Below are 48056 nucleotides of genomic sequence, written 5' to 3' on the forward strand. Positions count from 1 at the left end.
TTTTAAACGCCCCTGGGTCGGGGCGCCGCGCGCGGCCGGGTCACATCGTCCGGGTGCGGCCCTCCCAGTAGGGGTCGCGGAGCCGTCGCTTGTACAGCTTTCCGTTGGGGTCGCGGGGCATGGCGGCGATGAAGTCGACGCTCTTGGGCCGTTTGTAGCCGGCGAGTCGCCGCTCGCAGTGGGCGAGGATGTCGGCGGCGAGCGCCGGTCCGGCCTCGTGGCCGGGCGCGGCCTCGACCACGGCCTTGACCTCCTCGCCCCAGTCGTCGTGCGGGATGCCGAAGGCGGCCGCGTCGGCGACGGCGGGGTGGGAGAGCAGCGCCGCCTCGATCTCGGCGGGGTAGATGTTGACGCCGCCCGAGATGATCATGTCGATCTTGCGGTCGCGGAGGAAGAGATACCCGTCCTCGTCGAGCAGGCCGAGGTCGCCGACGGTGAAGAAGTCCCCGATGCGGTTCTTGCGCGTCTTGGTCTCGTCCTTGTGGTACGAGAATCCGCCCGTGCTCATCTTCATGTAGACGGTGCCGAGTTCGCCGGGCGGCAGCCGGTTGCCTTCGTCGTCGAAGACGGCCAGTTCGCTGATGGGCCAGGCCTTGCCGACGGTGCCGGGCTTCTTCAGCCAGTCCTCGGCGGTCGCGAAGGCGCCGCCGCCCTCGCTGGCCGCGTAGTACTCCTCGACGCTCTCCCCCCACCAGGCGATCATGGCCCGTTTCACATGGTCGGGGCACGGGGCCGCGCCATGGATGGCGTGCCGCATGGAGGTGACGTCGTAGCGGGCCCTCACCTCGTCGGGGAGGGCCAGCAGCCGGTGGAACTGGGTCGGCACCATATGGGTGTGGGTGCACCGGTGGGCGTCGATGACCCGCAGCGTCTCCTCGGGTGTCCACTTGTCCATCAGGACCAGCCGGTGGCCGATGTGCAGGGACGCGCCCGCGAACTGGAGGACCGCGGTGTGGTAGAGCGGCGAGCAGACGAGGTGCACGTTGTCGTCGAACGGCCGGATGCCGAAGATGGCGAGGAAGCCGCCGAGATACGACTCCTCGGGGAGCTTGCCGGGCAGCGGGCGCCGGATGCCGCGCGGGCGGCCGGTGGTGCCCGAGGTGTAGTTCATGACCCAGCCGAGGGTGCGGTCCCCGGGCACGGAGCCGGGCTGCCCGTCGAGGAGTTCGGTGTACGCCCTGAAGCCCTCGATCGCGCCGACGGCGTACCGCTGTGCCGGGGGGAGCTTCGCCTCGTCGGCGGCGCCCCGGGCGGCGTCGGCGAACCGTTCGTGGGCGATGAGGACCTTGGCTCCCGAGTCGGAGACGATCCAGGCGATCTCGGGGCCCACGAGGTGGTGGTTGACGGGGACGAGGTAGAGGCCCGCCTGCGAGGCGGCGAGGTAGGCGACGAGGAACTCGACGCCGTTGGGCAGGACGACCGCGAAGGAGTCGCCGCGTTCGAGACCGGCGGCGCGCAGTCCGTGGACGAGGCGGTTGGCCGCCTCGTGCAGCCGCCCGGCGGTCCACTCCTCGCCGGTGGGGGTGATCAGGACGACGCGCCCGGGGTCGGCGGCGGCCTGGGCCCAGAAGCCGTTGGGTGAGGTGGTCATGCTTGTTCCCCCCTGCCCGCGATGCGGTTGATGCGGTCGACGGTTCGCTCGAAGCCCCGGGTCAGGTCGTCGAAGACCTCCTGGACGGAGCGTTCACTGTTCATCCGGCCCACGATCTGGCCGACCGGTGTGCCGAGCAGCGGCTCCACCTCGTACTTCTGGATGCGGGAGACGGCGTCGGCGACCAGGAGTCCCTGGAGCGGCATGGGGAGCGTGCCGGGCCCGTCCGGGTCGTCCCAGGCGTCGGTCCACTCGGTGCGCAGCTGGCGGGCGGGCTTGCCGGTCAGGGCGCGGGAGCGGACGGTGTCGCCGGAGCCGGCCGCGAGCAGTTTGCGGGTGACGGCCGGGGAGTGCATGTCGGCCTCCGTCACGGTCAGCCAGACCGAGCCGAGCCACACCCCTTGGGCGCCGAGGCTCAGTGCGGCGGCCACCTGCTCTCCGCTGCCGATGCCGCCCGCCGCCAGGACGGGCAACGGGCCCACGGCGTCGACGACTTCGGGCGTGAGCACCATCGAGGCGATCTCCCCGGTGTGTCCGCCCGCCTCGTAGCCCTGGGCGACGACGATGTCGATGCCGGCCTCGGCGTGCTTGCGCGCGTGCCGGGCGCTGCCCGCGAGGGCCGCGACGAGCACCCCGCGCTCGTGGGCACGCCGGACGATGTCGGCGGGCGGTGAACCCAGCGCGTTGGCCAGGAGCTTGATCGGGTAGTCGAAGGCGACGTCGAGCTGGCCGCGGGCGACCTGTTCCATCCAGCCGGTGATGCGCCAGCCGGACGCCTCGCCCGCGGCGAGTTCGGGGACGCCGTACTTGGCGAGGGTGTCCGCGACGAACTGACGGTGCCCCTCGGGGATCATCGCCTCGACGTCGGCCTCGCTGACGCCCTCGACCTTCTTGGCGGGCATGACGACGTCCAGGCCGTAGGGCATGCCGTCGACGTTCGCCTCGATCCAGTCGAGGTCGCGCTCCAGGTCGGTGGGGGCGGTGTAGCGGACCGCGCCGAGCACACCGAACCCGCCCGCACGGCTGATGGCCGCGGCGACGGCGGGAAACGGCGTGAAGCCGAAAATGGCGTGCTCGACTCCCAGTTCCTTGCTCAGCTCCGTCTGCATGGGCGCAGGATGCCGCAGACGTCCGGACGAGGGAAGACCTTTTCTGATACTCCGTCAGATGCCATGGCGCCTCCCGGGAAGGGTTGACACGCCCACCCGTGACGGGAAAGTTCACTCGGCACGGCAGACCCGGAAAGATACTTTCAGGCGACGCGAGTGAGAGGCTTCCGATGAGCGAAGGCGTCAAGGACCCGGCGAACGGCACACAGGACGGAGCGGGCGGTGGACCGACCCGCCGTCAGTGGGGCAGCAGCGTACTGGCGATGGGCGGGGCGCTGGCCCTCGCCCCCTTCCCCGCGGGACCGGCGGCGGCCTCGGCGGGGGCTTCGGCGGGGGCTTCGGCGGGGGAAGGCCACCGCATGCTGAGGCACGGCACACCCCGGCAGGCCGGACTGCTCGCCGGCCATCTGCGTCAACTCGTCGCGGACGCCCAGGTGTTCCTCGGCCCCTCACCCCGACACCCCTGGTACGCCGGTGCCGTCCTGCTCGCGGGCCGGGGCGGCACCGTGGCCCTGCACGAGCCGATCGGCATGGCCGTTCGCTACGCGGCGTACGACGAGAAGACCGACACCGGCATCGAGTTCCCCGCCGAACAGCAGATCCCGGTGTCCGGGGACACGGTCTACGACCTCGCCTCCGTGTCCAAGCTGTTCACCTCCATCCTCGCGGTGCAGCAACTGGAACGCGAGGCGCTGGAACTGGAGGCCACCGTCGCCTCGTACCTCCCGGAGTTCGCGGGCGGCGGCAAGCAGAGTGTGACCATCCGTCAACTGCTCACCCACACCTCCGGGTTCCGCTCCTGGATCCCGCTGTACAAGGCTCCGACGCGCGAGGGAAAGCTCCAGCTCATCTGGGACGAGAAGCTCGCCACCGCGCCCGGCACCGCGTACCTGTACTCCGACCTGAACCTGATCTCGCTCCAGCTCGTCCTGGAGAGGATCACCGGCCGGACCCTCGACACCCTGCTGCGCGACGAGATCACCGGCCCCCTCGGCATGGACCGCACCCGCTACAACCCGCCCGCCTCCTGGAAGCCGCGGATCGCCGCCACCGAGGACGCGCGGCTCCCGTGGTCGGGACTGGACCGCGGGCTCGTGTGGGGCGAGGTCCACGACGAGAACGCGTACTCCCTGGGCGGGGTCGCCGGTCACGCCGGGGTCTTCTCCAGCGCCTGGGACCTGGCGGTCCTCGGGCGCACCCTCCTGAACGGCGGCGCGTACGGCAAGGCGCGCATCCTGCGGCCGGAATCGGTGGACCTGATGTTCACCGACTACAACACCGCCTTCCCCGGCGACGAACACGGCCTCGGCTTCGAGCTCTACCAGCATTGGTACATGGGCGCGATGGCGACACCGCGCACCGCCGGGCACACCGGCTTCACCGGCACGTCGCTCGTCCTGGACCCGACGACCGACTCCTTCCTGATCGTCCTCGGCAACTCCGTCCACCCCGTGCGCACATGGCGATCCGGCTCCGCTCCCCGGGTCGCCGCCGGGAACAACCTCGCGCGAGCCGTCGCGGTGCGTCCGGCGCACGGCCGTACGTCCTGGTTCTCCGGGACGGCGAACACGACCACGGCGACCCTGACACTGCCCGCGCTCGACACCACCGCCGGTCCCGCCCGGCTTCGCTGCGCGCTGTGGTGGGACACCGAACCCGGATCGGACACGCTGTTCCTGGAAGCCTCCGCCGACGGCGGCGCGACCTGGGAGCCGGTCCCCTTCACGACCCGGCGGCGAACCGAGGACCCGCAGGACCATCCGGCGGGCACGGCCACCGGATGGTCGGGACGCGCCTGGCACCGGCTCGGCGCCGACCTGCCGGACTCGGCCGCGCTCACGCTGCGCTGGCGCTACACGACCGACCGGCTGTACGTCGGCCGCGGCGCCTACGTCGACGGGCTGCGGGTCGAGTCCGGCGACCGCGCCCTCTTCGACGAGTCACGCCCCGCGGACACCGGGCGGATCGCGGCGGTGGGGTGGGTGCCGTCCGAGGACTGACGGCAGCACGGGGGCGCACACACCCGAGGGAGGTGCGCCCGCTCCCGGCGGGAGCACGCGCTCTCCCCGGGGGGCGCCCCTTCCTGGCCGGAGAGCGCCCCCCTCCTGGCCGGGGGCGCCCTCTCCTGGCCGGGGGCGCGCGCTCCTCGCAGGGGCGCCTTGATGGCGGGCCCTCGGTCTAGCCCTTCTGGTCCGGTGACTCCAGTACGGCCTTCGCGGCGTTGTGGCCCGGGACCCCGCTCACCCCGCCGCCGCGCACCGCGCCCGCCCCGCACAGCATCACGTTGGCGTGCCGGGTCTCCACGCCCCAGCGGCCCGTGTCCTCCTGGACGTAGGGGAAGGCGAGGTCGCGGTGGAAGATGTTGCCGCCCGGCAACCGCAGGTCCCGCTCCAGGTCGAGCGGGGTCTTCGCCTCGATGCACGGCCGCCCGTCCGCGTCGGTGGCCAGACAGTCGGCGAGCGGCTCGGCGAGGTGCGCGTCGAGCTGCGCCAGGGTCGACTTCAGCAACTCCTCGCGTACGGCGTCGTTGTCCCGCTCGAACAGCCGGGCGGGCGTGTGGAGGCCGAAGAGGGTGAGGGTCTGGTAGCCCCGCTCGACGAGGTCCTTGCCGAGGATGCTGGGGTCGGTGAGCGAGTGGCAGTAGATCTCGGAGGGCGGGGCGGTGGGCAGTTCACCGGCCGCGGCCTGCGCGTGGGCGGCCGCCAGTTGCTCGTACCCCTCCGCGACGTGGAAGGTCCCGGAGAACGCCTCGCGCGGGTCGACGGAGGTGTCGCGGAGCCTGGGCAGCCGCTTGAGCAGCATGTTCACCTTGAGCTGCGCGCCCTCCGCGGGGGCCGGCGGCTCGTCTCCGGTGAGGTGGGCGAGCTCCTGCGGCGAGGCGTTCACCAGCACGTGCCGGGCGGCGACGACACCCTCGCCGTCGGCCGTGCGATAGGTGACCTCGGCGGAGTGGCCGTCCGTGTCGATCCGCAGCACCTCGTGGCCGGTCTCGATCACGGCACCCGCCGCGCGGGCCGCGCCCGTGATCGCGTCGGTGAGGGCGCCCATTCCGCCGACGGGCACGTCCCAGGCCCCGGTGCCGCCGCCGATCACGTGGTAGAGGAAGCAGCGGTTCTGCCGCAGCGACGGGTCGTGGGCGTCGGCGAAGGTGCCGATGAGCGCGTCGGTGAGCACGACGCCGCGCACGAGGTCGTCGGCGAAGTACTCCTCGACGGCCGTACCGACCGGTTCCTCGAAGAGGATCCTCCAGGCGTCCTCGTCGTCGACGCGCGCCCTCAGCTCCTCGCGGGTGGGCAGCGGTTCGGTGAGCGTCGGGAAGACACGCTGGGCCACACGGCCGGTCATCCCGTAGAAGCGCTGCCACGCCTCGTACTCGCGCTCGGAACCGGTCAGCTTGGCGAACGCCTCGCGGGTGCGCCGCTCGCCGCCGCCGACGAGCAGCCCGGTGGGCCGTCCGTCGCGCTCCACGGGCGTGTACGAGGAGACGGTCCGGCCCCGGACCCGGAAGTCGAGGCCCAGGTCCCGCACGATCTTCCGGGGCAGCAGGCTCACCAGGTACGAGTAGCGCGACAGCCTCGCGTCGACCCCGGCGAACGGCCGGGTGGACACGGCGGCGCCCCCGGTGTTCCCCAGTCGCTCCAGCACCAGCACGGACCGTCCGGCCCGTGCCAGATAGGCGGCGGCGACCAGTCCGTTGTGGCCTCCGCCGACGATCACGGCGTCATATCCCTCGTGTACAGGCATGCCTCTTCGTAGCACGTGATGATCTACGGCGGCCAGGGGTGCGCGGCAAGCGGCGGCACCCGTACGGATCGGTCCGTCAGCCGCCCCGGCGGGTGTTGAGGCGGGCGGCCTGGCGGGTGAGATGGTCGCGCTCGGCCAGGTCGGGCGCCTTGCGCGCGGCCTCCGCGTACAGCCGTGCCGCCCTCGTCAGATCCCCGTCGCGCTCGTGGAGGTACGCGGCCACCGCGGTGTGGCGGGGCAGCGAGTCGTCCAGCTCCGCGAGCGCGGCGAGTCCGGCGCGCGGCCCGTCGGCCTCGCCGACGGCCACCGCGCGGTTGAGCCGGACGACGGGGCTGTCGGTCAGGCGCGCGAGTTCGTCGTACCACTCGACGATCTGGATCCAGTCGGTCTCCTCGGCGACGGGGGCGTCGGCGTGGAGTGCGGCGATGGCGGCCTGGGCCTGGAACTCGCCCAGCCGGTCGCGGGCGAGGGCCGCCTGGAGGATCGCGACGCCCTCGGCGATCGCCCTGGTGTCCCACAGGCCGCGGTCCTGCTCGGCCAGCGGCACCAGGCTGCCGTCGGGCGCGGTCCGGGCGGCGCGCCGGGCGTGGTGGAGCAGCATGAGGGCGAGCAGGCCGGCCACCTCGGGGTGGTCGGCCTGGGCCGCGAGCTGCCGGGTGAGCCGGATGGCCTCGGCGACGAGGTCGACATCGCCGGAGTAGCCCTCGTTGAAGACCAGGTACAGGACGCGCAGCACGGTGGCGACGTCACCGTGCCGGTCGAGCCTTCCCCGAGCTCTCGGCTCCGCTCGAGCAGGGGATACCCCAACGCCGGCCACGGTGCGCTTGGCGCGGCTGATGCGCTGCGCCATGGTCGCCTCGGGCACCAGGTAGGCCTGGGCGATCTGACGGGTGGTGAGCCCGCCGACGGCCCGCAGGGTGAGCGCGACGGCGGACGACGGTGTCAGCGACGGGTGGGCGCACAGGAAGTAGAGCTGGAGCGTGTCGTCCACCGAGGTCGCGGGTCCGGCCGCCGGTTCCTCCTCGACGAGGTCCTCGCGCCGGCGACGGGCGGCGTCCGCCCGGGTCGCGTCGAGGAACCGGCGCCAGGCCACGGTGACCAGCCAGCCCTTGGGGTCACGCGGCCGGTCGGCCGGCCAGACGCGGACGGCCTCGACGAGCGCGTCCTGCACGGCGTCCTCGGCCGCCGCGAAGTCTGCTCCGCGGCGGACGAGGACGGCGAGCACGCCCGGAGTGAGGCTCCGGAGCAGGGCCTCGTCCATGGGTGAGGTCACTCCGTGACCGTGGGGTGGGCGGTCAGGAACGGGCGCACCTCGAGCCACTCGTGGATCGGCTCGCCGCCCGCACCGGGGGCGGCCGACAGTTCCCCGGCCAGCTCGACGGCGCGCTCGTGGCTGTCGACGTCGATCACCATCCAGCCGGCGATGAGGTCCTTGGTCTCGGCGAACGGGCCGTCGGTGACCGGCGGGCGGCCCTCGCCGTCGTACCGGACCCACTGGCCCTCGGGGGCGAGCGCCTGACCGTCGACGAACTCACCGGTCTTCTCCAGCCGGGCCGCGAAATCGTTCATGTACTGGATGTGGTCGGTGATCTCCTCCGGCTTCCACTGGTCCATGGGTACGTCGTTGACCGCGGCCGGGGCGCCCCGGTAGTGCTTGAGCAGCAGGTACTTGGCCATGGTGATCTCCTCGGTACGAGTGCGACCCATTGTGGTCGCCTTCACTGCTGGGACGGAGCGGGCCACGGGTTCTCGACATCACCGGCCGAAATTTTTTCCCTCGTCGAGAATCTTGTGCGGAATCTCGTGGAGAACCGCAGGTCGCGTGCCTTCCGACGGGCCGCCGTCGCACCCGGCCGGGCGGTCAGCGCCCCTGGGCCGCGCGCCGCTGACGCAGGGCGGCCACCCTGCGGTACAGCTCCGCCGCCTCCCGTCCCTGGCCGAGCTGCTCCAGGCAGTGCGCCTCGTCGGTGCGGCTCGCGAGGGTGTCGGGGTGGTCGGCCCCGAGCACCCGTTCACGGGCGGCCGCGACACGCCGGTACTCGGTGAGGGCGTCGGCCCAGCGCCCGAGCCAGCCGAGCCCGACGGCGACCTCGCGGCGGCTGACGAGGGTGTCGGGGTGGTCGGCCCCGAGGGCGCGCTCGCGGATGACGCACACGTCACGGGACTCGGCGAGGGCCTCTTCCCAGCGGCCGAGGCGGCCGAGGTTCACACCGAGCCCGTGCCGGGCGCGCAGGGTCTCGGGGTGGGTGGGGCCCTGCGCGCGGATGCGGTCGCCGACGAGCGAGCGGTACAGCTCCAGCGCCTGGACGCTGCGGCCGAGTCTGCCCAGGCAGATGCCCACCTCGTAGCGGGCGGCGAGCGTGTCCGGATGGTCGGGTCCGAGCGCCCCCACACGCGTCGCGGCCACCTCCTGATACGTGTGCAGCGCCTCGGGCCAGCGTCCCAACTGACCGAGTACGTAGGCGACTTCATAACGCGTGACGAGGGTGTCCGGGTGGGCCGGGCCGAGCACCCGGGCGCGGGCCACGGCGACCTCGGCCGCCATGCGGTACGCGTCCTCCAGGCGTCCGAGTCTGCTGAGGTTGAAGGCGAGATTGTGGCGGCAGCGCAGGGTGTCCGGGTGGTCGGGGCCCATCGCGCGCTGCCGGGCGGCGAGGACCGACGTATAGGCCTGGTGCGCCTCGAAGTGGCGGCCCAACTGGCCGAGCACGTAGGCCATTTCCTGTCGCGCGGCCAGGGTGTCGGGGTGGTCGACGCCGAGCACCCGCTCTCTGGCCTGGGCGACACGCGCGTACTCGCCGAGTGCTTCGCCGGGGCGTCCGGTGCGACTGAGGGTGAAGCCGACCTCGTACCGGCTGGCGAGCGTGTCCGGGTGGTCGGGCCCGAGCAGCCGCTCCCGTTCGGCGGCGACCGAACGGTGGATCTCGCCCGCCTCGGTCCACCGGCCGAGGCGTCCGAGGCTCAGACCGGAGTTGTGGCGGCTCACCAGGGCGGTGATCGCCTCCGCCGCGGGAGCGGGCCTTTCGCCGTGACCGGGGAGGGGCGGAACGGCGGTGGAGGGGCGGGTGGTCCACTCTCCGGTGAGACCGGCGGACGCGTCGGGCGGGGTGCCGCGCCATCCCGCTCCGGTGGCCTTGTGGCCGGTCGTCATGCCCTGGGTCCAGGACGGCAGCCGGGGCGCGCGGGAGGGCGGCTGCTCGGGCCGGGACGGGAACCGCGGTGCCGCGGAGTGCCGTTCGGCTCCGGAGCGCGGCGGGGCCGGGGCGACCACCGTCGGCACGTACATCGGCGTGGTGCGCCCGGCGGTGATGCGACGGGCGAGTTCACCGGCGTCCGACGGGCGCTGTTCGGGCTGCTTGGCGAGCAGGTCGAGGATGATCCGCTCCAGGTACTCGGGGATGTCGGCCCGGTGGCTGCGCGGCGGCTCGGGCACGGTGTCGCGGTGGCCGACGAGGATGGCCCAGGCGTCGCCGAGGTCGAACGGCGGGGCTCCGGTGGCGATCTCGTAGAGCACGCACCCGAAGGAGTAGAGGTCGCTGCGCTGGTCGACCTCCGCGCCGCTGATCTGTTCCGGCGACATGTAGTGCGGGGTTCCCATGGCGACGCCGGTGCCGGTGAGCCGCGAGGTGAACCCGATGTCGTGGCCGAGGCGGGCGATGCCGAAGTCGCAGATCTTCACGGTGCCGTCGGTCAGCCGCATGATGTTCGCCGGCTTCAAGTCACGGTGCACGATGCTCTGCTGGTGGGTGTAGGCGAGCGCGGCGGTCACCTGGTCGGCGATGTCGACGATGTCGTCGACCGCGAGCGGACGAGACCGGTTGTCCTCCAGGAGTTGGCCGAGGTTGTGTCCCTCCAGCAGTTCCATGACCAGGTACAGCACCCCGTCGGACTCGCCGAAGTCGTGGACGACGGTCACACCGCGGTGCTGAAGGGACGCGGCGACTCTGGCCTCGCGCCGGAACCGCTCGCGCAGGACACGGGCGAAGGACGGATCGTGGTGCGGGCCGAGCGGCTTGAGGCACTTGACGGCCACCTGGCGGCCCAGTGATTCGTCCCGCGCCCGCCACACCTCGCCCATACCGCCGCGCCCGATCGGATCGAGGAGCCGGTACCGGCCCTGGATCAGCCTGCTCTCCGCCATCTCCTGAGATCGCCCCCGTCATGCTCGGCCCCGAAGCCGCCCCCGGCCACGTCCAGTATGACGAGCGATCAGCCGACTTTGTACGGCGTCGAAGGCGAGCCGGGGCCGAGCCGTGACACGGCCGGGAGAATGTCTCCGGCCGGGAGTCTCCGGCGCGGCCGCGCGGGGACACAGCGCGCCGTGGTGCCCATGACACCCCGCGCCGGATCACGGCGACGGGCACTCGGTGCGGGGCTGCCGCGCACCGCGTGGGCGCACGACGACAGAACAGGGTGCGCCGACCCGGCGCACACGCCTCCGGAGTGATTGTGCTGATCACGTGATGCACGTCGCCTGACCGTTGTGGAATGGATCCCGGGCGCCAACGCGGCACGAACTGTGCCGGAGGTGCACTGTGTGGCGGCCTGCCGGAGCGGCGAAGCCGGGCTGAAATCTCAAGGCATGATCACGAGTTGCGTCGTGGCGTTCAGGCTCCGGGGCCGGGGGTGTCCGGCGTCTTGCCTGCTTCCGTCTGCTCCTTGACACGCATCACCTCTCGGGCGGTTCCCACCAGGAAACCTGCCGCGAGTAATCCGATCACCACAGAACCCTGTCGAATCCCGTCGGCTTCGGATCCGTCCAGACGGCCGGCGTGACGGACCTCGGTGGGGTCCGACGGGTTGTAGACGATGGGTACGTGGCCTCCGGGCTTCGCGTCGTTTCCCGAGCCGTCTCCGACGTCGATATGCGCTCGTACCGTGCTGGACGGTGTACTGAAGCGCACGGCCAAGGAGTTCGCCCGGCCTTCCTCCGACCGGCCGGCAATGGCGACTACGGTCGCTTCGGTCCTCTGCCCGTGCTCCCGGAGGTTCCGCAGTATCTGGTCCTCCTGGCCGGCTTTCCATCCCATGAATCCGGCCACGGTGCCGAACATCAGGAAACCCACAGCAGTGCCCCGGGCTCCGGCCCAGCGGGGGTCCCGCAGCGGCGATGGCACACCAGGCCTGGAGACCAGCCCCGCCGCGAGGCGGCCCGGCGGGGGAATTCGGCCGGCCCAACGACGAGCCCAGCCCCACCGGCGTAACAGCAGGCTCGCGACGGCGCCCGCTGCGGACAGCGCCAGCGCGCCGCCGAAAACCTGGTTCCAGGTCAGCTCGAACGGATCGAATGCGAGCCACACCACGAAGGCCGCGACGCCTGCCAGCGAGGCCCACCCCTTGAGGAAGCGGTACTTCCCCCGGCTGTCGCTCTGTACGGACCCGCGCTCACTCATCTGCGCCTCCTCGCCCCGTTACGAGCTATGACGCACCGGTCGCCGCCGAGGTTGTAGGGGTAGCCGGCTCTGTGTCCGAGGCTCCGCGTTCCTGCCCGGAGGATGTGTTCGTTTCCGGGCTTGGCCTGCGGCAATGGACCAAGATCCCGTCCACGCCTCGTCAACAGACCTCGACATGGAGCGGCTTCGGGCTGCATCCGCCTGCACATACGCGCGGTTGGGGTGACCGGACCCGGAGCGGCGGGAGGCTCAGCGGGGCCGGTGGGCGGACTGGTGGCCGGGCCTTGGCTTCGAGGTCAGCCGTCCAGGCGGGCGATGTCCCGCCGCGGGTCGACCAGCAGGAAGGAGGCGATGGCGCCGAGGGCCAGGAGCAGCCCGGACGACTGGACGGCGCTCTGATATCCGGCGGTGCCCCGCGCGTCGACAAGGGCTCCGACGACGGCGGGCGCGGCGAGTCCGGCCGCGGTGACCACCGCGTTCATGGTGCCCAGGGCGCCGCCCGCGCGGGACGGCGGGGCGAGTTCGGCGACGGTGGTCGCGGCGATCGTCGCGTACGAGCCGCCGAGGCCGAAGCCGAGGGCGACCAGGACGGTCGTCGCCGTCCTGCCGTCGGCGAACGGCAGGGCCAGACAGCAGGCGGCACCGAGGGTGAGAAGCCCGCCGCCCACCCATCCACGGGCGCGGCGGCTGCCGATGCCGCGGCGCATCAGCCACCCGGTGACGCCCGCCTGGCCCAGCAGGGCGAGCGCCCCGACGAGCCAGGGGGCGATCACGACGGTGCCCGCCTCGTCGGCCGCGTATCCGAGGGCGTTGCGCAGATAGGAGGGCAGCCAGACCAGCATCAGGGCCACGCACCAGTAGCTGGTGAAGTAGGCGAGGGTGACGCCGATCCAGGTTCGGCTGGCGAAGATCTTCCGGTAGGGAGCGTCCGCCCGCGTCGGCACCGGCAGGACGGCCGCATCCGCACCGAGTTCCGTGCGTACCCTCCTACCGCCGTCCGCACCGACGTCTGTACCCACGTGCGCACCGACGTCCGCACCGACGTCCGTACCAATGCCCGCGCCGACCTCTGTACCGACGGAATGTCTGCCGTCGGCGCCGAGGGCCGCCCAGGCCACGGCCCACACCAGTCCCGCGGCGGCGAGGACCCACAGGGCGGCCCGCCATCCGTGGTGCTGGATCACCCAGGACAGTCCGGGCGCGGAGACGATCACACCGAGGGTGACGCCCAGGGTGACCAGCGCACCGGGCAGGTTGCGCCGCTCGTCCGGGAACCACGCGAGTGTGGCCTTCTGGGCCACGGGGAACGCGGGCCCTTCCGCCGCGCCGAGGAACATCCGCGAGGCGACGAGGACCGCGAGGCCGCCGCCGAACGCGGCCGGGACCTGGGCCACCGACCACAGGACGGCCATCACGAGGATGAGCGTCTTCGTGGACAGCCGGTCGGCCGCGAGTCCGACGGCCACCGCCGCCACGGAGAAGAGCAGGAAGAACGCGCTGTTGGCGAGCCCGAACTGAGTGGCACTCAGATCGAGGTCGGCGCGGATCTCGTCGGCGGCCAGACCCAGCACGGACTTGTCCGCGAAGTTGACCATCATGAAGACGACGAGCAGCGCGGTCACCGTCCAGGCGCGGGTGCCGCCGCCGGTGGCCGGGGAGGTCCCGGCCGACGGCCGGTGCACGGTGGGTACCGCGGTCATGGTTGCTCCTGTCGGAGAGGGACGACGGCCTTGCGCGGCAGGCCTGTCGAGGTGGTGCGGGCCGGACCGGGTTCAGGACAGCGGGACGCCCGCGATGGCGATGCGCTCCATGACGCGGCGCCGCGGGTAGTAGTCGTTGATCGCGTAGTGCTGGGTGGCGATGTTGTCCCAGACGGCGATCGAGTCGGGCTCCCAGTGGAAGCGGACCTGGTACTCGGGAATGCGCGCCTGGAGCACGAGGATGTCGAGCAGCTCGCGGCTCTCCGCCTCCGTCAGGCCCTGAATGCGGGTGGTGAAGGGCTCGTTGACGTACAGGGTCCTGCGACCGCTGCGTGGGTGGCGCACCGCGACGGGGTGCTCGGCGCGCGGCCACAACTCGCGGAAGGCGGCCTTCTGTTCGTCGTTCATGAGCGCGCCCCAACTGGGTTCCCAGTCGTGGACGGCGGTGAGGTGCTCGATGCGCTCCTTCATGCCGCCGGGCAGGTTGTCGTAGGCGGCACCCATGTCAGCCCACAGGGTGTCGCCGCCCGCGGCGGGAACCTCGACGGCGCGCAGCACGGAGCCGAGTGCCGGGTTGGTCATGAAGGAGTGGTCGCTGTGCCAGATGTTCTTGTTGCCGGCGGCCTTCGCGTCCTTGGCGAGGCGGGACACACCGGCGGTCTCCGTCTTCGGGAAGAAGGGGTTCGGCTCCGGGGAGCCCCAGACGGCGGAGAGCGCGAGCTGATGTTCGGCGGTGAAGCCCGTCTGGTTCCGGAAGAAGATCACCTTCCACTCCAGCAGCGCCTGCCGCAGCTCCTCGGCGAGCTCGTCGTCGATCGGCCGGGTCAGGTCGACTCCGCCCAGCACGGCGCCGAAGTGCGGGGTGAGCGGGTCGATCTCCAGGCGCTCGTAGGCGGCGGGCTCGGCACCGGGGGCGAGCCGTTCCAGGACGCGGCTTCCGTAGTACATGAGCGGCTTGTCCAGTACGGGCTTCGGGCGCTCGACGGGACTGGTCACGACAGGGCGCACGGGGGTTCCTCCCGACGCTGAAACCATATACGTAACCGGCAGTATCGATATTGAGTGGCGACGGGGCAAGGGGGTGCGGCGCGTGGATTTCGAGGCCTCCGCCGGCCGGGAACGCCTGGAAGGCATGCCGAGGGCACGCGGGAGGGGCGGGCGGCCGGTCGATGCAAGGGCGGGTAGCCAGTCGGCGCACGGGCGGGCGGCCTCGGCGTCCGGGAGAAGCCGGGTCAGCCGTCCACGTCCGGCGTCAGGGCCGGACGGCCACCGCTCGGGCGATACGGGCGGGACGGCATCGGCCTCCGAGAAAAGCCGGGTCGATCGTCCGGCGTCAGGGACGGACAGTCGCCGCTCCGGCGATACGGGCGGGCCGGCCTCGGCCTCCGAGAAAAGCCGGGTCCACGTCCGGCGTCAGGGCCGGACGGCCACCGCTCTGGCGATCATGTCCACCATCGAGTCGACGAGCGCCTCGTCCGGCAGTTGCTGTTCCCCGACCATCCGGAAGACAAGCGAGGCCGCGACCAGGGTCGAGGCGTCCGCCAGATCGACGTCGGGACGTACCTCGCCCCGGGCGACACCGCGTTCCAGCAGGTGCCGCGTCTGGCTCATCACCCGCGCCGTGTAGGCCCGGTAGGCGGCGGGCTCCGCACCCGCCTCGGCGGAGGCCCCGATCACCCCGGCGAGCAGACGGGCGACACCGGGCTGCCGGTACGCCTCCATGCGCGCGGTCAGAACCGCCCGCAGCTCCGTACGGAAGTCACCCATGTCCGGCACGCTCAGCGACCCGATCCGCGACTCGGCGGCGGCGATGACGAGGTCCTGCTTGGTGGGCCAGCGCCGGTACATCGCCGGCTTGCTGACCCCGGCGCGAGCCGCGACGGCGTCCATGGTGAGCGCGCCCATACCGCTCTCCGTGACCAGGGCCACGACGGCGTCCAGCACCGCCGTGGTGACGTGCTCCTGCCGCGGGCGCCCCGGCCCCCGCCGTACGCCCTCCACCCGCTGTTCCGCCATGCCGCGACCCTAGTCGACGCAGCCGAACCGGTTCTCCCGACGCTCCTCGGCGGACGGACGGACCCTGGCAAGAAGTTCTGAATGATGGTTCACTTCTTTCATGGCGTACCGCAAGACCCCTTCCGAGATCCGCCGGCTGGAAGCCGCCAGAGAGAACCTGATCGCCTGCGCCACCTCGGTCGTCGCCGAGGTGGGCTGGGCCCAGACGTCGGTGACCGCGGTCGCCGACTCGGCCGGGATCTCGGCCGGCTCGGTGTACCAGCACTTCCCGTCCAAGGCGGCCCTCGCCGTGGAGGTGTTCCGGCGCGCCGCCGGCCGTGAGGTGGAGGTGCTCGGCGAGGTACTGGACGGCGAGGGCGACCCCGTCGAACGGCTCGCCCTCGGAATCGAGGTGTTCGCGCGCCGGGCCCTGGAGAACCGCGGCCTGGCCTACGCCCTGCTCGCGGCCCCGGCCGAGGCCGCGGTGGGCGCCGAGCGCCTCGAATTCCGGCGCCGCTACCGCGCGTTGTTCGCCGAGGTGGTGCGTCAGGGGATGGCGGCGGGTCTGCTGCCCGCGCAGAACGGCGAGATCACCGCCGCGGCGCTCACCGGCGCGATCGGTGAGGTGCTCGTGGACCCGCTCGGCGCCCCGGCCGAGCGGAATCCCGACGAACTCCTCGCGGAAATCACCGCCATGGCCCTGCGGTGCGCGGGCGCTCCTGCCCGCTCTTCCCCGCTCCTCCCCGCCGACCGCACACCGGAGGTTCCCTCATGACCGCGACCACCACGGCACACAGCCGTCCCACCGCCGTGACGCACGAAGTGACCAACCAGGCACCGCCGTTGACGGGTCACGATGTCGCGGCCGACCCCGTGCTGCTCGAAGGCGTGAACCGCGAGGGGGCTTCCTGGCACCTCGAAGACCTCCACCGGTTCGGCCGGTACGTCGGCAGCGCGGAGGCGCAGACCTGGGCGGACCAGGCCAACCGTCATGAGCCGGAACTGCGTACCCACGACCGCTACGGCCATCGGGTGGACGAGGTCGAGTTCCACCCCGCGTACCACTCGCTGATGGACGCCTCGGTGAGCGCGGGTCTCGCGGGCGCCGCGTGGGCCGACGACCGTTCCGGCGCCCATGTCGCGCGGGCCGCGGGCTTCATGCTGGCCACGATGCTGGAGCCGGGCCATCTGTGCCCCGTCTCGATGACGTACGCGGTGGTTCCCGCCCTGCGCCACTCCCCCGAACTCGCCAAGGTCTACGAGCCCCTGCTCACCAGCCGCGTCTACGAACCCGGGCTGCGCACCCCGGCCGAGAAGCCGGGCCTGCTCGCCGGGATGGGCATGACCGAGAAACAGGGCGGCAGCGACGTACGCGCGAACACCACCACCGCGACCGAGCAGAGTGACGGAACGTGGCGGCTGCGCGGCCACAAGTGGTTCACGAGCGCCCCGATGAACGACCTGTTCCTCGTCCTCGCGCAGGCGCCAAGCGGGCTGTCCTGCTTCCTGGTCCCGCGCGTGCTGCCCGACGGCAGCCGCAACACGTTCCGCGTCCAGCGGCTGAAGGACAAGCTCGGCAACCGCTCGAACGCCAGCAGCGAGCCCGAGTTCGACGACACCGTGGCCTGGCTCGTCGGCAGCGAGGGCAAGGGCGTGCGCACCATCATCGAGATGGTGACCATGACCCGCCTGGACTGTGTGCTCGGCTCCGCCGCCGGTACCCGCGCGGCCCTCGCCCAGGCCGCCCATCACGCGCGCCACCGTTCCGCGTTCGGCGCCAAGCTGATCGACCAACCGCTCATGCGCAACGTACTCGCCGATCTGGCACTGGAGTCGGAGGCCGCCACCACCCTCGCCCTGCGGCTGGCCGGCGCCGCGGACCGGGCCCAGCGCGGGGACGGCGGGGAGCGCGCCTTCCTGCGTCTGGCCACGGCCGTCGGCAAGTACTGGGTGTGCAAGCGCCAGCCCGCCGCGGTCGCCGAAGCCCTCGAATGCCTCGGCGGCAACGGCTACGACGAGGCGTCCGGCATGCCCCGGCTGTACCGCGAGGCCCCGCTCAACAGCATCTGGGAGGGCTCCGGCAACGTCAGCGCCCTCGACATGCTGCGCGCCCTCACGCGTGAGCCCGACTCGCTGGAGGCGTTCCACGCGGAGATCGAGGCGGCGACCGGCGCCGACCCCCGATTCGACGCCGCCTGGCGGGAGTTGCGGGGCGAACTCGTCCTCACGGAGGACGCGACCCTGCGAGCCCGCCGGGTCGCCGAACGCGCCGCCCTCGTCCTCCAGGCTTCCCTGCTCGTCCGCCACGCACCGCCCGCGGTGTCCGACGCCTTCTGCGCGTCACGGCTGGCCGGCGACCGGGGCCTGGCCTTCGGAACCCTGCCGCCGGGTACGGACTTCGCGGGGGTGCTGGAACGGCTCCCGGCCTGACGGCCACCGGGGCCGACGACGGCATCGGCGGCTACCAGGGCCCGGCGACGGGAGTGGTCGTCGGGCTCAAAGCTGGGGTGGTACGTCACCGCCGAGGAGCGTGATCAACTGGGCCAGGCGCGCGTCCAGTTCGCGGCCGACTTCGGCGATCTGCGGATTTTCGTAGCTGTCGAACAACAAGCTGGGCTGGTCGACAGCGAGTTTGGTGTCGCCGTCCGGATCGGCGTAGATCAACGAGGGAAGCGGTGCGTGCAGCACGGCCGACGCGTCCTCCCGGAACGCCGATTCGGCGACGACGTGATTGCCCATCAGGTACTGGGTGGCCTTCCAGAGGGACTGAGAGCCGGCCATGAGGGCGCAGACGTCGCTGCGGTAATAGCGCATGAACCCGTGGGGGGCGTTGATCTCGGCAAGTTCGAGCGTGGCCTTCCACGAGCCCAATTGGTAGAAGCGAGGGAGATCGGCCTCGGGGACGAGGGTCTCGAACTGCTCACAGGCCGCGTCGTACGGACGCGGCAGCGTCACGACAAGCCTCCGCGCGGGGTGATCGAAGGAGGTGCTGGCGGTGGTCATGGCCGTACCTGTTCGTCGTTGGAGCGGATGAGCTCAACACCGTGGACGTCGACCGTGATGGAGGGAAAGTTGAGGTTGACGCTGTTGTCGGGGTTACGGCGGAACATTCGTCGTCGCGTCGGCATGACCAGCCCGTCGAAATTCTGGTGGTGGCTGGTGTAATGGCCGACGAGGAAGCTGTTGTTGACTTCGGCGACGTAGTCCATGCGACGCTGCATACCGAACGCGTCATAGTAGAAAACCGAGTTCGGGCTGTGCGTGGCGATGTCGGCCGGGAAGCGCACCTGCAGGCGCCGCCACGTCTGGCCGGCCTCGTGCCACGGCTCTATCTCGTGGGCCCGCACGCCCGGGTAGGTGAAGAGAAACGGGCTGGTGAAGTAGTTCCAGCAGGCGTAGCCCAAGAAGTAGCCGAGGTGCGGAGCGTCCCAATCGGTGTTCCGTAGCATTCCCTTGAAGGCGGCGCGGGCGGGTGCGAGTGTCTCCACCGGTTCGCCGTCGAGAGTTTGCACGGTGACGCTGTCGGTCGCCGCATCGAAGATCATCTGCCACTCGGGGCGGGTGAACGGGGTGAACACGATGTGTTCTCTGGCCGTGTCGATCGTCAGAACCTGATCGAAGCTTGTCCCCGGCGGCCAGCCCTTCATCCCCCAGACAGGGCCGTCGATGGAGACATCGGCCTTCAAGGCACCTACCGAGTCCCAGAGTTCTCTACCGCCGGCAGTGGCGATAGCCAGATCGAGGAGTTCAGTACTCATGGCCTGGGTTCTTTCCCTAGCAAATGCGTACTCTACCTAGTCTCTCGCAGCGCACGAGGCACGCAACTCGACTCCTCGCGGCGCACGAGGCAACGCAATCTGACCTCTCGCGGCGCACGAGGCCACGCAACTCGCCGAACGCACGGCCCGGCCACCCGCACAGCTCATGCCCACGCTGTGCGGGTGTTGAACAGGTCGTGCCGGAGCGACTCCAGCGATCACTCCGTCGATCACTCCGTGCCGGTCGACCGTTTACGGCTGACCACAACGAGTCCCACGCCCGCGACGAGCATTCCGCCGGCGGCGGCAGCCCCGACGAGACCGAGAGGCGTGAGCCCTGTCTCCGCGAGGGCCGGCGTGGGGGACTGCCCGCGGGCGGCGTCGCGAATGAGCTCGGCGATCGCGTCGGGGTGGGAGATCATCACACTGTGGGAGGAGTCGATCTCGACGGTGTGGGAGCCGGCGCGCGTGGCTTCGAAGCGCTCCAGGTCGGGGGCTATGGCCTTGTCGTTGGTCGCGACGGCGGCCCAGGAAGGGATGGTCCGCCACGCGGCGGACGTTGCCTTGTCGGTGAAGGCTGTGGCCGCGATGGGGCGCTGGGCCGCGGCCGCAACCGTTGTGGCCGTCTGCGGGAGGTCCGCGGCGGCGATGGCGTGGAACTTGTCCGGGGCGACGTAGAGATCTGTTCCCTTGGAACCGTCCGCGTTCGCGAAGGGCACTTGCACCAAGGCGGGGTTGAGCTCACTGCCGGGGAATTTGGCGGCGAGTTGGCCGACCGTCTCGCCCTTGTCGGGCATGAAGGCGGAGACATACACGAGCGCCTTGACGTTGGAGTTGCCGGACGCCGCCTCGCTGATCACTGCGCCGCCGTACGAATGGCCGACCAGGACGATGGGGCCTTTGACACTCCGTAGGACGCTGGCGATGTAGGCGGAGTCGGCGGGCAGGCCACGCAGCGGATTGGCCGGAGCGATGACACGGTAGCCGTCGGCCTGAAGGCGTCCAATGACGCCGTTCCACGTGGACGCGTCGACGAACGCTCCGTGTACCAGTACGACGGTCGGTTTGCTCCCGGCAGCGCCAGTACCTTTGTCGGGGGCGGTGGCCCCTCCGTCGGCCACGGCCGGCGCCGCTGCCGACAAGGCCGCCGCGACCACCAGTGTGGCGATGGCTGCGTGTATTCGGCGCGAGTGTGGCCGTACCGCGGGGAACGACGTCATGACTGATCTCCTTCGGAGGACGGGCGGGGCGCTCGCCAGCCTGTCCTCCGTGCACCGCACGCGCATTCGCGGCGAACCACATGAGCGAATCACCTCGTCCGTTCAGGTCATGTCGATGGATTCGCGCTTCAGCGACAGGTGGCCCAGTAGATGTCCGGCACAACAGAGCAACCTGTGATCAGAAGAGACATCTGACCCGGTACGGCGACCCGCGGCCTGCGCTTCCAGGAGGAATCACCGTGAGCCGGTACGGCAACCCCGGCCGGCGCTTGCTCACCAGGGATGACCGCCCAATGCTGGACCTGAGGAGAACACCCAGGCGGACCGCCCGGGTGAGCCGGGCGTGACAGGCGGCCCTTTTCGGCTCCGTCGCCTGTCCGCGCGGCTGTGCCCCGGACCGGTGGCCGCGTAGTGCGACAGGTGCCCGTACGGTCCCACGCTGCCCTCGCGCCATCGGGCGGAAGCGGCCAGGCTGGTCATGAGCCCACTCGGCGTCCATGCCGAGGTGAAGGAGCTGATCACCATGACGAACCTGGCGGGATTCCCTGAGCGCCCGGTCCGGGTGAACGCGCGTATCGACTCGCCACTGTCCCGATGGCTGTGGCTCGTGAAGTGGATCCTCGCCATTCCGCACTACGTGGTGCTGTTCTTCCTCTGGATCGCCTTCACCGTAGTGACCGTGATCGCGTTTTTCGCCATCCTGTTCACCGAGCGCTATCCACGCGGCCTGTTCGACTTCAACCTGGGTGTGCTGCGCTGGAGTTGGCGGGTCTCGTACTACTCGTACGACGCCCTGGGCACCGACCGGTACCCGCCGTTCAGCCTGGGCGAGGAACCGGACTACCCGGCCCGGCTGGACATCGCCTACCCCGAGCGGCTCTCCCGCGGCCTGGTACTGGTCAAGTGGTGGCTCCTGGCCATCCCGCACTACGTGGTCATCGGCTTCTTCCTCGGCGGCGCCCAGTTCGGATGGTGGTCCGGTGGGCTGATCGGCGTGCTGACGATCATCGCGGCCGTGATCCTGGCCTTCACCGAGAAGTATCCGAAGGACCTGTTCGACCTGATCATCGGCCTCAACAGGTGGGTCCTGCGCGTCACCGCCTACGCCACGCTGATGACGGACGCCTACCCGCCGTTCCGCCTGGACCAGGGCGGCTCGGAAACCGTGGCTCCGCAGCAGCGGCCGTGATCACAGTCCGCGCTCCCTTCCCAGCCTGTGACCAAACTCGATAGTTGAAACCAGGTCACGTTCGTGACCTGCACCGATGTCAGTAGCTTGAGCGGCTGGCCGCATGAAATCGGCCAGATGGTTGGAACCCGGCGGCGCGGCCTGTGGACCAACCAACACCGATCGCACCGGGTTGTCGGGCGAGAGTAGATCCTCGGTGCGCTTGCGCGCCGGGACGGGACAAGCGGCCGGGTCGTCCAGCCCTACCCTGGTGAAAATTGGTGGGGGGTGCCCCGCTTCGGGGACGGCTCAGTGACTCGTGGGACGCGGGCGTCCGAGCGCGAACCGGCTCGGTCCGGGCTCTCCGCGTACCAGCGCGGCCGCCAGCTCACCGATGACCGACGCGAACTTGAAGCCGTGCCCGGAGAACCCTCCCAGTACGGTGACCGGGCCCTGCCGGTCGATGACGAAGTCATGGTCGGGGGTGGTGGTGTACAGGCAGGTCACGGCCTCGGGCGCGGTGTGGTCCACGCCGGGGAGCCAGCGCTCGGCGTACGCCGCCAGCTCCCGCAGGATCGCGGTGTCCGGGGTGCGGTCGCGCCGGTCGGGGTCGACGACCGGGCCGACGCCGTGGAAGCCCGCCTTGACGCCGTCGGTGCTGCCGAGTCCGTAGACCCCGTCCGCGGTGAGGCCGTTCATGGGCAGCGCGGCACCCGGGTGGTGAATGTAGCTGGGCCAGGTGAGCGCGTCCGCCGCGGGGAAGTGCGCGGGCTGCTCCTGGGTGACACGCAGCACCGGTACGCCGCCGACCGGCGGAACGGTACCGCCGCCCAGCATTCCGGGCGCCCAGCCGCCTACCGCGACCACGACCGCATCGGCGCGCAGTTCCTCCTCCGTGTCCGTGACCACCCGGACCTCGGCGTCGCCGTGCACCGACAGCCCGGTCACCCGGACGCCGTGCCGGACCTCCGCGCCGTGCGCCCGCGCCGCCTGCTGGAAGGCGGTCACCGCCTCGTCGGCGTGCAGGCGTCCGGCCTCCGGGTGGAAGACCGCACCGGTGTCGGCGCACAGCCCCGGCCAGCGCTCGGCGACCTCCTCCGGGGCCAGCCGCTCGGCAGGGTGTCCGGCGGCGGTCAGGACCTCGTACAGTGCCTCGGTCGTGGCGGCCGGGCCGTGGTCGACGGCTCCGGTGAGGGTGAGCACCTGCCGTCCCGTCTCCTCCTCCAACCGCCGCCACAACGGCAGCGACCGCACGGCGAGACCGACGTAGAAGGGGTCCGCGTAGGCCAGCCGGAAGATCCGCGAGGTGCCGTGCGAGCTGCCCCGGTCGTGGCCGGGCGGGAAGCGCTCCAGCAGGGTGACGCGGTCACCCAGGGCGGCAAGCCGCCACGCGGCGGACGAGCCCATGACCCCGCCACCGATGACGACGACTCGACGAGAAGACACGATGCTCGATCCTTTGGTGAACGATCCGGACCGACCGGGCAACCGGACGCCCCGAGGATTTCCGGTGTGACCTACAACTTTCTATCAGCCGTCAGCCCGGAGCGAACCGGCCGGGTCGCCGCCGCCCGCCCCGGACGTGGCGGGCGGCGCGGGGCGGCTTATAGCCCGCCGGCGTCGGCGAGGCTGGCGGCCTGGTCGACCATGCGGAGCGGGATGCGGGATGCGGGATGCGGGGTGCGCCGTGGGCGTCGTCGAAGGAGGGATGGCCTCGACGTCGACGCCGAACTGTCCGCGGATCGCGTCGAGGAGCACGCCGGCGGCATCGACTTCCAGGCGACGGTCGCCGCGGGCTTCGACGCGGATGGCGCCGAGCATGCAGCGGGCCCCATCCGCATCGACGAGGGCGTCCGCACACCAGCCGTCGCTGACGAGACGCTGATGTGCGCGCCGCGGTACGGCGGCCACCGGGATCGGATGCAGATCAGGCAGCGGAGCGGGCGCGGTGTCGACGGGACCGGTGACGATGTCCGTCAGGCCGACGAGGTCGGTTGCGGCGTGGTCGGTGCAAGCCTCTGCCCGCCCGTCGAAAGGCGATGGGCGGGCAGAGGTGTCAACGATGGTCAGCGGGTACGAACTGACGCTCCGTAGCCATCGGGCTGGCGGATCACTGCCACCTTCTGAGCAGGTGCCGGCCAGGCCTGGATGAGGTACCACTCGGTGACCTCGTCGGGGGCCATGTCTACGGCAGTGTCCCGTCCGCAGACGTGAACACGCAGCCGGTAGTCACCAGGACCGTGGAACGACAGGACGGGGAGTTCTTCGTCCAGGTCGTCCATCATTCCTCGGACCATGAGCGCGCCAGACGTGGAGTGCGCCGAGATCTCCACGATGTCCTGCCAGTCACCGCTGTCGGCTGTCGGCTCGGTTTCATGAAGGGGCACCGTGACATCGACGTCGCCGGTGTGGATTCCCGTCATGACGATGGTGACGCCGTCGGCGACCCGAACGAGTGAGTTGTGACCGCGGTCCAGATCGGGTCCGGTCGGCCCGTCCTCATCGCTGATGTCGAACTGATGGTACTGAACCGGAACTTTTCCACTGCCCCGTTCAATCTCGTCGGTCATCTCGCAGTCTCCTGCCGGGCGATGGCCACCTATTTGATCCACATCCGGCCGCCGTCCTCGTTCCGCGGTCCGTTGATCATGCGTCGACTGAAGGCGCCGCCACCCGTCCTAGCGCCCTGCCAGGTCGATGCGAAGGGGTACTCGTCGCACTGCTTGCCCGCTGGCCGTGGCAGGCTCGAGGGGCATGGCGTGTCCCGGTTTCCCCTGATCTCGCCTCTGTCGGTGAGGCGGGTCAGGTACCGCTCGGTGCCGTGCCTGCCCGGCAGGTTGTTGATGGTCTGCGCGTACTCGATGTGCTCCGCGAGCTCCGGGAACTCCGGGAACTCACCATGCTTCGCGTAGACCATCTCCGGGGTGTACGGCATCACGCACCCCGTCTTGGAGGTGCCCGGAAGGGCGTTGTCGCACCGCACCGGAGGTGTCGGCAAAGAAATTTCGTTGCTGGGCCCAGCCCACCCCGGGTTGGTGAACCGCCACTTCGCAGACGCCTGCCCATCGCCCTTCTGTCCCTTGGGCGACGTCTGGATTGTGGTGTCCAGGAAGAGTCACCTACGGGATTCCGCGCCGAAGCCGCCTGACCACCCGATCCCGAAACCTCCCGGGGCCCGTCGCCTGCGGTTGACCGCCGAACGAGGTCAGTTGACCTGGCCGGCAGGACGCACGATGAGCTGGTTGATGTCCACGCCGCCAGGCTGATTGACGGCGAAGAGGATCGTCTCGGCAACCTGTTCGGCGGTCAGTGCCGGTGCTGCCTCGGGACAGCCGCCACGCTCGTCCCAGAACGGGGTGTCCACCACTCCCGGGGCAACGAGGGTGACGCCGACGCGGTCTTTGGCCACCAAGAGCCGGACGTTCTCGACCAGGGCGTGCGTGGCCCACTTAGTGACGGAGTACAGGTTGCCGGGCGTGTTCCTGGTCCCCGCGACCGAACCGACGATCACGATCCGGCCCTTGGACTCCCTGAGGTACGGGAGTGCCTCACGCACCAGCAGAGCCGGGCCGAGGACGTTGGTGAGAACCATGGCACGCATCGCCTGAGGCTCGTGGTCCTCCAGGGTGCCGGGCAGGGAGAACCCGGCGTTGGCGATCACCGTGTCCAACCGACCCCAGACGCCTGCGACATGACTCACAGCGGAGGCGACATGGTTCTCGTCACTGGCGTCGCCACTAATGGTCAGTAGCCGCTCCCCCGCTCCGGCTGAGGTAGCGAATGCGGCCAGCCGATCGGCATTGCGGCCGGTAATAGCCACGAAGTGACCTTGCTTGAGCAAGGCACGGGCAGCGGCCGCGCCGATTCCGCTCGAACCACCTGTGATCAACGTGACGGGTTCCATGGGGCGGCCTCCTCATTGATGGCGGCATCGACGACGTGTCAGGGCTCAAGGTGTTGATCGGCCGACCGACGCGTGATCCGTGAACCACGCCAAGTTGCCGCCGAGTCTCAGGACGCTGCGGCAGACGAAGCGGCGGTTGTGCGGTCGGTCGGAGGGCATGTCAGTCATGCCGTCGACGATCAACTGCTGAAAGATGACCCCGATGTTACTACTGTTACTACGCCACCGGGGTCCTGTGACCTGTGGTCTTGGCAGGGTGTGTAGTGCCGGTCACGGGCGCTCCCGGGCTTCAACAAAGAAAACTTCTAACCCAACTGGGAGGAGAGAAGGCTCACTTGTCTCACCGGTGCTACCAGCCCACCCTGGGCAGCCGTACGGTGATCCGGCCGACCTGGGTATCAATAAGGGCCGGCCCGAGCACCTGGTCGGCGCGACGGCGGGTCAGCGCCCGCGCCAGGTAGCCACCGAACGACTCGTCGACAAGCAGGAACCGCTCGGATCCGATCTCGGTCTGGACGAAGTCGTCGACCGCCTGAAGCATGTCGTCGGAGCTGGACATGGAGGCGGGCGCGGGCGAGGCTCCCATGCCCGGCGGGTTGGGATAGAGCCTGGTGCTGTCGCTGCACGGCTGGATGCCCGACCACCGCCTGACGCTCGGGTGCCTCGAACCGGTCTTCACTCGGTGGTCAAGCTACGGCAGTCGCAGCGGTCGCCTGCTGTGTCAGACATCGGAGAGGCTGCTGTCGAGCTCTGGCGGTGTCCCTGCCAAGCTTGGGCGAATACCTCCGGTCGGTCGGCGTTCCGGTGCCGTCATCGACGCGTCAACATGACAACTGTCCATTCGGAGCCGTGAATCAGCCTCGGTAGGAGACTCCCGACCGTCCGAAATCGGCGACTGACGGCGCGCCCGTCAAGGCCATGACTTCCTCGAACTCGTCAATTAGCAGCCGTAGGACGCCCGCGACTCCCTTGGCACCGGAATGCGACAACCCCCACAGAGCCGGACGTCCGATCATGACCGCGTCCGCGCCCATGCACAGGGCCTTGGCCACGTCTGCGCCGTGTCGGATCCCCCCGTCAAGGATGACCTGGCATCTCCCTCCCGCAGCGTCCACCACCTCGGTGAGGCACTCCGGAGCGCTCTTGGCGAAATCGAGCTGTCGGCCGCCATGATTGGAGACGACCAGCCCCGAAACGCCGTTCTTGACCGCCAGTTCGGCGTCCTCGCCCGTCAGCACACCCTTCAGCACCACCGGCAGAGACGTCACTCCGCGCAGCCAGGCAAGGTCCTCCCAGGTGATCGAGGCGTCGAACTGCTCCCTCGAGTGCCGTGTGACAGCCGATTGCCCGTTCAGGCTCCGGTGGGAAGCGGCCATGACTTCCGGAGAGATGTTGACCGCTCGCACATCAGGCGGCACCACGAACTCGTTATGGGCATCGCGCGGGCGGAACGCGACTCTGGGTGCGTCGACGGTCAGCACCAGCGCCCGATAGCCGGCGGACTCGGCCCGGCGGATCAGATCCGTCATCGCCCCGCGGTCCTTGAGCCAGTAGAGCTGGAGCCACAAGTGGCCGCTGGCCGCGGCGGCGATGTCCTCAAGAGTCCGACTGGCGAACATACTCACCGTGAACAGCACGCCCGCGGCGCCCGCGGCACGCGCCGTTGCCACCTCGCCCTCAGGGTGGGCGAGCCGATGGTAGGCCATGGGAGCGATACCCAATGGAGCCGCCAACTCGGTGCCCAGTAGCGCGGTTGAGGAGTCGCAGCGAGAGACGTCGACGAGGCAGCGCGGCCGCAACTGAATCCGGTCCAAGGCTTCCCGGCCCGCCGTCAGCATCGACTCGGTGCCGCTGCCGCCTGCGAGGAAGTCCCAGACCGGTTTCGGCAGCCGCTCCTTGGCCGCAGCCTCGTAAGCGTCCAGATTCGGCACCTTCTATTCTCCATTCTCCGTGCGGTGGGCGGGTCGCCGGCGCGCATGTGCCGTTGGGCCCAGTACTACAGCCGGACTTCCGCGTTTCCGCAGGTCGGGTACGCCGCCAGAAGGCCGCATAACTGACGCATCATCAGTACGAGCCGGCTGTGCCGGTTGTCTGCGCGGTGATGAAGTCGGCCAACCTCGCGACGCCCTCGGTGATCTCTTGCGGGCTCTGTGAGCTGCACGACAAACGCAACTGATGAGTGCCGCCGCCGTCCAGATGGAAGTCGCGCATCGGGGTCCACAGCACCCCGAAGCACCGCGCGGAGAGCTCGAGAGCCCGGTGGTCGGCAACGAAAGGGACGTCGACGACGACGAAGAAGCCGCCGTCGGGACGGTTCCAGCGGACTCCGGCCTCAGCCCGGCGCGCCGCGGGGAAGTGCCGCTCCAACTCGTCGAGCAGCGTGTCCATGTTGGTGCGGTAGTGAGCGACAGCGTGAGAGTTCGCGGTGCGAAGCCGACAGTCGCTTTCGACCAGCAGCCCGCCGATGACGGCCTGACTGATGGCCGAGGTATTCACCGTGGTCATGCTCTTGATCTTCGACAGTTCGTCCGTGAGCATCGTGCGCCTGCCGTTTGGGCCTACGACCTCCTGGTCGGCGATGATGTAGCCCACACGGGCTCCAGGAAGCGCGGTCTTGGCGAAGGAGCCCAGGAGTATCACACGGCGGCTGTGGTCGAGGGCCTTCAGCGTCGGGCGGGCTGATCCGGTTCGGACGAAGAACCCGTAGGGGTCGTCCTCCAGGACAAGCAAGTCTTCGTCAGCGGCCAACTCGAGCAGACGCCTCCGCGCCGCCGGACTCATGCTCGCTCCCGAGGGGTTGCCGAAATCCGGGACCACGTAGAAGGCCCGGGGGTTTTCGCCCGCCTGCCTGCTGGCGTGGACTGCCGCGAGCACGGCTTCCGGATCGGGTCCGGCGGGGCCTTCAGGCACGGGGCGCACTCGGATGCCCAAGAGCTGGGCCGCACCGGTAATGCCCACATAGCAAGGTGAACTGACCAGCAGAGTGTCTTCGGGCCTGGCGAAGAGCGCCCTCAGGGTGAGGAGCAACGCCTCCTGGCAGCCCGTCGTCACCACGATCGCTTCCGGCGGGACCTGGATTCCCTCGTCGTTGGCGATCGTCCTGGCGATCAGTTCACGGATGATGCCGCTGGTACGGCCGTACTGGAACAACTGGGTCCGCACCTGATCACGTGACCAGCCGAGTTCCTTCTCGAGGTACGTGGTGTAGGTCTGTAGATGGCGTGCGAGGTCCTCGGGTTCGAAGCCGCCCTCGGTCGGCCGGCCCGGAGCGAAGGAAATCGCGTCCGGGAAGCGGCCGACGACCTCATTGAGGAAGGTCATCGCGTCGAGGACCGGGGCACTGAGCGAGCCGTGCAGGTCGGCGAGCAACAGGGCCTGATCTGGTGGCGCTCCAACTTGAGTCATCCCTCACACCCCTCCCGGTACGGTTGCATAGGTCCGGCTCGGGCCGGCTTCGTCCGTGCTGAACGCGGGGATCCGAGCCCTTCCCTGCACGCCGCGGAGCAGGACCGACGCGAGCCGATCCCTTGAGGCACTGCCTTGCTCCGGCTTCCGGGCGGTGCCCAGTGTGCGCAATGTGTCGACCATCAGCGCCACGTCGTGGGAGAACTCCGCAAGGACGTCGGCGACGGCCACGGCATTCGTGCCCAGAATGTCGGTCCACAGTTCGACGCAGCCTCCGGCGAGGCGGGTCACGTCGCGGAGTCCCTGTCCTGCGAGCCCGAGCTGGGACTGCTCGCCGTGCAGCAGACGCGCCGCGAGCAGGCTCGACACCAGATGTGGGGTGTGGGAGATCAGCGCGACCGCCTGGTCGTGCTCCGCTTGGGTCATCACGACCGGCCTGGCCCCGCACAGCTCAGCCAGGTTCCGCGCGCGTTCGACCGTCTGCGCCCGGGTCTGCGGGGCCGGAGTGAGCACCCAGGGACGACCGTGGAACAGGTCAGCGCTCGCGGCCAGCGGACCCGACTGCTCCCGGCCGCCCATGGGATGACCTCCGACGAAGCGGGTCAGGTCACAGCCGGTCCGGGCCGCCTCCTGCTGGACCTGCTCCTTGACGCTGGCCGCATCCGTGAAGTCATGTGCCAGCGCCCGATGCTGGTGTTCTCTGAGGGCCGCAGCGACGTACTGCGGTGGTACCGCGATGACCGCCAGGTCGACCGGTTCACGCGGACTGCCCGCGATGCCTGCCCCGAGCTCGGCGGCCGTGCGCGCCGCCTCCGGGTCGGTGTCGATCAGGTAGGTGGTCACCCCCCGGCCACGCAGGGCCAGGGCGATCGAGGTGCCGATCAACCCGGTACCGACCACTGCGGCACTACGCATCAGTGGTCGCTCCACAGCAGCGGGAGGTACTCGGGGTCGCTGTAGTCGGGAGTGCCATCGACCGTGCGGCGCACCAGCACGTCGTGGTTGTAGCCGACCTGGGTGCCGTCCGAGCGGAGGAACTCGCGGTAGTGGTTCTCGCCGTCCTGCAGGTGGAAGGAGATCGCGCGGCGCGGACGGTCGCTGACGTTGGCACCGCTGCCGTGGTAGGTGCGGCAGTGATGGAAGTTGACGTGCCCCTTGGGGATCGTGACCGGGATCTTGGTGACCTCCACGCCGTTGAACGCCGCGTTCTCCTCCAGCATCTGGTCCAGCTCGGAGCGGTCTCGCTCGGCGAAGTGCAGCGAGGTGGCGTCGTTGTCGGCGGTCTCCTTCCACAGGTGGCTGCCGTCGACCATGGTGATGGTGCCCATCTCCTCGCCGCAGTCGTGGAAGGGGATGAAGGCGGTCAGCATCCGCTCGGAGGTGGAGGTGGACCAGTAGTGGCGGTCGAAGTGCCAGGGCACGATGTTCGACTGCTCCTGCGACGCCGGGGGCTTGTAGATGAGCGTCGACTGGAACACCCGGATCTGCTCGGCCTGGGCGAGGCGTGCGGCGACCGCGCCCAGCAGCGGCTTGCTCAGGATCCGGCCGATGGTGTCGTCCTCGTAGTGGATGTAGTCGTTGTGCCGCTGGACGTCACCCTTCTCCGGCTCCCAGTAGGCCAGCTTGGGCGGGCGGACCGGCAGGGTACGGTCGCGATGGCCTGCGTAGAAGCGCTCGCTGGCGGCCTCCAGCTGCTCTATCTCCTCGTCGGTGAACAGCTTCTTCGACAGGTACCAGCCGTGCTCCGCGTAGAAGGCGACGTCCTCGTCGGTCGGCAGCAGCGCGCGCTCCTCGTCGGTGAGGGCGAAGGTCTGGATGGCCTCGGTGGTCATGGTCTTCCTTACAGGTCGGTAGTTCGGTGGATGGACGGCGCCCTGAGCCCGGTCAGGAGACGACCTTCTCGCGGGCGACCGCCTCGTAGAGCGCCTTGATGTTGCCGCTGCCGAAGGTGCGGGCGCCGTGCCGGTCGATGACCTCCCAGAAATACGTCTTCCGCACGTGCGGGGACTGGGTGAAGATCTGGAACACCTGGCCCCAGTGGTCCTCGTCGATCAGGACGTTGGTCCGGCGCAGGTCCTCGATCGCGAGCGCGGAGCGCTCGAAGCGCTCCTGCAGCTGGTCGTAGTAGGAGCCCGGCGTCTGCAGGAAGGTGACGCCCCGCTGCTCCAGGGTCTGCACGGCGCCCACGATGTCGTCGCAGAGCAGCGCCACGTGCTGGACGCCGGCGCCGCCGTGGCGGGCGAGGAAGGTGTCGATCTGGCCGGGCTGGCGGTCGGTGACCGGCTCGATCAGGGTGAAGGTCACCTTGCCGGACGGGCTCTGGACGACCTTGGAGTCCATCGCCTGGGAACCGACCTCGATGAACTCCTCGAAGATCTGCGAGAAGCCGAAGACGTGCTCGTAGAACGCGACCGTGGGGCGCAGTTGGCCCGCGGGCAGGCAGATCGCCGCGTGGTCCACGGTGCTGAGCAGCTCCTCGCCCGCCTCGGGGTCCGCGGCAATGATGTCCATCACCCCGGGCAGGAACTGCTTGCGGTCGCCGGTGCGCTGGACGAACCGGTGGGCCACGTCACCGAAGCCCAGGACCGCGGCGGTGACCACCTCGGTGCCGTCCTTGCTGTGGACGGTGGGCTGTTCGACGGCGACGGCGCCCCGCTCGACTGCCAGCTCGAAGGCACGGGTGGCGTCGTCGACCTCGAACGCGATGTTGGCGACGCCGTCACCGTGCTGCATCACGTAGGAAGCGGCTGGGTGGGTGGGGTTGAGGGCGGAGGTGAGGACGACCTCGATGCCGCCCTGGCGCAGCAGCAGCGAGCGGTGGTCGGCCTGTCCGGTCTCGGGTCCGGCTTGGCCGCAGATACGGAAGCCGAAAGCGGTGCAGAGGTAGAACGCGGACTGCTGGGCATCTCCGACGTAGAACTCGATGTGGTCTACGGCCCCGATATCCATGTAAAACCCTTCTGCTTCCATCGTCGACAGAAGGAAGTCGAGATGTCGATATGTTTTCGGGAAGGGACTGCCTGTCGAATCAGGAGATTCGGGTGCGAACGTCGCACTAGGCAGTGGAAAACTCGTTCAGCGGGGACCAGACACCGTAGTCGCCCCGACGGTAGAGAAGTGGCTCGCGATGGAAGGTCTCAGCGCCTTCCACCCGGCCTACGAAAAGCCAATGGTCACTCACCTCGATCGCATTCTCAACCCTGCATTCCGCAATGCCGAGTGCGATTTCGGTGAGCAACGGAGCGCCTCCGGCAACGGCCGAGGGGCGCCATTCGACATGTGCGAACTTGTCCGTGGCCTTGCTCGCGAACACCTGCGAAGCGTCACGCGCGGACGAGGAGAGGAAGTTCACCGCGAACGCCTGCGACGAAACAATCGCCGGCAACGTGCGGGACCCCTTGCCGACGGAGACCAGCAGCGTCGACGTCGCCGCCGACACCGAACAGACGGCGTTGCTGGTGAAGCCGTACGGCTCACCCGCTCCGTCCATTGCCGTGACGATGGCGATCGAAGTCGGGAACGAGCCAAAGAGTTCGCTGAAGCGAACAGAACCGACGTCCATCAAGTTCCCCCGCGGAGCAGCTCGTGAATTTTTTCTGGTAGGCCGAAGCAACCGACGGCCCCTGATGGTGCGGTGCGGCCCCCAAGGCTTTTCAGCAGCGGTCGGTCCGCGAGCGTGCCCGCGAGCGTCTGCTCCCGGGCGGCAATCGTCGCTTCCGCTGTGCTCGGCCGGGTGGGGCCCGGTCCGGGATTCCTCACTGCGGCACCGGAGCGGTTTCGATCCGGAAATCGGCGACGATCTTCCGGATGTCCTCCGCCACGGCCGACTCGTCGCCGGTGAGGATGAACCGCCCGCTGTGCACCGCGTCGTAGCTGCCGCCGGGCTGCATCACCTCGCCGGGAATCGGCACCAACTCCCGCCAGATCGTGGCGAAGTGGTCCCGCATGGAGGTCACCGAGACGACCTCGGCCGGCAGTCCGGCGGGCTTCGGGATGATCAGCCAGCCGCCGGACGGGTCGCCCGTCTGCGGCGGGACCGTCGCCCCGCCCTCACACACGGCGTCCAGCCAGAGCTCGAAGAGGTTGACCCCGAAGAGCTTGTCCGTGAGGTACGGCACCTCGGCCCCGCCGATCCGGCCCGCGATCTCCAGGAACACCAGGTCCCCCTCGGCCGTGACGAAGAGCTCGAGGTGGAACGGCATGGAGCTCATGCCCAGACCCGACACGCACTGCCGGGCGAACTCGTGCACACGGTCGCGCAGCGGGGAGTCCTGGACGACGACCGAGCCGAGCGGCTGCCGGCCGGCCTCGAAGGCGAGGCAGTCGCCGATGTAGCGGGACACCGCCATGAACGGGATCTGCGAGTCCTCGCCGACAAAGCCATCCACGTGGTAGATCGGCCCGTCGATGAACTCCTCGAGTTCGTAGTCCCCGGTGTCGATCTGATCCAGCAGCGTCGTGAGCGTGGCCTCGTCCTCGATGCGGTGCACCCCCCTGCTCCCCGCGCCGGACAGCGGCTTGAGTATCAGTGGGAACCCGAGCACCCGCGCGAAGTCCACTGCGGATTCGGCGTTGTCGCAGGAAGCGAACCGAGGCACGCGGACACCAGCCTTCGCCACGGCTTCTTTCATCCGCAGCTTGTTCCGGTAGAGCGCCACGTCCTCGGGTCGCGGACCGGGGATGTCGAGTGCCGCGCGGACTTCGGCCGCGATACCGAGGGTGGCCTCCGAGACGGCGACGAGCCGGTCGACCGGGCCGACGTGGTCCGTGGTCTTCCGAACCGCTCCGCAAACTGCCTCGAAGTCGTTGAGGTCTTCGACCTCGACCAGGTCGGCGATCTGCTCGGGATCGGCAAGGACTCCGGTGGCGCCGACCGCGTCGACCACGTAACTGACCTGGTGCCGCTCATGGTCGATGAGCTCCTCGAAGCGGCCCATCGAGAAGTCCCAGCGCGGCCCCTCCTGGAACCTCGGCCACCGGTTGATGACGACAATGTGCATGATTACTCCTCCGTAGCTGTTCACGTATGCGATCGCCAGCTTTGGCGCAGGTCAGACGCGCAATTCAGTCGGGTGAGGTACGTGAACAGCCACGCTGCTCCGTCACTGCGGCGCCGGCCTTGATCGGCACCGTCCGCGGGGGTGAACTCGATCGCTTCTTTCGGTTCGTCACACGTATTCGTGGCGATCACCGCAGGGCTTCGTTTCGCGAGATTGCACGGCCGCCTGGCTACGGTCCGGGCAGCGCGCAGATGGTCGCCCTGCTCGCTCAGGACGCCTCTGCCTCAAGACGGCGAATCAGGGGAGCCACATGAGTGAAGAAGTTCCTCATCTCGTCCCGGGTCGGCCACCCCGAGAAGATGAATTCACTGATACCCGCGGCCTTGTAGCTGTAGATGTACTGGGCCACCTCTTCATAGCTGCCGACGATGCACAGGGCCGGACCCCCGCGGTAGGCCACGGCACCCGTCCAGATATAGGGCGAGAGCCATTCGTCGACTGCGGAGTTCGCCAACTTGTAGGAGGACGTCACCGCCTCGGAGTCGGTGGTGCTGAGCGCCTGGCGGACCCATTCCTTGTGGTCCTCGTTCGGATTGCGCACGAGCTCGGCAAGCTCCGCCACGGCTTCCTCGCGGGTGGGACGGGCCAGCACGTGCATGCGGGTACCCACGCGGCACCCGCCCTCGACGAGCGGCCGGCTGGCCTGTGCCAGCGCCTCAGGGGTGTCTCCGTAGCGCAGCCAGCAGTCCCCCAAGGCCAGCGCGGTCTGCTGCGCCACGGCCGACGCCCCGCTGAGGTAGATCTGCGGCCGCACTCCCCCGCTGTATCCGAGGCCGAGCTCCGCTTCCTTGAGCATGTAGTGCTGCCCGTCGTAGCTCAGCGGTGACTCGCCCTCCCAGAGACCCCGGAGGATTTCCAGGAACTCGTTGCAGCGCGCGTACCTCTCGTCATGGCTGAGGAAGTCGCCGTATCCGGCCTGCTCCGCCGGAGAGGTTCCGGACACGATGTTGAGGGCGATGCGCCCGTCCGTCATCCAGGAGAGAGTGTTGACGACCTGTGCGAAGAGCGGCGGCGCCATCAGGCCCGGCCGATAGGCGAGCATGAACCTGACGCGATCAGTGACCTGCGACAGCGCCCCGATCACCGGGATCGGATCGGGAAGTCGCTTGGAGATCCCGAACAACAGGCTGTCGACGCCGAGTTCATCGGCCTCCTGGACGAAGTCCCTGACTTCCCCCATGTCGAGTTTGCCCATGTTGTAAGGATCCGTGGGCTTCGCCTGTCCCGTGTCGGGCGGCGAGCACCAGTGGAGGCGCAGAGGGTTCATGTTCGATCCTTCCTTCTGTGTCAGGTGCTGACCACGCGTACGCGGTCGCCGATCTCGGACCAGCGCTCGAGCGCCTCTTCCGGGGAGTCCGCGGTGAAGACGACAGCCGCGATCCGACAGCTGTAGTCCGTCTCATCGGTCTTGATGCCGGCGCCCGGTTCGATGAGGACGTGACCCCCCACCACCCACGGCTCAGACGTCAGCTCGTCCCAGCCTTCGAGTCGCGCGTACGAACCTGCGCCGCCCGCGGTCAGGAAGCGGATTCCAGTCGCCTTGGCGACCGGCTCGCCATACGCCGCCGCGCTCTGGGGATCCGCGCCGGTGATGTCCGCGAGGACCTTTCCGGGCAGCCTGAGGCCGGTGACCATCTCCATGAGTTCGGTGATCTTGCCACCGGGCAGGCGCGCGGCCACCTCGATAAGTACGGGGCGCCCCTCACTGAGGCGCAGTTCGCAGTGGAACGGCCCCGTCGTGATCCCCACCGCCTTGACGACATCCACGGCGTACGACGCGAGTTCGTGGCGGACAGCCTCGTCGAGCGGCGCGGGCGTGAGATGCCCCAACTCCAGGAACCGAGGCTCGGGACCGAGCAGCTTTCGCGTCACCGCCACAACGGTGACTTCGCCGCTGCTGGCATAGCCGTCGGCGCTGTACTCCGTTCCAGCCACGTACTGTTCGACCATCACATCGGCGGTCAGCGGCCGGTCGAACTCGAGTCCCTCCTCGGCGTGGATCGCAGACACCGCCCGGCGTGCTTCCTCGAAAGAGTCGACGCGCGACACGTGAACGCTCCCGCCGGAATCGACCGGCTTGATGACTGCGGGGAAGCCCGCGTAAGCACATGCTGCATCGAGTTCCGCCAGCTCACGGACCACAGTGAACCTCGGTACGTGCAGGCCGGCCGCAGCCACCGCCTCGAGCATCCTCGCCTTGTGCCGGACCTGGTCCACGGCCGTGCCGGCGAGACCGGGCAGCCCCAGCCGCGCGGACAGCCGGGCGGCTGCAGGCACGTAGTACTCGCCCCCGGCGACAACGGCATGAATGGCGTTCCGCTGGTGGGATTGGACAACGGCAGCCTCCAGGACATCCCCGGAGTTGGTATCCGTCATGATCATCTCTGTCGCGGCAGATCGCACGGACTCGGCGACTCTTCGACCTTCGGCCTCATAGGAGGCCACCACGACGTCCCAATTGAGAGAACGGGCATGAGCGATATAGGCGTTCGCGGAGAACGCAGGTTGCACCACCAGGACGCGATAAGGCATAGGGTTTCCTCGAGTTCTAGCTCTGAGCTCGGCCATGGTTCACGTGACGAGAAGTCAGACCTCAGCGCATTGAGGATTTCCGCCGTCCACAGCCACCATTGACGGAGAACTGAAAGTAGACCGTCACGCGCACTCCGAGAAATCCCCCGAAGTCGATGGGCAACAATCCACTCGGCGGAGCGGCGGCTTCTCGCGCTCCGGCGTATCGGGCAGCGGGAACCCGCCGCGCTCTCCGCGCGGTCAGGGTGCGGAGAGCGTCACACTATTCCAGCCGACATCGCCGGCCAGTACCACACTTGCACCGACCGCAGACGCCGGAGTGACGGACGACGAGCACGAGCCGCACCCAATAGCTGTCGCCACTGCCACACCGGCGATGCCGCCGATGAACGCCACACGTACGGTGCGCTTCATACGAGTCAAGATTAAACGAACATGCATGATGCATTTATCCATTCACCGCAGCCCATTGGGCGCGAGGTAGAAAGTCGGCTTGGCCCCAGCTATCTCGGTAGCTGTTCACGCACCCCATTCGAGTGAATTGCGCGCCTGGCCTGCAGTAAAGCCGACGATCACAGTCGAGGCAGAACAGCACATTCGCGCCTCCCTCAACTTTTCCACTCGTTTCCATCAATTCAGTACACGAATATCCCGGCGGCAATCAAGCCCTGACCTGCACCCAATCCTTCCTGCACCACCCCCGATCAGGCCAGACGCTAAGATGGCTCCGGTTCACGCATTGCCGATCTTCACGGGGGTCCAATATGGAAAATGAAGAAAAATGGGAAGGGCTCACGACAGGGCTAGCCACTTTGGGTGATGAGGCAGGCACTGAGAGTCGCGATCGACACACTGTTCAGCCACCCGCCGTGACGAAGCCGGAAGAGTTCGCCCGGCGAATGGCCAAACACTTGACGGACTTGAGCCGACTCGTCGATGAGCAGGCCAGCCGACTGCACGACGGATCGCACACAGCCACCAGCAGGAACTCGGATGTCCGCGAAATTCACGGCCTATCCACCATCGCTCAGGCCATCGATGACGCCTTGTCGGGCTCCCGGCGGGAAATTCTTACCGCGCAACCGGACGGCCCTCGCCCGAGGGAAGTTCTTGACGACGCCCTGGAAAGCGTGCGGCGTCACTTAGCCGCCGGCGTCGTCATGCGTACTCTCTATCAACACACGACGCGTTTCGACGAGGCGACAAAAGAGTACGTCCAAAAGGCAATAAGCCTCGGAGCTTCAGTCCGGACGCTCGACGAGTTCTTCGACCGCCTGATCATCGTGGACGACGTCGCCTTCATCGCGGCGAACGCAGACCGCACCTCTGCGGTCGCGGTGAGCGAGCCGGCCGTCGTCGGTTTTCTTCGTGACATGTTCAACAGGTCGTGGGATCGAGCAAAGCCCTTCCCGTTCGTCCCGAATTATGCAGCGATAGCAGCAAAGGAAGTCATGCCCGCAATGCGTGACTCGATCAAACGCCTGCTGATCAACGGCTACCCGGACAAGCAGATAGCTCGGCGGCTCGGCATCAGTGAGCGGTCGTTGCAGGGTCATATCGCCACCATGAAGCGAGAGCTCGAGGCACACAACCGGATGCAGATGGGCTATCTCTGGGGCAGAGGCGAAGGCGAGTAGGACGGCCTGAGAGGGCGAATCACGGCGGCATGTCCGATTCGCCGAGGTGTCGTCGACTGCTGATAATGCGAGGCGAAGCGTCATCTGCTCGTAGGCGGGATGCCCGGGCGGATCCGAGGTTGCGGGCGGCGTTCTCGGCGCGGCGGGTTCGGGCAGGTCGGCGAAGGTCGACCCGGCCGCGCCGACGCCGCTGGTACGGCCGTGGCCCACGGGCTCGTGTCGGCAACGAAGTGACCGTGCCATCGTTGCGCAAGGCTGCCGGCGACCACCTGGCGCCGCGCCGCTCATTCGGGTTCGAGCGGGACGAGCCGGGCAAGCTCGGCATCCGGCTTGCCGACAGCCCGGACGCGGAAGCCGCCGGGCCCCTCACGGTCGAGCATGCGCTGCGGTGGGCCACGGCGCCGGGCGCGTGGCCCTACTGGCACTGGCTGAGGCTGAGTGCCGCACGCGGATTCGCGAGCTGCTCACATGCCATCGATGCCCGGCATGAGCTTCTGCCGACAGGCCTGCTGCCGCACGGCTACCGGCGGGTCCCGACGTTCTCGTTCAGCGACGCCGGCACAGCCAGGCCGATGTCGGCCGTGGACGCGCGACCGTCGGGGCTGCACGCAGCCACCTACTCGGCCTTGCCCGGGTCAATCCAGCGGAGCGAAGTCCCGGCGATGGCGAAAACCGCGCCGAGGGTCAGCCAGCCCCATACCGGGAACTGCAGTACGCCGCTTGTCATCACCACCGGTGCAAGCGATATCGCTGTGGATGTCCCTGATTGGAACAGGCCCTGGTAGGCGCCGGCCTGGCTGTCGGGTGCGAGGTTGTAGCTCAGCGTGGTACTCGAGGCCGCGAAGTACACCTCGGCGATCGTCATGACCAGCGTCGCGCTCAGGACCAGGACAGTCGCCGTGATCGCCGACCCGGATCGTGACACGACGCAGACTGCGCAGCCCAGGGCCAACAGCCATCCGGCGCGCTCGCCGACCCGGATCGCGCCGACACTGTCCTCGGTACCTCTGCTGAGGCGTACCTGGAGCAAGGCGACGAGGGCTGTGTTCATCACGAGCGCCACCGCCACGATCTCCCGCGGTGCGCTCGTATCGCGGACCACCCACAGCGGCAGGCCGACTTCGAAAATGCCGAACTGAAGCGCCAGGACGGCGCATATCGCACTGAAAAGCACATAGCGCCGATCTCGTAGCACGCCCGAGCGTCGGCTGTCCTGCCCGGTGGCTGCGGCGGCGGTCGCCCGGGCGATCGGAAGGCCGGCCAGCATGGCCGCTGCGACGACGAAGGTCAGACAGTCAACGACGATGACGGCAAAGTAGGCGGTAGCCGTGTCCACAGCGAGCGCAAGGCCGCCGACGCCCGCGCCGAGCCCGACCCCGACATTCGCCAGTGCTCGAAGCTTCGCCCGCGCCTTGACCACACCGTCCTGTGGCAGCGCTGTCGCCAGCAGTGCCCGGTACGCGACCACTGACCCGCGATCCACCGCGGTGATCGGGCAGATCAGCATGAGGAACAACCAGAACGAATGAACTTGCGTATAACCCAAGATCCCCACGGCCTCCGCGGACCAGAGGATCATCAGCACACGGCGGGCACCCCAGCGGTCGCAAGCCCGGCCGAAGGGCACGGACGCGAGGATGCCGCATACGCCGCCGGCAGCCAGTCCTGTGCCGAACTGGCCCGCCGTCATGTCCCCGACGTGCGTGAAGAACAGCGCACTGTTCACCCGGAACAGACCGTTGCCGAATGTGTTGATCAGTGTCAGAGGCACGAGCAGCCTGGCCGCACGGTTCGCGGGCGCCCCGGAGGCTTCGGCCCGGGGCCCCCGCGTCTTGGGTAGCGAAGGCATGAGGGAGCGGATTCCCACAGAGTTTCCTCGAATTTCTAGCTCTGAGCTCGGCTATGGTTCACGCGACGAGAAATCAGACCTCAGCGCGATGAGGATTACCGCTGGCGAACCCCGCAGCGATCAAGCTCCGACCTGGGCCGGTCCGCTCGTTCGAGGTACGTGAACAGCTACCCCGCCACCTCGAACCTCCAAGAGGACCTCCGGCCCCAGGGCCAATCCTTCCTCCACTGCCCCTGAGCAGGCCAGGCCCCAAGAGGGCTCCGGTTCCTGCATTGCCAATGTTCGCGGGGTCTGAAGAGGTCATTTTCATCTTGAATGCGGCGCTTTGAGTTCGCTCTGCCTCTCGGGTGTCCCCGGGCGGCGGTATGCCCAGATCATGGCCGACCGTGGTGCGTATCCGAGTGATCTGCCCGATACCCGCTGGGAGTTGATCGAGCCGGCGCTGGCAGCGTGGCGCTTCGAATGTCCTGGCCGGGCCCTGGACGTCGGCCGGCCACCGGAGCATGACCTGCGCGAGATCATGAACGCGATCCTTCACGTGGACCGCACGGGCGTGCAGTGGCGCTACCTCTCGCACGACTTCCCGCACTGGAACACGGCCTGCGGGTACTTCGCCAAGTGGCAGCAGGAAGGCGTGTTCGCACAGCTCAACGGCCTGCTCAGGCGGCTCTTGCGGCAGAAGGAGGGTCGGGAGGCCGAGCCGTCCGCCTGTGTGCTCGATGCGCAGAGCGTCAAGACTTCCACCGGTGTCCCCGCCTCGGGTCAAGGCACGGACGCGGGCAAGAAGATCGTCGGCCGCAAGCGGAGCATCGTCACCGACACCCTCGGTCTCCTGCTCGCGGTGCTGGTCACCGCCGCGAGCGTGCAGGACTCGGGTCCGCTGTCCGCTGTCCGCTGTCCGCTGTCCGCTGTCCGCCAGCAACTCACCGACGAGGTGAGCGGCCTGCTGGCGCGCATGGCGTTCCACCAGGCGTGGCTTCAGATCGAAGCAACGACCGTGGCCGGTCCGTACGCGGCCTTCGTCGCCACGGCCCGCGCCGAAGCCGGAGCACAGATGAGTCTCGCCTGGCAACAGCCTCCCGTCACGACCGACGACGGCATGATTCTCGGCTCCGCCTACCCCCGCGACCGATCAGCCGCGGCTCGCGCAGTCCGCATCGAGGTGATGCGCCGTCATCTCTGATGACGTGCGCCGATCTTGGTGCCAACTATCCCTCTTTCCTGCCAACTGAAGATCCTCGTGACAGCCCGCTAACGCCGTACCCGGGGCATCCCCAGGCCGATCCACGAGATGATCTCCCGCTGGATCTCGTTGTTGCCGCCGCCGAAAGTGAAGATCACGGCCGACCGGTAGCCGCGTTCGAGCTCGCCGTGCAGGACGGCGCCGGCGGAGCCCTCCTTGAGGACACCGGGGGCCGCGACGATCTCCATCAGCCAGGCGTACGCGTCCCGGCGCGCCTCGGAGCCGTACACCTTGACGGCGGAGGCGTCCTGCGGGGTGAGTGTGCCCTCCTGGACGGCGTTCACCATGCGCCAGTTGAGGAGTTTCATGGCGTCCAGCCGGGTGTGCGTGCGCGCGAGGAGGCGGCGCACCCAGGGGAGGTCGACGACGCGGCGGCCGTCGGCGAGCTTGGTCTCCATCGCCCAGCGCTGGACGTCGTGCAGGGCGCGGATGGCCATGGTGCCGTGCGCGGCGAGGGTGACGCGCTCGTGGTTGAGCTGGTTGGTGATCAGCCGCCAGCCCTTGTTCTCCTCGCCGACCCGGCGCGTGGCGGGGACGCGGATGTTCTCGTAGTAGCTGGCGGTGGTGTCGTGCGAGGCGAGCGTGTTGATGACGGTGCACGAGTAGCCGGGGTCGGAGGTCGGTACGAGGAGCATGGTGATGCCCTTGTGCGGCGGGGCGTCCGGATCGGTGCGGACCGCGAGCCACACCCAGTCGGCCGTGTCACCGTTGGTCGTCCAGATCTTCTGGCCGTCGACCGTGTAGTGGCCGCTCTCCTCGTCGCCTTCCCGCACGGCCCTGGTCCGGAGCGCGGCGAGGTCGGTCCCGGCGCCGGGCTCGCTGTAGCCGATCGCGAAGTCGATCTCGCCGGCGAGGACCTTCGGCAGGAAGTACGACTTCTGCTCCTCCGTGCCGAACCGCATGATCGTCGGCCCTACGGTGTTGAGCGCCATCAACGGCAACGGCACCCCGGCCTGGGCCGCTTCGTCGAAGAAGATGAACTGCTCCATCGGGCTCAGACCCCGCCCGCCGTACTCCTTGGGCCAGCCGACCCCGAGCCAGCCGTCCGAACCGAGGCGTCGGATCGTCTCGCGGTAGAAGCGCTTCTGCGCCGCCGGGTCGCCATAGCGCGCGTAGGCGTTGTCCGGTACCAACTCGGCGAAGTAGAGACGTAGTTCGGTCCGCAACCGCTGCTGCTCCGGCGTGTATTCGAGATGCACGGCGCCTCCTGTCTCCCTGGGCCCGACCTGACGGCGCACACCGTAGAACGCGTTCCAGAAATAGGGAATGCCGATGACGCCGACGCCTCCGAGAGGATGCCGGGCTGAGGTGTGTGGGCGCGGCAGTTGGTGCCGCAGCGGGCGACGTTCGCCTCGTCGCGACGCCCTGCATGCCCTCTCGTCGCACCGGACACCACTCCTTGACGGGCAAACACCGCCTGCCGCTAGATCCGACGAGACGGGGCAGCGGTGAACGCCTTGGTGATCGGCGCGATGAGCGAGGCGAAGCGGCGGGCACCTGCGTTGCCGATCGGTGCCCACAGCGCGGCGCAGTGCTCGTCTGTCTCCACTTCGATGCGCTCGCGTGCCGTACTGCCGGCGTCGGTGATCACGGCGTGGGAGTCGAGCCAGCCGCGCGCGACGAGACGTGCCGTCGCCGCGCTCCACTCCTCGTCGTTCCACTGACGGGTCGCTCGCACGAGAGCTGTCGGGAGGCGGCCGGTTGCGGTGTGCAGAACGAGGCAGTCGCACGGCCCGAGGCCGTTGTCGGCGAGTACGACGAGATGGGCGTCGCCGCGCCACTCGCGCGCCACCGTGATCTGCTGCCAGAGTGCGAGGAGAGGATCGACGGGAAGCGGGACCGAGGCGTTCGCGGCGGCCAGCACCTTGCCGGCGTAGTCGGCACCGGCGAGGACCGGGTCGATCAGCGAGCGCGCCTCGGCGAGGTGGTCGTCCGTGAGGTGTACGTCGACGCGCCGCATCGCCCGTCCGACGGCCAGGAAGCGGGCGGCCTGCCACCGCTCGGGCGGCGCGGCGTCCCACACGCCCGCCATGGCCCGCACTGCCCGCGGGCTGAAGTTGTAGAAGGCCGCGAGCGTGACCTGCCACGGAACCGCGCCCATCGCGGCCGACCGGAAGGCCAGATACGCCGGCCCGCGGTCGGTCACGCCCAACTCGGCCGCCTCCTCGGCACTCTCGGGGGCAAGGTAGATGAACAGGTGGGCGGCGCTGACGGCACGGCTGACGTCACCGACGGCGTTCAGGTCCATCGGGCCGTCGTCGGTGCGGGCGGAGCCGGGAAGGCCGTCGAGGTGCATGGCGGTGGTGCCTCCGGGAAGTCGGGCGGCGCTGTCATACGGGCGTTTCGGCAGTGGCGATCAATACCGCGCGCCCGAGGGTGTGACCGGCCATGGTGAAGCCGAGGACGGCCGGTGTGGCGTCGGCCGGGACGCCTGTCGAGGGGATGTCGAGGGCGTGCACCACGATGAAGTAGCGGTGCGGGCCGTGTCCGGCCGGCGGGGCGGCGCCGATGTAGCGAGCCACGCGGGCGTCGTTGGGCAACTGATACGCACCCGCTGGCAGTTGTGAGCCGGTGTCGTCGCCGGCGCCCTCGGGAAGCTCGGTGACCGTGACGGGAATGTCGGCGACCGCCCAGTGCCAGAACCCGGACCCGGTGGGGGCGTCGGGGTCGTAGACGGTGACGGCATAGCTCTTGGTGCCGTCCGGGGCGCCGCTCCAGGACAGCTGCGGGGATGCGTCCTTCCCGCCGGGCAGACCGGAGGAGTGCTGCTCGGGCGGCCACGCGGCACCGTCGCTGACGGTGGTGCTGGTGACGGTGAACGAGGCCGCCCGGGGGAGGCGGGCGAAGGGGTCGTTGGCAGGCACAGCGGTCGTTCCCTTCCGGGCGAGGACGCCCTCATCGACTATTGAATCGACCATAACACGGATAATCGATTATCTACGGGATCGTCTATCCGGTCGTCTAGGATGGGCCCATGACTCAGGCGGCGCGCCCCTCGACCTCGCCGGGGAAGCAGATGCTCTCCGAGCAGGTCTACGCACATCTGCGGGACGCGATCATGCGCGGGGACCACTCCCCCGGCGCCCCCCTCAAGCCGCAGGATCTTGCCAAGGAGCAGGGCGTGAGCCTGGCCGTGGTGCGCGAGGCGCTCGTGCGGGTGGTCGGCGAGGGGCTCGCCGACCGGCTGCCCAACCGCGGTTTCGCCGTCCCGTCCTTCTCCGACCAGCGCTGGCAGGAGATCGCGGAAGCCCGCCGGACCATCGAACCGGTCGTACTGCGCATGTCCATCGAGCGCGGCGATGTCGACTGGGAGGCCCGCGTGCGGGCCGCGCACCATCGTCTGGTTCGCACTCCGGCGTACGTGCCGGAGGAAGGCGAGTACTACACCGACGCCTGGGCCGAGGCGCACAGGGCCTTCCACCGCACGTTGCTGGAGGGGTGTGGCAACCGCGCACTGCTGGAGACCTTCGACCGGTTGTGGACCGCCAGTGAGCTGGCCCGCCGCTGGTCGGCGCACCGCAACCCCGACCGGGACGGCGCGAAGGAACACCGCATGCTGGAGGAGGCGGCGCTGGCCCGCGATGCCGACACCGCAGCCACGGTCCTGGTCCAGCACCTCACCTTGACCGCGGCCGCCCTGACCGACGATTCAGGTCAAGCCACCTAGCGAGGCGCGTGCGCGCACACGCGAGGGGGCGGCTCCCGGTCGTCCGGGAGCCGCCCCCTCGTGCGGGCCGGTTTCCCGGCCCTCGCGGAATATCGTGGCTCGTACGTTCCCCACAGCCGTCAGTGGCAGGGGAACCCGAGCAGGTGCCGGGCGTCGTGGACCCATTCGTGGACGTTCTCGCCGGAGACGAGGGAGGTGGCGCCCTGTTCGGCGCCGACGAAGTAGAGCAGGACCAGCATCAGGATGCCGAAGAACGCCGCCCAGGGGACGATCGCGCCGATCGGCAGCTTGGCGGGAACGGCGGTGGGCGTGGCGGTCGGCTGAACGACGGACTGCGCCATGGGGCAGAACCTCCTGGGGAACTCGCGTCCCATTTCGGTGGTGCACAGGACGACAGTCACGGGTCTGACTTGCCCGCGTCCGTCACCCCTGGCCGGAGCGACATGTGACGGGCTTACAGTGGCGCGACCGTGCCGGATTTCCACCGGGCTTCCGCCGAACCGTCGTCAATATCCATGTGACGGTACCGCGAAGCCGCCGACCCGGCCAAGGGCGCATACCTCCGCCCTCCGTGCGCCCCACGGTTCGTGGAGCATGAAGGAGGAACGGCAACTTGCCTGACGGGCCCGGGGGTTCCACCTCTGCTCCCGGGCACGACACACAACGCTGGACCATGGAGCATCATCCAGGTCCACGACCCATGAGAGTGATGGCATGACCAGCCGAGTGATCTTGATTTCCGCGGCGATCGGCGAGGCGCTGCGCGAGGCCCGCTTCGACGACGGGAGTCCGGTGGACGCCTCGGGTCTGCGAGCCGCCCGGGCGGCGGCCGACGCGGGCGCCGTTCCGGCGGGCCAGCGCCTGTGGGTCTCCCCCACCGTGCGATGCCGGCAGACCGCCGAGGCACTTGGGCTCGAAGACGCCTTCGAGGCAACGGAGTTGGCTCCACTCGATGTGGGCCGCTGGCGCGGGGCGACGCTGAACGAGGTGAGCGCGAAGGAGCCGGAGGCGGTGGCGCGCTGGCTCGCCGATCCGGCGTCCGCTCCGCACGACGGCGAGTCGGTGCGGACGTTCTGCGACCGAGTGGCGGAACACCTGGACGCGGCGGCCGGTTTCGACGGCCGAACCGTCGCCGTGGTGGAGCCCGAGGTCGTACGGGCCCTGGTGGTACGGGTCTTGGGCGCGCCGGAGCAGGCATTCTGGCGGGTGGACGTGCCGCCGCTCACCGTCACGGAGTTGAGCGGGCGCGCGGGACGCTGGAACCTCCGCGCCGGACGCCCGCTCGTCGGGTCTGCCTGACCCTGGACGGTCCGGGGCCCGACCCGGCCGGTCTGGGGCCTGACCCTGGCGAGCCTGGGCCACCCGGGCGACCTGGGCGACCTGGAGCCCAACTCGGGCGTCTGCGGCCCGGCGCTCGCGGCTCGCGGCTCACGGCTCACGGCTCACGGCTCACGGCTCACGGCTCACGGCTCACGGCTCACGGCTCACGGCTCACGGCTCACCACAGCGTGGCGATGAAGTCCGTGCAAGTGCGGGCGCACTCACGGCATTTCTGCGCGGCGGCCTCCGACCCCGGACACGCGTCGAAGGCCTCGGCACACTCCAGGCAGACGTCCCGGCACCACTCCAGCCGAGCGCGGAGCCCCCGGTCGCTCGGCCCCGGATGACGGGACAGTACATGGCAGGTCGCCTCGCAGACCTCCGCGCACAGAATGCCCGAACGCCGCGCGGCCTCCTGCCGCTTCGGCCCGTCCGGATCCATGAGGCTCGCGCGCAGCGTGGAGGTCCTGGCGCATTCGGCACAGGTCCGGGCGCACTCGAAGCGGTCCTCCAAGTACCGGAAGAGCTCCTGCTGTGAAGGCGTCGTCGTCACAACAGCCGGGTAGCCGGAGGGAGTCGGTTCAAACAGCGCGAGGCCGGAGCCTCACGCTCCGGCCGCTTCCCGGGAGATCTGCTCGAACTGCGCCCCCATGGCCTCGGAGAGTGCCTGGGCCGCCGACAACGGGCGGACCATCACCGTGAATTCGTCGATGCGGCCGTCCTCGTCGAAGTGCAGGAAGTCGCAGCCGTTGATCTCCTTGTCGCCCACCTTGGCCGTGAAGACGAGCGCGTGGTCGCGACCGTCGGCGCCGGCGATCTCACGGACGTAGCGGAAGTCGCTGAAGACACGCCAGACGCCACGCAGGATGGCGGCGGTGATCGGCTTGCCCGGGTACGGCTTGAAGGCGACCGGGCTGGTGAACACGACGTCGTCGGCCAGCAGTTCCTCGACCGCGCCGAGGTCTCCGGCCTCCACGGCCTTGCGGAAGGAGTTCATTGCGCCCGCCTCTCTTACTCAATTAATTGATTAGGTGCGGATAAGATTAGTCCTGCGAGTCCGGGGCGTCTAGCCTTGCGGGATGGCATTGCGCAACGCGGTACTGGCCTCGCTCCTGGAGGGTGAGGCGTCGGGGTACGACCTGGCCAAAGGATTCGACGCCTCTGTGGCCAACTTCTGGATGGCGACCCCGCAGCAGCTCTACCGGGAACTCGAACGGATGGAGTCCGAGGGGCTGATCGAGGCCCGGGTCGTCCAGCAGGAGCGCCGGCCCAACAAGCGACTCTTCTCGCTGACCACGACCGGCCTCGAAGCGCTGGCGTCCTTCACCTCGGGGCCCGCGAAGCCCACCGCGATCCGCGACGAGCTGATGGTCAAGGTGTACGCACTCGACATGGGGGACGCCGACGCCGTCCGAGTGGCGATCGCCGAGCGGCTGGAGTGGTCGCGCGCCAAGCTGGCGCACTACGAGCGGATCGGCGCCCGCCTGCTCGACGGGCGCACCGAGGACGAGTACCTGGCCGGGGCGGAGCGCGTCGGGCCGTATCTCACTCTCCTGGGAGGACGCGCCTTCGAGCAGGCGATCATCGACTGGGCGGAACGGGCGCTGAGGGTCCTGGAACAGCGGGCGTCGCTCTCCCACTGAAGGCGAACCATTCGCACTAACCTGGTCGCGGGCGCCCCCCCGGGGGGCGGCGGGCCCCCCCCCCCAGGGGCGTGAAAAACGGGGGGCGGGGGTGGGGGTGGGTTGGGGTTGTGTGGTG

The 48056-nt window shown here is 69.3% G+C and carries 43 protein-coding genes, 1 pseudogene and 1 riboswitch; of the genes and pseudogenes, 10 read left to right on the top strand and 34 right to left on the bottom strand.

Features of this window, described 5'->3' with window-relative positions:
• Positions 1-40 precede the first annotated feature (40 nt).
• Both ACFXGX_RS02730 and ACFXGX_RS02735 read right to left on the bottom strand, forming a co-directional pair.
• The gene (locus ACFXGX_RS02730) at positions 41-1591 is read right to left on the bottom strand and encodes an acyl-CoA synthetase (RefSeq protein ID WP_384783934.1); all 1551 of its coding nucleotides are present in this window, start codon (positions 1589-1591) and stop codon (positions 41-43) included.
• Positions 1588-2700: an NAD(P)H-dependent flavin oxidoreductase gene (locus tag ACFXGX_RS02735; RefSeq protein WP_384783936.1), complete on the bottom strand. Its 1113-nt coding sequence runs from the start codon at positions 2698-2700 to the stop codon at positions 1588-1590. The genes ACFXGX_RS02730 and ACFXGX_RS02735 overlap by 4 nt, the downstream gene beginning before the upstream one ends.
• A gap of 170 nt (positions 2701-2870) precedes the next feature.
• Here ACFXGX_RS02735 and ACFXGX_RS02740 point away from each other — a divergent pair, with 170 nt between their 5' ends.
• Positions 2871-4700, top strand: coding sequence for a serine hydrolase (locus tag ACFXGX_RS02740; protein WP_384783938.1), 1830 nt, complete (start codon positions 2871-2873; stop codon positions 4698-4700).
• A 178-nt stretch (positions 4701-4878) separates the two neighbouring features.
• Here ACFXGX_RS02740 and ACFXGX_RS02745 read toward each other — a convergent pair whose 3' ends face one another.
• The 8 genes from ACFXGX_RS02745 to ACFXGX_RS02780 all read right to left on the bottom strand — a co-directional run bounded on the left by ACFXGX_RS02745 (position 4879) and on the right by ACFXGX_RS02780 (position 15553).
• Positions 4879-6444 (bottom strand): phytoene desaturase family protein, encoded by a 1566-nt coding sequence (locus tag ACFXGX_RS02745; protein ID WP_384783940.1) that lies wholly within the window; start codon positions 6442-6444, stop codon positions 4879-4881.
• A gap of 76 nt (positions 6445-6520) precedes the next feature.
• Positions 6521-7705 carry an RNA polymerase sigma factor gene (locus tag ACFXGX_RS02750; RefSeq protein ID WP_384784214.1) on the bottom strand — a complete coding sequence of 395 codons (1185 nt, stop codon included), beginning with the start codon at positions 7703-7705 and terminating at the stop codon, positions 6521-6523.
• Positions 7706-7713: 8 nt separating this feature from the next.
• Positions 7714-8121 carry a YciI family protein gene (locus tag ACFXGX_RS02755; RefSeq protein WP_355776206.1) on the bottom strand — a complete coding sequence of 136 codons (408 nt, stop codon included), beginning with the start codon at positions 8119-8121 and terminating at the stop codon, positions 7714-7716.
• 184 nt (positions 8122-8305) lie between these two features.
• On the bottom strand, positions 8306-10585 hold the full coding sequence (locus ACFXGX_RS02760; protein ID WP_384783942.1) for a tetratricopeptide repeat protein: 2280 nt from the start codon (positions 10583-10585) through the stop codon (positions 8306-8308).
• A 466-nt stretch (positions 10586-11051) separates the two neighbouring features.
• Positions 11052-11837 (bottom strand): DUF3592 domain-containing protein, encoded by a 786-nt coding sequence (locus tag ACFXGX_RS02765; protein ID WP_384783944.1) that lies wholly within the window; start codon positions 11835-11837, stop codon positions 11052-11054.
• A gap of 296 nt (positions 11838-12133) precedes the next feature.
• Positions 12134-13537, bottom strand: coding sequence for an MFS transporter (locus ACFXGX_RS02770; RefSeq protein WP_384783946.1), 1404 nt, complete (start codon positions 13535-13537; stop codon positions 12134-12136).
• A gap of 72 nt (positions 13538-13609) precedes the next feature.
• Complete coding sequence (locus ACFXGX_RS02775; RefSeq protein WP_384784215.1) at positions 13610-14485, bottom strand: TauD/TfdA dioxygenase family protein; 876 nt, start codon at positions 14483-14485, stop codon at positions 13610-13612.
• Positions 14486-14950: 465 nt separating this feature from the next.
• Positions 14951-15553: a TetR/AcrR family transcriptional regulator gene (locus tag ACFXGX_RS02780; RefSeq protein WP_384783948.1), complete on the bottom strand. Its 603-nt coding sequence runs from the start codon at positions 15551-15553 to the stop codon at positions 14951-14953.
• 100 nt (positions 15554-15653) lie between these two features.
• Between ACFXGX_RS02780 and ACFXGX_RS02785 the strand changes: the two genes are divergently transcribed.
• Complete coding sequence (locus tag ACFXGX_RS02785) at positions 15654-16307, top strand: TetR/AcrR family transcriptional regulator (RefSeq protein ID WP_384783950.1); 654 nt, start codon at positions 15654-15656, stop codon at positions 16305-16307.
• Positions 16304-17962, top strand: a complete 1659-nt coding sequence (locus tag ACFXGX_RS02790) for an acyl-CoA dehydrogenase family protein (RefSeq protein ID WP_384783952.1) — start codon at positions 16304-16306, stop codon at positions 17960-17962. The genes ACFXGX_RS02785 and ACFXGX_RS02790 overlap by 4 nt, the downstream gene beginning before the upstream one ends.
• A 66-nt stretch (positions 17963-18028) precedes the next feature.
• Here the strand turns inward: ACFXGX_RS02790 and ACFXGX_RS02795 are convergent, their stop codons facing one another.
• The 3 genes from ACFXGX_RS02795 to ACFXGX_RS02805 all read right to left on the bottom strand — a co-directional run bounded on the left by ACFXGX_RS02795 (position 18029) and on the right by ACFXGX_RS02805 (position 20510).
• On the bottom strand, positions 18029-18535 hold the full coding sequence (locus ACFXGX_RS02795) for a hypothetical protein (RefSeq protein WP_384783954.1): 507 nt from the start codon (positions 18533-18535) through the stop codon (positions 18029-18031).
• Entirely contained in the window at positions 18532-19290 is a 759-nt protein-coding gene (locus tag ACFXGX_RS02800; RefSeq protein WP_384783956.1) for a hypothetical protein, read from the bottom strand. The genes ACFXGX_RS02795 and ACFXGX_RS02800 overlap by 4 nt, the downstream gene beginning before the upstream one ends.
• Before the next feature lie 230 nt (positions 19291-19520).
• Positions 19521-20510 carry an alpha/beta fold hydrolase gene (locus ACFXGX_RS02805; RefSeq protein WP_384783958.1) on the bottom strand — a complete coding sequence of 330 codons (990 nt, stop codon included), beginning with the start codon at positions 20508-20510 and terminating at the stop codon, positions 19521-19523.
• Between the two features lie 523 nt (positions 20511-21033).
• On the opposite strand from ACFXGX_RS02805, the gene ACFXGX_RS02810 reads away from it, so the two are divergent.
• Complete coding sequence (locus tag ACFXGX_RS02810) at positions 21034-21699, top strand: DUF4389 domain-containing protein (RefSeq protein ID WP_384784217.1); 666 nt, start codon at positions 21034-21036, stop codon at positions 21697-21699.
• Between the two features lie 288 nt (positions 21700-21987).
• Here the strand turns inward: ACFXGX_RS02810 and ACFXGX_RS02815 are convergent, their stop codons facing one another.
• On the bottom strand, positions 21988-23124 hold the full coding sequence (locus ACFXGX_RS02815; protein ID WP_384783960.1) for an FAD-dependent oxidoreductase: 1137 nt from the start codon (positions 23122-23124) through the stop codon (positions 21988-21990).
• 66 nt (positions 23125-23190) lie between these two features.
• On the opposite strand from ACFXGX_RS02815, the gene ACFXGX_RS02820 reads away from it, so the two are divergent.
• Positions 23191-23772 carry a hypothetical protein gene (locus tag ACFXGX_RS02820; RefSeq protein WP_384783962.1) on the top strand — a complete coding sequence of 194 codons (582 nt, stop codon included), beginning with the start codon at positions 23191-23193 and terminating at the stop codon, positions 23770-23772.
• Here ACFXGX_RS02820 and ACFXGX_RS02825 read toward each other — a convergent pair.
• The 13 genes from ACFXGX_RS02825 to ACFXGX_RS02885 all read right to left on the bottom strand — a co-directional run bounded on the left by ACFXGX_RS02825 (position 23745) and on the right by ACFXGX_RS02885 (position 36579).
• Entirely contained in the window at positions 23745-24248 is a 504-nt protein-coding gene (locus ACFXGX_RS02825) for a hypothetical protein (protein WP_384783963.1), read from the bottom strand. The genes ACFXGX_RS02820 and ACFXGX_RS02825 overlap by 28 nt on opposite strands.
• 29 nt (positions 24249-24277) lie before the next feature.
• A complete protein-coding gene (locus ACFXGX_RS02830) occupies positions 24278-24613 on the bottom strand; it encodes a hypothetical protein (protein WP_384783965.1) in 336 nt (111 codons plus the stop codon).
• Positions 24614-24883: 270 nt separating this feature from the next.
• Positions 24884-25582, bottom strand: a complete 699-nt coding sequence (locus tag ACFXGX_RS02835; protein ID WP_384783967.1) for an SDR family oxidoreductase — start codon at positions 25580-25582, stop codon at positions 24884-24886.
• Positions 25583-25931: 349 nt separating this feature from the next.
• Complete coding sequence (locus ACFXGX_RS02840; RefSeq protein WP_384783969.1) at positions 25932-26141, bottom strand: hypothetical protein; 210 nt, start codon at positions 26139-26141, stop codon at positions 25932-25934.
• A 295-nt stretch (positions 26142-26436) separates the two neighbouring features.
• A complete protein-coding gene (locus tag ACFXGX_RS02845; protein WP_384783971.1) occupies positions 26437-27513 on the bottom strand; it encodes an alpha-hydroxy acid oxidase in 1077 nt (358 codons plus the stop codon).
• A 133-nt stretch (positions 27514-27646) separates the two neighbouring features.
• Positions 27647-28951, bottom strand: a complete 1305-nt coding sequence (locus tag ACFXGX_RS02850; RefSeq protein ID WP_384783973.1) for a PLP-dependent aminotransferase family protein — start codon at positions 28949-28951, stop codon at positions 27647-27649.
• 39 nt (positions 28952-28990) lie between these two features.
• Positions 28991-29902: a prephenate dehydrogenase gene (locus ACFXGX_RS02855; RefSeq protein ID WP_384783975.1), complete on the bottom strand. Its 912-nt coding sequence runs from the start codon at positions 29900-29902 to the stop codon at positions 28991-28993.
• Positions 29902-30819: a phytanoyl-CoA dioxygenase family protein gene (locus tag ACFXGX_RS02860; RefSeq protein WP_384783977.1), complete on the bottom strand. Its 918-nt coding sequence runs from the start codon at positions 30817-30819 to the stop codon at positions 29902-29904. Before ACFXGX_RS02860 ends, ACFXGX_RS02855 begins: the two co-directional genes overlap by 1 nt.
• 52 nt (positions 30820-30871) lie before the next feature.
• Entirely contained in the window at positions 30872-31936 is a 1065-nt protein-coding gene (gene hppD, locus ACFXGX_RS02865) for a 4-hydroxyphenylpyruvate dioxygenase (protein WP_384783979.1), read from the bottom strand.
• A gap of 106 nt (positions 31937-32042) precedes the next feature.
• On the bottom strand, positions 32043-32549 hold the full coding sequence (locus tag ACFXGX_RS02870) for a flavin reductase family protein (RefSeq protein ID WP_384783981.1): 507 nt from the start codon (positions 32547-32549) through the stop codon (positions 32043-32045).
• A gap of 193 nt (positions 32550-32742) precedes the next feature.
• A complete protein-coding gene (locus ACFXGX_RS02875) occupies positions 32743-33987 on the bottom strand; it encodes an acetyl-CoA carboxylase biotin carboxylase subunit family protein (RefSeq protein WP_384783983.1) in 1245 nt (414 codons plus the stop codon).
• Positions 33988-34255: 268 nt separating this feature from the next.
• Entirely contained in the window at positions 34256-35314 is a 1059-nt protein-coding gene (locus ACFXGX_RS02880) for an LLM class flavin-dependent oxidoreductase (protein WP_384783985.1), read from the bottom strand.
• Positions 35315-35334: 20 nt separating this feature from the next.
• The gene (locus ACFXGX_RS02885; protein ID WP_384783986.1) at positions 35335-36579 is read right to left on the bottom strand and encodes an ATP-grasp domain-containing protein; all 1245 of its coding nucleotides are present in this window, start codon (positions 36577-36579) and stop codon (positions 35335-35337) included.
• 869 nt (positions 36580-37448) lie between these two features.
• Between ACFXGX_RS02885 and ACFXGX_RS02890 the strand changes: the two genes are divergently transcribed.
• A complete protein-coding gene (locus ACFXGX_RS02890) occupies positions 37449-38216 on the top strand; it encodes a LuxR C-terminal-related transcriptional regulator (protein WP_384783988.1) in 768 nt (255 codons plus the stop codon).
• A 616-nt stretch (positions 38217-38832) separates the two neighbouring features.
• On the opposite strand, the gene ACFXGX_RS02895 is transcribed toward ACFXGX_RS02890, so the two are convergent.
• Positions 38833-39987 carry an MFS transporter gene (locus tag ACFXGX_RS02895; protein ID WP_384783990.1) on the bottom strand — a complete coding sequence of 385 codons (1155 nt, stop codon included), beginning with the start codon at positions 39985-39987 and terminating at the stop codon, positions 38833-38835.
• 454 nt (positions 39988-40441) lie between these two features.
• On the opposite strand from ACFXGX_RS02895, the pseudogene ACFXGX_RS02900 reads away from it, so the two are divergent.
• A pseudogene (locus ACFXGX_RS02900) lies at positions 40442-41065 on the top strand (IS5 family transposase); the annotation flags it as partial.
• Positions 41066-41316: 251 nt separating this feature from the next.
• On the opposite strand, the gene ACFXGX_RS02905 reads toward ACFXGX_RS02900, so the two are convergent.
• From ACFXGX_RS02905 to ACFXGX_RS02915, 3 genes are all read right to left on the bottom strand, one after another.
• Entirely contained in the window at positions 41317-42507 is a 1191-nt protein-coding gene (locus ACFXGX_RS02905) for an acyl-CoA dehydrogenase family protein (protein WP_384783992.1), read from the bottom strand.
• 224 nt (positions 42508-42731) lie between these two features.
• Positions 42732-43604: a hypothetical protein gene (locus tag ACFXGX_RS02910; protein ID WP_384783994.1), complete on the bottom strand. Its 873-nt coding sequence runs from the start codon at positions 43602-43604 to the stop codon at positions 42732-42734.
• Between the two features lie 34 nt (positions 43605-43638).
• Positions 43639-44172, bottom strand: coding sequence for a YbhB/YbcL family Raf kinase inhibitor-like protein (locus ACFXGX_RS02915; RefSeq protein ID WP_384783996.1), 534 nt, complete (start codon positions 44170-44172; stop codon positions 43639-43641).
• A gap of 110 nt (positions 44173-44282) precedes the next feature.
• On the opposite strand from ACFXGX_RS02915, the gene ACFXGX_RS02920 reads away from it, so the two are divergent.
• Entirely contained in the window at positions 44283-44975 is a 693-nt protein-coding gene (locus ACFXGX_RS02920) for a GntR family transcriptional regulator (RefSeq protein WP_384783998.1), read from the top strand.
• Positions 44976-45094: 119 nt separating this feature from the next.
• Here ACFXGX_RS02920 and ACFXGX_RS02925 read toward each other — a convergent pair whose 3' ends face one another.
• Positions 45095-45316, bottom strand: coding sequence for a CbtB-domain containing protein (locus tag ACFXGX_RS02925; protein WP_382786009.1), 222 nt, complete (start codon positions 45314-45316; stop codon positions 45095-45097).
• Between the two features lie 62 nt (positions 45317-45378).
• Positions 45379-45469, bottom strand: a riboswitch (cobalamin riboswitch).
• A 220-nt stretch (positions 45470-45689) separates the two neighbouring features.
• Here ACFXGX_RS02925 and ACFXGX_RS02930 point away from each other — a divergent pair.
• On the top strand, positions 45690-46274 hold the full coding sequence (locus ACFXGX_RS02930; RefSeq protein WP_384784000.1) for a histidine phosphatase family protein: 585 nt from the start codon (positions 45690-45692) through the stop codon (positions 46272-46274).
• A gap of 199 nt (positions 46275-46473) precedes the next feature.
• Here ACFXGX_RS02930 and ACFXGX_RS02935 read toward each other — a convergent pair whose 3' ends face one another.
• Both ACFXGX_RS02935 and ACFXGX_RS02940 read right to left on the bottom strand, forming a co-directional pair.
• Positions 46474-46848 (bottom strand): ferredoxin, encoded by a 375-nt coding sequence (locus ACFXGX_RS02935; protein WP_384784002.1) that lies wholly within the window; start codon positions 46846-46848, stop codon positions 46474-46476.
• Positions 46849-46899: 51 nt separating this feature from the next.
• Positions 46900-47292 carry a nuclear transport factor 2 family protein gene (locus ACFXGX_RS02940; RefSeq protein WP_355768039.1) on the bottom strand — a complete coding sequence of 131 codons (393 nt, stop codon included), beginning with the start codon at positions 47290-47292 and terminating at the stop codon, positions 46900-46902.
• Positions 47293-47374: 82 nt separating this feature from the next.
• Between ACFXGX_RS02940 and ACFXGX_RS02945 the strand changes: the two genes are divergently transcribed.
• Positions 47375-47938: a PadR family transcriptional regulator gene (locus tag ACFXGX_RS02945; RefSeq protein WP_384784003.1), complete on the top strand. Its 564-nt coding sequence runs from the start codon at positions 47375-47377 to the stop codon at positions 47936-47938.
• Positions 47939-48056 lie beyond the last annotated feature (118 nt).

Origin of the sequence: Streptomyces sp. NPDC059371 (assembly GCF_042751995.1) — a bacterium.
In the GTDB taxonomy this organism is placed as follows: domain Bacteria; phylum Actinomycetota; class Actinomycetes; order Streptomycetales; family Streptomycetaceae; genus Streptomyces.

What these genes read in the sequence shown, in the direction of transcription:
- ACFXGX_RS02730 (WP_384783934.1), bottom strand. Translation starts at nt 1,591, where the DNA reads ATGACCACCTCACCCAACGGCTTCTGGGCCCAGGCCGCCGCCGACCCC.
- ACFXGX_RS02735 (WP_384783936.1), bottom strand. Translation starts at nt 2,700, where the DNA reads ATGCAGACGGAGCTGAGCAAGGAACTGGGAGTCGAGCACGCCATTTTC.
- ACFXGX_RS02740 (WP_384783938.1), top strand. Translation starts at nt 2,871, where the DNA reads ATGAGCGAAGGCGTCAAGGACCCGGCGAACGGCACACAGGACGGAGCG.
- ACFXGX_RS02745 (WP_384783940.1), bottom strand. Translation starts at nt 6,444, where the DNA reads ATGCCTGTACACGAGGGATATGACGCCGTGATCGTCGGCGGAGGCCAC.
- ACFXGX_RS02750 (WP_384784214.1), bottom strand. Translation starts at nt 7,705, where the DNA reads ATGGACGAGGCCCTGCTCCGGAGCCTCACTCCGGGCGTGCTCGCCGTC.
- ACFXGX_RS02755 (WP_355776206.1), bottom strand. Translation starts at nt 8,121, where the DNA reads ATGGCCAAGTACCTGCTGCTCAAGCACTACCGGGGCGCCCCGGCCGCG.
- ACFXGX_RS02760 (WP_384783942.1), bottom strand. Translation starts at nt 10,585, where the DNA reads ATGGCGGAGAGCAGGCTGATCCAGGGCCGGTACCGGCTCCTCGATCCG.
- ACFXGX_RS02765 (WP_384783944.1), bottom strand. Translation starts at nt 11,837, where the DNA reads ATGAGTGAGCGCGGGTCCGTACAGAGCGACAGCCGGGGGAAGTACCGC.
- ACFXGX_RS02770 (WP_384783946.1), bottom strand. Translation starts at nt 13,537, where the DNA reads ATGACCGCGGTACCCACCGTGCACCGGCCGTCGGCCGGGACCTCCCCG.
- ACFXGX_RS02775 (WP_384784215.1), bottom strand. Translation starts at nt 14,485, where the DNA reads ATGTACTACGGAAGCCGCGTCCTGGAACGGCTCGCCCCCGGTGCCGAG.
- ACFXGX_RS02780 (WP_384783948.1), bottom strand. Translation starts at nt 15,553, where the DNA reads ATGGCGGAACAGCGGGTGGAGGGCGTACGGCGGGGGCCGGGGCGCCCG.
- ACFXGX_RS02785 (WP_384783950.1), top strand. Translation starts at nt 15,654, where the DNA reads ATGGCGTACCGCAAGACCCCTTCCGAGATCCGCCGGCTGGAAGCCGCC.
- ACFXGX_RS02790 (WP_384783952.1), top strand. Translation starts at nt 16,304, where the DNA reads ATGACCGCGACCACCACGGCACACAGCCGTCCCACCGCCGTGACGCAC.
- ACFXGX_RS02795 (WP_384783954.1), bottom strand. Translation starts at nt 18,535, where the DNA reads ATGACCACCGCCAGCACCTCCTTCGATCACCCCGCGCGGAGGCTTGTC.
- ACFXGX_RS02800 (WP_384783956.1), bottom strand. Translation starts at nt 19,290, where the DNA reads ATGAGTACTGAACTCCTCGATCTGGCTATCGCCACTGCCGGCGGTAGA.
- ACFXGX_RS02805 (WP_384783958.1), bottom strand. Translation starts at nt 20,510, where the DNA reads ATGACGTCGTTCCCCGCGGTACGGCCACACTCGCGCCGAATACACGCA.
- ACFXGX_RS02810 (WP_384784217.1), top strand. Translation starts at nt 21,034, where the DNA reads ATGACGAACCTGGCGGGATTCCCTGAGCGCCCGGTCCGGGTGAACGCG.
- ACFXGX_RS02825 (WP_384783963.1), bottom strand. Translation starts at nt 24,248, where the DNA reads ATGACCGACGAGATTGAACGGGGCAGTGGAAAAGTTCCGGTTCAGTAC.
- ACFXGX_RS02830 (WP_384783965.1), bottom strand. Translation starts at nt 24,613, where the DNA reads ATGCCGTACACCCCGGAGATGGTCTACGCGAAGCATGGTGAGTTCCCG.
- ACFXGX_RS02835 (WP_384783967.1), bottom strand. Translation starts at nt 25,582, where the DNA reads ATGGAACCCGTCACGTTGATCACAGGTGGTTCGAGCGGAATCGGCGCG.
- ACFXGX_RS02840 (WP_384783969.1), bottom strand. Translation starts at nt 26,141, where the DNA reads ATGTCCAGCTCCGACGACATGCTTCAGGCGGTCGACGACTTCGTCCAG.
- ACFXGX_RS02855 (WP_384783975.1), bottom strand. Translation starts at nt 29,902, where the DNA reads ATGCGTAGTGCCGCAGTGGTCGGTACCGGGTTGATCGGCACCTCGATC.
- ACFXGX_RS02860 (WP_384783977.1), bottom strand. Translation starts at nt 30,819, where the DNA reads ATGACCACCGAGGCCATCCAGACCTTCGCCCTCACCGACGAGGAGCGC.
- hppD (WP_384783979.1), bottom strand. Translation starts at nt 31,936, where the DNA reads ATGGATATCGGGGCCGTAGACCACATCGAGTTCTACGTCGGAGATGCC.
- ACFXGX_RS02870 (WP_384783981.1), bottom strand. Translation starts at nt 32,549, where the DNA reads ATGGACGTCGGTTCTGTTCGCTTCAGCGAACTCTTTGGCTCGTTCCCG.
- ACFXGX_RS02875 (WP_384783983.1), bottom strand. Translation starts at nt 33,987, where the DNA reads ATGCACATTGTCGTCATCAACCGGTGGCCGAGGTTCCAGGAGGGGCCG.
- ACFXGX_RS02880 (WP_384783985.1), bottom strand. Translation starts at nt 35,314, where the DNA reads ATGAACCCTCTGCGCCTCCACTGGTGCTCGCCGCCCGACACGGGACAG.
- ACFXGX_RS02885 (WP_384783986.1), bottom strand. Translation starts at nt 36,579, where the DNA reads ATGCCTTATCGCGTCCTGGTGGTGCAACCTGCGTTCTCCGCGAACGCC.
- ACFXGX_RS02910 (WP_384783994.1), bottom strand. Translation starts at nt 43,604, where the DNA reads ATGCACCTCGACGGCCTTCCCGGCTCCGCCCGCACCGACGACGGCCCG.
- ACFXGX_RS02920 (WP_384783998.1), top strand. Translation starts at nt 44,283, where the DNA reads ATGACTCAGGCGGCGCGCCCCTCGACCTCGCCGGGGAAGCAGATGCTC.
- ACFXGX_RS02925 (WP_382786009.1), bottom strand. Translation starts at nt 45,316, where the DNA reads ATGGCGCAGTCCGTCGTTCAGCCGACCGCCACGCCCACCGCCGTTCCC.
- ACFXGX_RS02930 (WP_384784000.1), top strand. Translation starts at nt 45,690, where the DNA reads ATGACCAGCCGAGTGATCTTGATTTCCGCGGCGATCGGCGAGGCGCTG.
- ACFXGX_RS02940 (WP_355768039.1), bottom strand. Translation starts at nt 47,292, where the DNA reads ATGAACTCCTTCCGCAAGGCCGTGGAGGCCGGAGACCTCGGCGCGGTC.
- ACFXGX_RS02945 (WP_384784003.1), top strand. Translation starts at nt 47,375, where the DNA reads ATGGCATTGCGCAACGCGGTACTGGCCTCGCTCCTGGAGGGTGAGGCG.